Raw genomic sequence first — 55,645 nt, forward strand, 5'->3', positions numbered from 1 at the left:
ATCTCCCTCCAAGACGAGGACGGTGTCTTCGCCGAGCCCCTGTACGGCCTCGCCGACTTCGGGACCGACCAGGGGTGGATCTCGGCGGAGGAGCACCCCCGGTTCCTGCTGAAGACCACCGGCGACGGGGCGACGGACATCATCGGCTTGGGCCCCCACGGCGTAGTCGTCGCACGCGGCCTCGACGACGGCACCTTCGAGCCCTCGAAGCTCGTCCTGAACGACTTCGGCACCGCCCAGGGATGGACGGCCCAGAAGCACCTGCGCTTCCTCGCCGATGTCACCGGTGACGGCAACCCCGACATCGTCGGCTTCGGCGACGAAGGAGTCTGGGTGGCGCACAACCGCGGCGACGGCACGTTCGAACAGGCCCAACTGGTCTGCCGTGGCTTCGGGTACAACGACGACGCCGGCGCCTGGCGGGTCGGCCACCACCCCCGCTTCCTCGCGGACATCACCGGCGACGGACGCGTCGACATCGTCGGCTTCGGAGGACCGGGCGTGTACGTGGCCCGCAACCTCTACCGCCGCTTCCGAACCCGATAAGCCCTGGGTTGAAACAGCAACCGCGGCAACTCGACACCGGGTCACCGGGCTGCCGTCCTGCACACGGCGGCCTGGATGCGGCCCCCGGTGCGGAACCCGACCACCCCGGCCGCTCCAGTGCTACGGCACCGGTTCGGCCGGCCAGAGCGTCTCGCCGCCCGTACACGGGCCGAGGACCGCATCCTCGCCCCCCCCGGGGGGCGGGACACAGGGCTCCGGGCCGGTCGCCGGTGGCCACCGCTGGGCGCCAGAGCCACTGCCCGGACCCTGCGCGTACCACTCCTGCTCGGGGTCTCGCTGTCGCACCAGACGACCGTGGCGTACCCGTCCGTCTACGGATGCGCCCATCTCTCGTGTACTCGATCAACTACTCTGCGTAGTTCAAGTTTGGGGAGAAATCATGCGTAGGTCCACGTCGGCATGCACGGTGCTCGCGCTGGGAGCGAGCTTGTTGCTCGGAGGACTGGCGCCCGGAGCCACTGCTGCGCCCGCTCTTGGTGCGGTCACGGCACTCCGTGCGCCGACGCCTCCGTCGTCTGTCCCTGATCTCGATGCCCCGGGGCCGGCCAGGACGGTCGAGTTCCCGCCGGACGGGCGGGTCCGCTCAAGTCCGGGGCATGTGACGATCCAGGCTCCGCAGTACACGCGCATCGTCCGGGTGGACCCCTGGTGCAGCGGCATGAGCTGCCCTGTGTCCATTGCCCCGGATGGCTCGTCCGCCAGCTTCTCGCTGCAGAGCAACAACTGGATTTGGAGCCGTCCCTTCAAGGTTGACGTTGTCGCCGCGGATGACGCGCCCATGGCAGGTGGCCGGTTCACCGGCACTCTCACCCTTGAAGGTGTGGCGGTGGACTGGACCGTCAACATCACCCAGGGCACTCCCGGGGCCTTCGGCGGGTACGTCAGCAGCGTCCCCGGGGGAGGAGGCGCCCGGGTTCGTTTCGTCGACCCCGATCTGAATGCCGCCGCTGCAGGGTTCAAGGACAAGGACATCATCACCTCCGTCGACGGTCAGCCCGTCACGTCGGCGGCATCCCTCAGCGCCGTCCTCGCCGGCAAGCGAGCCGGAATCGCGGTGCCCGTGGGCGTCACGCGCAACGGTATTCAGATGACCTTGCAGTACACGGTCGACGAGTGATCGCCACGATGCCTACGCACGGGCGCGCTTGCCGCCTGCCGCTCCTGCGGACTTCGGACACGATCGGCAAGACCTCAGTCCTGGCCGGCCGGCACACGGTGAGGGGATGACGATGAGCAAGGCCCAGACAGCAGCAACAGAGAGTGAAGACCTCGCCCCCGAGATCACTACGGTCGCCGGTACCGGAGATGCCGGGGCCGCAGGGGACGACGGGCCCGCTGTCGCGGCCCGGCTTGACCGTCCCTATGGCCTCGCGATGGACAGCACGGGCACCCTCTACTTCTCCGACTACAACAACCACCGCGTCCGGAAGGTCACCACGGACGGCAGGATCCGCACGGTGGCAGGGACCGGCACTGCTGGATCCAGGGGTGATCATGGCCCTGCTATCTCAGCCCAGCTGGACGGCCCGCGTGAGGTGGCGGTGGACCGTGCCGGGAATCTCTACATCGCCGATTCCGAGAACCACCGGATCCGCAAAGTCATGGCCGACGGACAGATCGGCACAGTCGTCGGCACGGGCACTGCCGGGTTCAGCGGTGACGACGGCCTTGCCGTTGCCGCCGAGTTGAACTGTCCGTACGGGGTCGCAGTGGACAGCACCGGCAACCTCTACATCGCCGACACCGACAACCACCGGGTCAGGCAGGTCACACCGGACGGGCAGATCCGCACAGTCGCCGGGACCGGAACCCCGGGATTCTCCGGCGACGGCGGGCCTGCCGCCGAAGCTCAGCTGAACAGCCCGTACGGCGTTGCAGTGGACAGCGCGGGCGACCTCTACATCACCGATGCCGAGAACCACAGGGTCCGCAGGGTCGCCGGGGACGGCACGATCAGCACGGTCGCGGGCACGGGCACCGACGGCTTCAGCGGTGACGGCGGCCCCGCCGCCTCCGCCCGGCTGGACTTCCCCCTGGGCGTGGTAGCCGACACCACCGGCACCCTCTACGTCTCCGACCACAACAACCACCGAATCCGCAGGGTCGCCGCGGATGGCACGATCAGCACGGTCGCGGGCACGGGCACCGACGGCTTCAGCGGTGACGGCGGCCCCGCCACCTCCGCCCAGCTGAACTACCCATTCGGGCTCGCGGTCGACTGCGTCGGCGCCCTCTGCATCGCCGACTACGTCAACCACCGCGTACGGAAGGTGGCGGCGGCCGCCATGGCAGGACTGCCCGAATCAGGCACGGTGGCGTCCTGGGCGAGCGTCCGCAGCCGGCTGCGGATCGGGGTCACGAGCGAGTCACTCAAGGACGGGGCCAAGATCCAGCAGTCGCTCGCCGCTCCCCGTCAGTCGCAGCGGTGGCGGCTGGTCCTAGCCGGGAAGAGTGACAGCGGCGACGTGGTGTACACGATCGAGAACGTGCGCAGCGGAAAGGTTCTGGAGGTCGACGAAGCCCGGGGGGCAGCCGGGGCGGTGGTCGCGCAGCGCGCCTACGAAGGCGACGAGGCACACCATCAGCAGTGGCGGCTGATCCCGGTGGGCACCGTGGCCGACGACCCCCGGGTCTACGAGATTGCGAACCGGAACAGCGGTCTGCTTCTGGGCGTCGAAACCAACGCGCCTGTGGTGATCACGCAGCGCTGGGCGGAGGGCGACCACCGGGGCAGGCAGTGGCAGTTGCTGCCGGTGTGACGCACGAGCAGGGGGCAGGAGCGGCCTCGCCGACCCTGCCCCCTGCCCTTTCAGCCAGGCGCTACTCGGCCCCAGGTCTGAGGGCCTTCTGGGCGGGCGGCTCGGGCGCTTTCGGTGTCTCTGGGTTCTGGGTTCTGGGGCCTTGGCGCAGTCGCACTTCTTCGGCCGGTCCTAGGAAGCGCGCTCCGAATCGACAGCGAGCCCGGATGTGACTGAGCGCTTCACCTGGCGAATGCGTGCTTCCGTTGGCGGGGCTGCGCCTCAGAGTTGGATGCAGCGGTTGCCTTCAGTTCGCGCCCGCCGGTCGTACTTGTAGTTACGCCTCGCGGGTGAGAAGGGATGGAACCGCAGGCTGATGTGTGTAACCGCCCCATCGACGAGCCTGGCTCACATGTCGAAAGTGAATATATTACCCAATGTGCCGCGCTGGGCCCGGCTCGCCGCGCTGGGCGCCGCATTGACCAACGTGCCCTCGGCGCTTTGGCGGGTGGCCATTGCCGTCGGCGTCCCCGTTGGGCTGGCGCAATCCGAATACGATCAGATGGGGGCTCCTGGCCTGGGGTCGTTGGTCCTCGTCGGTCTCAGTCTGATCTCCGAGGCCTTCGCGTTCGTCACCCTTGGGCTGGTGCAGAGCTGGGGTGAGGCATGGCCGCGTTGGATCCCGTATCTACGCGGGCGCCGCGTCCCAGTCATGCTGGGAACCGGCGTGGCGGGGCTTGGCGCGCTGGTCACGACTGTCTTCGGCGCACTGTTCGTCCACACGTCGCTCAACGCAGACATGGAAGCCACCACCTGGGGCATCTGGCTGCTCAACATCGTCTACGCACCATTGCTCTTCTGGGGTCCGCTGCTGGGCGTGGTCACAGTGCACTACTACCGGCGCCGGATGGCTGCCTCTCCCGCGCCGGTATGAAGCCCCCGGATGCTGCCCCTCGAACGGCCTCTTCGCCGGCTGCACGAAGGGCGAACGCCAGATCGCCCACCGCCTGCCCGGCCCGGTGCCGAGCGCGTGGCAGTGCCCCGCCCAAGGACAGACGGGCCCTGCAACGAACTGTGGCAAAAGCTCACACGGGCGCCTCGACCGTCCGGCACTCTGATCCCGACTCCTTCACCGACTGCTGCCGGAAAGTGGTGCTCTCCAGGTGGTCGTCGAGCCGCTCCGCAGGACCTCGAGCGCAACCGGGGGCCCTTCCTTCCCGGAAGTCGCTGATCCACCACGGCGCCTGAGGAGCCGACCCGACTCCGAAAGCGGCCCCGCCCGCCAAGCGGACTTGTCGCGAGCCGTGGCGTGATCAAAAAGTGCTGGTCGAGCAGTGTCGGCCGAGTTAGCGTCGGCTGACTGCCTGTACACACCCGGGGGAACTCATGCCTGCCCGCACACCAAGACCGAAGACCGCCTTGGCGACCGCTGTCATCGGCGTCTGCGTCGCATCAGGGTGCACCGCGCCCGCACAGCACACTCCTGGCGTGGGCACGTCCTCCGCCTCGTCGGGAAAGGCTCTGTCAGCCCCGCTGACCGTGGCCCAGCTCAAGGACGCGGCCCTCGTGGACGCTGATGTCCCCCAGGTCAAGACCAGCATGAGCGTGCAGGAACTGAAGGACGAGCCCAGCAAGTTCCCGCCCGTAGCGGATCCCGTCTGCCGGGCCTATCTGGACATCCGCCAGGGCGAGCACTCGTCCGCTCGCGTCGAGCAAAGCTATGACTGGAAGAACGACATCTACCCCGGCAGTTCCATACTCGCCTCCTACGAAGCAGGCAAAGCGGAGCAGTACTTCGCAGAACTCAAGAAGGCCCTGGGCGGCTGCCGGTCCTACGAATTCGAGAACTGGACAGGTAAGCGCACCGCGTCGACAGCGGTGGAAGCACCCCCGCAGTTCGGGGACGAAGCGGTCACCCTCCGGGAGCACATTCCCCTGAACGACGGCACTGACGCCAACAAACAGGTCACCGTCGTACGGGCCGGCAACACCATTGCCACCTTCTTCAGGGTCGATATGGGCCGGAGCTCCTCCTTCCCAACCGAGCTGATCGAACGCCAGATCGCCCGACTGAACAACGTTCAGCAACCCTGAGTGCGCCGCCGCGCGCTTCGTACGTCGAACAAGGGCGGAACCGAGCCGACCGGCGTGCCGTCCGGCCGCCGACCGCTCGAGAGCGGCCCAGTTTCCCCAGCGCCGCGGGCCAGGTGCCGCCCCGCACCGTGACTCGTGCCCCTTTTCGTACCGTCCCCGCGGTCCCGCGTCCGGTCGGCGGTGAGGTGCCCAGTGGTCCGGTCGCGCCGTCTGGTGCGGAAGAGCCGGTCTCTGCCGGGTGGACGAGGACGGGTGGTGCTCCGGGATCGAGCGGCAGGTGCAGGGGGCATGGCCGGCCGCAGCCGCTGCGCGGCGGATGTCGTCAGCAGGTGCGCGGCCTGCTGCTCGATCCGGCTCAGCCGCTCCGGCCACTCGCCTCCGAGACCGCCGGTGGCCTCGCGTAGCCGGAGCTGCGCGGCGACGAAGGCGTCGCTCTCGGCAGCCGTTCATGGCCGGTTCAGTTCCGTTTCGAGGGCTGTCCGCAGTGACAGAGGGCCGGTCCAATGGCCTCCGGACCTGGTGTTGCTGTACCGCGGCACGCTCCACAGTCGCGTGCGCAGGACGACGACGCAGGCTATTCGGGCACCATAGGCGGCATATGGGAGTGTTATCCGATTCGACGAAAGTGCTCGAAACCGACCCGTGATCGCTGTACAGTCCCAGGTCAGCAAGCCTGCTCCCCGCACATGCGGGGATGAACCTTGGTGTGCGGTACGAGTTAGACGAGCGAGTAGCTGCTCCCCGCACATGCGGGGATGAACCCGAACTGCGCGCCGAACTCACCCCGCAGAAGATCTGCTGCCCGCACCCGCTGGGATGAACCCAGCTCGCGCAGCGCCCGCCCGAGGGTGGCGACCTGCTCCCCGCACGCGCCGGGATGAACTCGGCCGACGTCGCGATGCGGGCGGCGCTGCGCGAGGCGGCCAGGTGAAGCTGAACGTGGAGAAGCTCGGCGCGCTCGGCGAGCCGAAGTCGCTGGCCCGGCTGCGCAAGCGGTTCGAGAAGATGCTCCCGAAGATGGACCTGCCGGACCTGCTCTTCGAGGTCCACTCCTGGACCGGGTTCCTCGACGCCTTTGTCCACCTCGGGGACGGCACCACCCGCATGAAGGACCTGACCACCTCGGTGGTCGCGCTGCTGGTGAGCGAGGCGTGCAACATCGGCATGACCCCGGTCACCAACCCCGGCCACGAGGCCCTGACCCGCTCCCGCCTGGTCCACGTCGACCAGTTCTACCTGCGCGCCGACACCATCGCCGCGGCGCACGCGGCTCTGATCGAGGCCCAGGCCGAGGTGCCGATCGTGCAGTTCTGGGGCGACGGGCTGCTGGCCTCGGTCGACGGACTGCGGTTCGTCGTTCCCGTCCGCACGATCAGCGCGGCGCCCTCCCCGAAGTACTGCGGGTTCAAGCGCGGCATCACCTGGCTCAACGCCGTCAACGACCAGGTCGCGGGCATCGGGCAGATGGTCGTCCCCGGCACCCCGCGCGACTCCCTGCACATCCTGGACGCGCTGCTGAACCTCGACGGCGGCGTGAAGCCGGAGATGGTGACCACCGGCAGCGCGAGCTACAGCGACATCGTGTTCGGGATCTTCAAGATCCTGGGCTACAACTTCAGCCCCCGCTTCAAGGACCTGGACGACCAGCGGTTCTGGCGGGCGACGATGCCCGGGGTGGAGACGGGCACGTACGGGGTGCTGGAGCCGCTCGCCCGCAACCGCGTCGACCTGAAGAAGATCGAGACGTGGTGGCCGGACATGCTCCGGGTCGCGGGCTCCCTGGTCACCAACCAGGTCCGCGCCTACGACCTGCTGCGGATGTTCGGCCGCGAGGGCCACCCCACCCCGCTGGGACAGGCGTTCACCGAGTACGGGCGGATCGCCAAGACCGAGCACCTGATGCGAATGGTCGACCCCGTGGACGACACCTACCGCAGGCAGATGAACCGCCAGCTCACCGTGCAGGAGTCCCGCCACAAGCTGGCCCGCGACGTCTGCCACGGCAAGCGCAGCACCATCCACCAGGCGTACCGCGACGGCATGGAGGACCAGCTCGGCGCTCTCGGCCTGGTCCTCAACGCCATCGTGCTCTGGACCACGAAGTACATCGACGCCGCAGTCGCCCAGCTCCGCGCCGAGGGACACGAGATCCGCGACGAGAACATCGCCCGGCTCTCCCCGCTCAAGCACCGCAACCTCAACGTGCTCGGCCGCTACAGCTTCACCGCCTCCACCCCGGCCGCCGGCGCCCTGCGCCCGCTGCGCAACCCGGACGCGGCCGGGCTCGGGCTGGATGAGGACGACGAGGAGTGGAGGCGTAGAGGAGCTCTTGGCGTCTCCCGCCGGGGCCCGGATCGCTGTCTGGGTGGGAGCGTTTCGCTCCAGGCGGGTGCCGTCGGCGGGCGGCGCTGGAGAGGTGCAGGGTGTGGCCCTGTCGAGGCCCGTGTCGTCAGGCGGCGGAGCCGGCCGTGAGCTGGTCCATGATGTCGGCCAGGTTGTAGTGGGCCCGCTTCTCGATGATCTTCCCGTTCTTGAACGTGAACAGGTTGAACATGGAAAACCGTACGTGCGCTCCGCGCGGGGGGATGCCGTAGTAGTCGCCGCCCTGGTCTCCTTCAACCACGACGTAGGCGCCGACCTTGTCGGCTTCGGCGACGGTGTCGAGGACCGTCAGACGGTTGCCGGGGGAGGCGTCGAGGTGCTTCTTCTCCGCGTCGATGAACCCTGCGACGCCGGGCCGGGGGCTGTCGATCTGGGAGTAGAAGACGAAGTCCGGGTGGAACATGCCGGTGAGCGTGTCGTAGTCACCCTGCTGAAGGGCCTGCTAGAAGCGGTGCACGAGGTCGGCGTTGGGTCCGGTGGACATGTGATCGGGTCCTTCTTGGTCGTTCTGGCACGGCGCAGGGGACGCCGCGAAGGGCGATCCCGGGGTCGGGGCCCGGTGTACTGCGGGCCCCGGCCCCGGGCGCAAGGTCTCGGTTCCTTAAGTGGCGGTCCGGCTCAGGCGCGCTGCGCCCAGTCCTGGTCCAGGCGGTCGGTCAGGCCCGCGGCGGCGAAGGCTGCCTCCAGCTCGTCGCGGCCTTCGGTGAAGTGGGCCCAGCTGTCGTGGTGGACCGGGACGACACGGCGGGCGTCAAGAATCCGGGTGGCCTCGGCGGCCTGGGCGCTGTCCAGGACGATCAGGTTGCCGTCGAAGACCATGGGGAAGCGGGGGGCGCCGGCGAACAGGAGGGCGGTGTCGATCGGGGCGAAGCGCTCGGCGATCTCCCTGACCGCGTCGAGCGAGGCGTTGTCGCCGCTGACGTAGACCGTCGGCAGTCCCTCGCCCGTCAGGACGAAGCCGACGACCTGGCCGGCGAAGGGCTCGACCTCCCCACGCGCGCCGGGGCCGTGGATGGCAGGGACTCCGGTCACCGTGATGGTGCCGCCGCCCGGGCGCTCCAGCTCGACCGTCTCCCAGTCGGCCAGGCCCTTGGCCTTCGCCCCGAGGCGCTCGCCGCCGCCGGGGGTGGTCAGGGTGAGGGGGACGTCGGCGAGCAGGGCGCGGCCGGAGGTGTCGAGGTTGTCGGCGTGCTCGTCGTGGGAGAGCAGGACCACATCGACGGGGCCGACATCGGCGGGCGTGGCGGTGGAGGGCGCCGTCTTGACCAGGGTCGGGCCGCCGGGCGCGGGGTAGTCGCCGGGGCCGTCGAAGGTCGGGTCGGTCAGGAAGCGCAGGCCGCCGTACTCGAACAGGGCGGTCGGACCGCCGAACGTGCGGACCGGGAACTGGCTGGCGTTGAGCTGGGACATCACATCTCCATTTCTCACGAAAAAAACCTGCGGTTAACGTGATGCCAGGCTAGGCGGGTGTCACGGAAAAACGCAAGCGCTACCATGAGAGGCATGGACGACACCCTGGCCACCGACGTGGCGCCGACCGCTCTGCCCCCGGCCCCGGGTGCCGACCGGTACCGCTCCCTGGACTTCGCCGACACCGCCGCCACCCTGCCCGCCGGCCAGAGCTACGACCTGCTCGCCGCCCCCGAATCCGCCATGCGCTGGCTCGCCGCTCACGACCTGGCCGCCCCGGAGGTGCAGCTGTACGAGTTCTGCGCCCAGCGGATGCGCACCCTGCGCGGACACGTCCGGGCCCTGTTCACCGCGCGCGTGGACGGCGCGCCCCCGCCCGAGGAATCCCTGCACGCGGTGAACGAGGCCCTCACGGCCGTGCCCACCGCCCCCCTCCTCACCTGGGACGGGGCCCAGGGGCTGCGCCGCGTCCAGGCGCACCCCACCGACCAGGCCGTCAACCACGCACTGGCGACCCTCGCCGCCGACGCCGCCGACCTGCTCACCGGTCCCGACGCCGGCATCCTCGCCGCCTGCGGCTCCGCCCCCTGCGACCGGTTCCTCCTGCGCACCCACGGCCGGCGCCACTGGTGCTCCACCCGCTGCGGCGACCGTGTCCGTGCCGCCCGCGCCTACGCCCGGCGCAGCGGCGCGTCGGACTGACGCACCACCCCAGGGGCCCTCCTGCGGGCCGCCCGGTGGCCACGCGAAACACCTTCAGCAGGCTGCTTCCGGTTGTCGTCCGGCAGCCGGGCGCTTGATCAGTGGAGATCACCGCTCTGACTCGGGCTCTCTCACAAACGTTCATCTGTGAGAGTTCTGCGACAGCCCCCGAGCGATCACGATTCCGCAGGTCGCCGTTCGCAAAAGCCCTCTCGAAACCCACACGTTGTGCGAGGCACTTCTGAGAAGCCGTTGTCTTTCCGAGAGTGGCGGGTGTGTTCCCGCTGGTGAGGCATAGGGCCGTGGCGTCGGCGGCAGAAACGAAGTGCCATGTCGTCTCTGCGGTGGAGGTGCCGGAATGTCGTCTGTAGTGGGGCTGTTGGAGGAGCGCGAGCGTGCCGCTCGGCAGCGGGTGGAAGCTCTGCAGGCCGAGCTGCGCGAGGCGGAGGCCGTGTGGGAGCGGTTCGTGATCGCCCGGGAGGCGGTCGGACTGGTCCTAACTGAGGTACGCGGAGGCAATGAGGTGCCGCCGGTCGTGGCAAGCGAGCGGCCGACGCGGACCACCGCGGCTGTGCCGGAATCGGTCGTGCCGGTGTGGAGAGATGGCCTCGATGTCGGTGTGCTTGCGCCGGACTACCGCCGACTCGTGGATGTCCTGGCTGGCGGGACCGGGGGTGGGGAGACGATGGACTGTCGGCAGCTGACAGTGGCGCTCGGGCTGGACGCGGTCCCCGCGCAGGTCGAGGGGGTGCGGTCGAAGGCGAAGCGCCTGGTCGCGCGGGGCTGGCTGGCCGAGGAACGCCCCGGGGGCGTTCACCATGGTCACCGGGCAGCCCGGTGACTCGTAGGCTACCGGGGCGGGGTTCCGGCCGGGACGCCCGGAACGCGGGAGAAGGGGCTCGGTGGTGGCAACGCTTTCGGAGGTCAAGGCTCTGTTGGGTGAGCCCCGGTTCAACTGGTCGGATCCGGCGCCATGGATCGAGATGGAGCGGGAGTTCGGCATCGAATTCCCTGCCGACTTCCGCGAGATAGTGAACGCCTACGGCTCGATCGAGATCAACGGGCAGCTGTACCTAAAGCACCCCGCCGGTCACCTTTTGCACAGTCTAGGAGAAACCGTCAGGGGGAATCTTGAGATGTGGCGGGAGGAGGACATGGCGGAGTTCCTGCCCAGTCCGGCAGGAGCGGGTCCCGGGGAGTTGATGCCGGTGGCGTCGGCCACGACGGGAGAATGGGTTTTCCTTCGTGTTCCAGACGGACCCTCGTCGCCCTGGCGCATCCTGGTTCAGGAGCTTGACAGTCCGGCCTGGACTCTCCATGAGATGACGTTCAGTGAATGGCTGCTGGCATATCTCAGAGGTGAGGACGTGACGGTGTGTTCGCGTAACCTCGCGCCTGACCGTCCGTTCTACGAACCCCTGCCCTGAACCTGAACAGGGTGGAATCAGCGTGTTCGCCGGGCGAGTCGGCGGCTCATGACCATGCTCATCGACCACCGGATCATCGCTTCCGAGGTGTCGGTGCGGCCTTCGTAGTCGCGGGCGAGTCGGCGTGAGCGCATCAGCCACGCGAACGTTCGCTCGACCAGCCACCTCTTCGGCAGCACCGTGAAGCCCACCGTGTCGTCGCTGCGTTTGACCACGCTCAGCCCGATCCGCAGAACATCACGGGCAAAATCGATCAGGCGCCCGGTGTAGCCGCCGTCGGCCGACACCAGTGCGATGCGCCAGTGCCGTTCATGCAGCCGGGCAAGTAGTGTCTGCCCTGCGTCGCGGTCGGTGACCGAAGCCGCGGTCACCACCACGACCAGCAGCAGCCCGAGGGTGTCCACCACGATGTGCCTCTTGCGGCCGTTCACCTTCTTGCCGCCGTCGAACCCCCGCGTCGCCGCCGGCACTGACGCGGCCGCCTTCACCGACTGCGCGTCGATGATGCCCGCGGTCGGCTCCCGGTCCCGGCCGGCGACCTCGCGGACCCGGTCCCGCAGCCGGTCGTGGAACTCGGCGACCAGGCCTTTGTCCTCCAGCGCCGGAAGAACGCGTAGACGCGCTCCCAGGCGGGAAAGTCCGCGGGCATCGCCCGCCAAGTGATGCCACCCGCGACCAGGTAGCGCACCGCGTCCACCATCTGACGATGGCAGTAGGCCTCCGGCTGTCCGCCTCTGCCCTCCAACCACCCCGGGACCGGCATCGCGTCACGCACCACCGCCCACTCCGCGTCGCTCATGTCGGACGGATACCTCGGCCGCCTGTACGGCCGGTCCCCGGCGCTCCCGAGCCGATGAGCGAGACAGTCACAGTACGAGCCGCGGATTTGGAGCCGGCCGGCGTGAGGGCGTACAACTGCGGCAACAGGGCCTCCAGGCGCTCATGGTCTTCGACAAACCCGAGCTGCACCAGAGGCCCTGCCTTCATGCACGGCACGCCGCAAGATCACCCGACCGAGCTGCCGCAATCGAACCCACGCTCACCGAGATCGGTACGACAACGGCTTCTGGAGAGACTTCCCATATGGATCTCACGCCCATCGGGCCGCATTGGCGGTAGAACGTCAAGACTGCCCGAACTGTGACGCGCCCGCCGGCTCCGCCTGCCGCAACCCGCGGCGGGAAGACCGCCGCGAAGTACCACACCCCCCGCTTCGTCCTCGTCCCCGCGCTCCGCGAGGAACTCGAAGTCCTCGTCCCCGCCGACCGCCACCCCGGCCGCGCGTGGAAGCAGGGCCCGGCGCTCGCCGTGGTGCCCGCGCCCCGCACCGAGCGCCCGGTCCGCATCGGGTACGCCAGGACCTCGACCGCGCGGCAGGAGCTGGCGAGCCAGCTCGAAGCCCTCCACCGGGCCCAGTGCCACAAGGTCTTCAAGGAGCAGATCAGCACCCGGGTGAAGATCCGGCCCGAGCTGGAAGGCGCTCGCCCTGGCCCACCAGTTCAAGGAGGCCGCCCCCGAGACCCCGGTCATCCTCGCCGTCCACGAGCTCAAGCGCCTCGCGCGCAACGCGGCCGAGCTGATGACGCTGTCCGCCGAGCTCCAGGCCGGCGGCATCCAGCTCGAACTCCTCACCGGCCCGCTCACCGGCATCTACGACCCCAACGGCATGGGCGCCATGTTCTTCGCCGTCCTCGCCGTGGCCGGGCAGATCGAGCGCAACTACATCCAGGAGAAGACCCTCGAAGGCCAGGTCATCGCCGCGTCCAAGGGCAACCACGGCGGACGCCCGAAGGTCATCGACGACGACATGCTCACCTTCGCCGTCGCGCTCAAGGACAAGGGCATCCCCGTCCCCGAGATCGCGAAGAAGCTGACCATCAAGACCGGGAAGAACGCGGGCAAGTCCCCGTCGGCCGCCTCGCTGTACCGGGCGCTCGCGGAAGCCGAGGAAGCCGCGGCCGACGACGGTCTGCCACTGCGGCCCAAACCCGTACGCATCCGCCGGCCCGAGGACCCGCTCACCCCCGAGGAAATCGACCTCCGCGAACGGCTCCAGGCCCAGCCCCACCCGAACGCCGAGCAGCGTTAGGCCCGCCCACGACCTGCCCTGATCCCAAGATCACCGGCTTAGCGTTAACCGCTGTACCGCTGTACCGCTGTACCGCTGTGCCCCAAGGCCGCTCTACTTCTCTGAAGTTGGGCCGTCATTGGCCTTCCCACCAGATCCCGAACAGGTTGGCGAGTGACATCCCGCGTCTGGCAGGGTCGGTCGCATGGACTGCATCTTCTGCGGGCTCATCCGTGAAGACACCGCGAGCTGGGTGGCTCGTGGCCCGGTGGCCTGTGCCTTCACTCCACTGAACCCGCTGGCGCCGGGTCACACTCTGGTGGTTCCAACGCTCCATTACGCGGACATGTTCGAGACCCCGCCCGCGGTCCTCACTGCGGTGACGGTACTGGTCCAGCGCGTGGCCGAGGCCACGCGGACCGCGTTGAACGCCTCAGGCGTGAACGTCCTCAGCGCCAGCGGCCCAGGATCGGAGCAGTCCGTGCCCCACCTGCACTTCCACGTCGTTCCGCGGTGGGTGAACGACGGAATTTCGACCTGGCCGGCTGGACGCTCCGCACACCAGGTCACTGGCAATCCGGGGGCGCAGCTTGCCGATGCCCTGGCTTCCGGCAGGCACCACAGAAGTTGAGCCGGAGCCCGCTCTCGTGAACAAAGCCGGCCTCGGCGGGACACGCAGTTCCCCGACGTCCATCCGGACCGGGTGGCCGCGCTCGCGCGCCGCCGGGACCTGGCCTGGCCGCCCTGCTCGACCGGCACGCACCCCTCGGCGCGGACCAGACCGCGGTGTGCCTCGGCGTTCGGCGCACGAACTTCGACCTCGTCGTCAGGTTCGGGTGGCTGTCCCGGTCGCTCGGTGGACTCGATTACCAGCGGCAGGGGGCGGGGTCATCACGGTCCCCCTGTACAACGCCCGGGACATCGCGCTCCTGGAGGTGGTCCGCCCCTCCAGTGGACTGGCGGGCCGTCCGCACCGTCATGGCGGGCCGCCGCTTCCCGGTCGCCGGCCTCAACCCATTGCGCTGGCCGGCAACCGGCAGCCCCGCACCGGGCGCGGTCAGCCGGCACACCGACGGCCCCGGCCGCTAGCTCGGCCAGCGCATCGGCCTCGTCGTCGCTGCACCAGCCGGACAACCGGTCCTCACCCTCAACGTCCTCGGCCAGTGCCGGCCCGGGCCATCGAGACGGAACCGGGTGCCTGGCGGTCCACCAACTCTGGGTCACTACCGCCCCCGGCCGCCCCCGCCAAAGCCGCGACGCACCCCCCAGCCACAGATTGTCGGCCGTCGCGGTGCTAGGAGGAGACCGAGGCGTTGGGTAGGGGCGGAAAATGTTCGGGGGAGTGGCACCTATGCCGACGGGGACGAAGCGCAGGGCGAGGACGACGGCGTCGTGCGCGACGACGAGCACGCGCTGCCCGGCGGCGGCCCGGTCGAGTTTGGCGGTGAAGTCCCGTACGCGCAGGGCCACGTCTGCCAGTGCCTCGCCGCCAGGGGGCCGGTAGTACCACTCGCCCAGCGCTTCGCGCCGCTCGGCCTCCTCGGGGCCCGGGCCCGCAGGGCGGGTGCAGCTCGAAGACGCCCATCTCATGGTCGGCCATGGCCTGCCAGGTCTGCCGGGCCCGGACGTAGGGCGAGCAGACGATCAGGTCGGGGCTCTGGGGGAGGGCGGTGAGCCAGGGACCCAGGGCCAGAACCTGAGCGTGGCCGACGGTGGATCCGCTCCGCTCCGCTCGGCCTCCGCGAAGGCGAGGTTGGCGGTGCTCTGCCCGTGCCGGATCGCCCATAGGGCGGCCAGCGAGGTGGCAGACATCAAGCCGGCACGGGCGGCTTCTGTCAAGGGACCGAGGTGAGGGAGAGCATGAAGAGTTCCTTCCGTACGGGGACCGTGGGACTGCTGCGGGATCCGGACTACAGGCTTCGCCCCGGTCGGCGTGTGGGGCCCGTCCACGGCTTGCTGGCCTGTGCGGGAGGCGCTGCCGGTGCCAGGGAAGCCGGCCGCTTGCGGACGGTGGTGGACTTGGATCGCGCCGCCGTACTCGAAGGCCTCCGGGCGGCCGTGCCTACCTGCATGTCAGCCTCACTGCTTCGGTGTTCCAGCACAGGTGCCTGAGATCCCCGAGCAGGCTTCGTAGCCCATGACCCTCGGTCGAGCTCGATCAGCCCGGTGATTGCGCCCTCGGAGTGCAGCCGGTGCGGATTGGCCCGGGACAGCGAGTACCCGGACTGATCCGGGTACAGGCCGCGGATGAGGGGCGAACTCGACTGTCCCACCCGCGCCTGCGCCACCTGCCACAACACCACCCCGGGCCACCAACCCCGGCCGGACGCCCACCTACCCGGCAGCGGCTCAGGCGACCCGGCGGCCCGCTCGGGCGCCCGCGCGAACTACGGCAGCAGCTACCGGCCTCCCCGCTACCGCGGCAAGCCCCGAACTGCAGCATCAGCCGCTACGGCTGCGGCGGCTCCAAGCCCCCCGCCCCGCCGACCCCCCTCCCGGCCCCGCCGTGGCTGCCGGCCCCGCGCCCCGTGATCGTTCCGGACGACTGCCGGACAGACGACATGAGGGTCGATTGCATGGTGGACGTCTCGACTGAGCAGATCCTGAACCACCCGTTCAACCAGGGCAACAAGAAGAATGGCGCCAACGAATTGGCGCACTGGTACTCCCAGTTCTCAGACAGTTGTACGAAGCGCGCCCAGCAGTATGTGTGCTTCGGCTCTTCTCCGGCCAGCGATCAGCCCCTCACGGTCGGGGATGTTCATTTCTTCCCGGACGGTAAGGAGCGCTTCGCGGCACGACTCGAAAACGAATCGACGTGGCGAGACAAGATGCTTCCCTTGGTCGGAGAAGAAGGTGTCGAGAAATTCGGGCCCAATCTGGAGCGCCATGAGGCAGTGCATTCGCAGCAGTGGGCCAGGTCCGAGACCTCCGCAGTTTTTGCGCTGAAATATTTCCGAGAAGTAGCGGCGTCCGAGTATGAAGTGGGAACCCCTGCCCATGCGAATAGCTTCGAAGTGGAGGCGAATCTGTGGTGGGGGGACATCTCACCTGGTACCCGGCGCAGTTCGTAACCCCCGGCAAGGATCTGAAATTCTGAACGAGGTGGAAGCGCCCTTGAACAAAAGACGTGTGGCGGCCGCCGTGGCCATGGCTGCCACGGCTGTTGGATGCTCGCCGCCCCCAAGTCGTTGCTAGCCGTCGAACGCACGGATGCGGGACGAGCTCGCGTGCTGATCGCACCTTGCCCGGACTACAGCGCGCAGATGTTCTCCGTCTTCAGCTCTGGAGGAACCACCGGCTATAAGCGCTGGTTCCTCATCAACGATGCCATGGGCGGTCCGCTCGACAGCATTGAACTTTTCTCGGCACCACAAGGGTGGAGCGCCACCCGGACGGAGCTCAGTGACCTCAAGGGCGGGGGAAAATACACGATGGTTCTTGAGGGTGCGGTCAGAGGTCGCGGACTGGACGGAGAGATTTCATTCACACCTGACCACTTCCAGGCCATCAAGCCGGGACAACTTCTGGTCCGGGACGGCAAGGGTTCGAAGGCAATCAAGAAATCCGAGTTCATGGAAAAGGAGGCCGCCCGCTGCAGTCCCGAGCGGTGAAGCTCTGGGCCCGGCACAGGAGATGGTCCGCCCACGGTGGACTGGCGGGCCCTGCGCACCGTCCGCGCGGGCTGCCGCTCCACGCTCGCCGGACTTGAGCCGGCCCCGGTCGGGACCGGGTGTCGATGGCGGGGTGGCGCGGATGGCCAGGGTGGCTGGCTGCGATGGTGAACTGGCGACGCTGGCATTCCGACCTTCCCGCCCCGACCTATGGTCAATCACTTTTCATCTCTCAAGCCCTTTACTATGGTGGCGGAATGAAGATGCGCCTTGGGTTCTATCAGTCGAACAGTGCTTGGTGGAAGAATCCGCCCTACATCTGGCCGAAGAACAGCTTCACGTGGTCTGGCGCGCAGAACCAGCTAAATCATCTCGCGTTTCACCGCAGCCGGCAGATCATTACTCGCGGCGAGGACGTCAGAGCGGGCGACATGGTCTTCTTCAAGTGGGAAAGCGAGCCGGTCTACAACCACGTGGCAGTGCTCACCAGCGTGCCGGAGCCCTACTGGCGCGAGGATCGGTGGGTGCTTGACGCCTGTACGTCGTGGGTTGCACAGGATGGACGGAAAGACCGAACGACAATGTGCGATATTGAGGGCATCGTGATTGTTCGGCCCATGGAGCGCTGATGATGTCCAGACGCAGGAAAAGTGCAGCGTTTTCGATGCTGGCCCTCTGTGGCCTGACAGCTTGCTTAACCACTGGTGATGACGCCGTGCGTTACGCCGAGGATTACGCCCGTCACGCACCCCTAGCCATGCAGGGCCACCCATCAGCGGCTTCTCTGCAACTCGTCCAGCACATTGCAGACGGCAATCCCGTAAAGCTGGAATCGTTGGCGAGCAGCGACAGCTCTGAAACGGACAGAAAGAGCACCGCTGAAAACTGGGTCAACACCTTCCGGCAGGGGGCCCACGGTAAGGCCACGGCTGACTTCTACGGCGCTGCCGTTGACCGCCAGACTGTGGTCCTGTATTTTCATGAAACGAGTCAAATAAAGGTGCTCAAGATTCGACTCGACGGAAATGGCGGAACGAACGGTTGGCGCATCAAGATGCTGGAACCTGACCCAAAGCGGGTAGCGGTTAACCCTGATTGGGTTCCAGCTGCACCCAGAAGCCATAACCAAGTCCAGCAAGCAGCCGAGTAAAGTCGAAATCTGAGTGGCGTTATCTGTGTAATCGTGCAGATAACGCCACTTTCGTTATTCGTTGACGCTGAGGGGCAGCGCTGTATGAGCTGCTTATTGCGCCGCCTGCCCGGGCGCTGCGGCCGAAGTGGTAGTGGAGCGGGGCCTGTCAGATCCTGCACCTACGCTGTTGCAGAGATCGATCAAGGAGCAAGTCAGTGCGAATAGAGCGTCACCAGGTGGGTCAGGCAGCCGTGTCGGCAGCGCGCGAGGACTTCACCAACCGGATCGGGGGCCGGGTGCGGTCCATGTCGCGGGCTGGCCGGATGGCCACCTACGAATGGCAGTCGATCGCCGAAGAGTTCCTTGACTACGTGGGCGCCCTATCCGTCGAGACGCCGGACCTCGACACTCCGGAGGCCAAGGCAGCCCTCAAGGACGCCTCGGAGGCCGCGGCCGGCGCCGTCGCCTACGCCGCCTACCACCCGCACTGCAGCTTCCAGGTGTTCCTGGAGTACGTGAATTTCGGCATGAGCTACGACCCGGGTGAGGATGCGCCCGCAGAGAGCGTCACGACCGGGGAGTGGATCGACGCGCTCTGCCTGGCCGTCCTCAGGGACAAGGCCACATGGCACGGCGAGGCCTTCCACTTCGCCCGGCAGAAGTTCGCCGAGCAGGCACAGGGCACACCTGCTGGCGAACTCGTCACCGGATTGATGGCTGTGGTCCTGGACGACACCGGCGACGACGACGAGGAGTACCCGCCGAGCGCGCAGGCCAAGCTCGCCGTCATCGACGCGGCCCTGGACCGTGTCCGCACCCGCGCAGCAGAGACCGGTCACCCCCTCCTGGACCGGCCGGACAGCGCGGCGCTCCACGCGTTGCGCGCCCTGATCATCGAGGACCGGGGGGCTTTCGATTCCGCGCTCGCCGATCTACTGGCCAGGCACGCTGCCCTGCAAGGCCCCGGGGCCTCCCCGAGCACTCTGATCCCGCTGGTCCCTATCGCTCTCGCCGCGCTCGCGTACCGGACCCTGGGCTGGATGCCCGCCGTCGACACCGACTACCTCCCGCACGCGCTGGTCACCGGCTTCGAGACCCGGGGCCCCAGGGTTGGAGGGTTCGGCCGGGACCGGCGGCCGGATGCGGTCGCCGCACTCGCCGCCGACCCGCTGGTGGTCGAGCGGCCCGCCTGTGAGCGCGAGGGGATCCCGCGGGTCGAGGCCATGTACGAGGAACACCTCGAGGAAGCGTTCACCCCCGTCGACGGAACACCCCTGGCCGTCTGGCGGCTCGCGAGCGTCCTGGAGGATCAGAAGCGTCTTTTCAAGTGGCGTGCGGGAGGCCCCGGCGACGTCACGGACGCCCAGCTCGCAACCCTTCGCACTGCCTCCCAGACGGGGGCAGCCCTGTTCCGCATCGCCCTGGCGGAGCCGGGCACCGAGGTCGAAGTGAAGGTCGACGGTCGCGAACTGCGCTACCCCGCCTCCCGGGGCAGGGAAGCAAGTGCCGGCTACTGGCAGACGGCCGTCGCCTTCGCCCTCATCACCGGCGCACGCGAGGACCTCGCCCCGCTGGTCCTCACCGGCCCCACCTTCGCCAGCTCGGATGGCTCCGCGTTCACCGCGTACCGAGAGGCCCTCCATGCCTACCTGAAGGGCGCCGACCCCGAAGCAGCCACGCAGCGGGCGCTACAGGAGGCTGAGAGAGCCAAGGACTGGGGCTTCGCGATGCCGCCCGCCGTGCTGCTGTCGCAGCTCGTGGAGGGCGATGAGGAGAGTTTCAACCTGGCTCTGGCCGACGCGCTCGAAGCCCACCGCGACTACTACGCGGTAGCCGACCGCGCCGACGCCCCGGACGCCTCGGTCAGCCTCGACGTCCTCGCCCTGGCCTGCCACGCCCGCCGCCGTGGCTGGTCCATACGCGTCGAATCCCCCTATCTCCCGCAACGCCTCCTGCAGGCCGCTGAACCCTTCTAGCGGCTGGCCGAAGCACAACGATCACTGGCGGCCACGCCCGAGCACCACTACAGGCGGGTTACGCGTCCGAGCGGGGCCCATGGAGGCCCTGCGCGCCAGCGTCGAGCGGGCCAGGAGTCACAAGGACACCGGCGACAGGGCCGCCTCCCCCGGCGCCCGGGCGACGCGTGGGCAGAAGACCTCGGCCCCGAAGAAGCGGGCGCGCTCCGGACCCGCGGCCAAGGGCCAGGAGCTGATGGCACTGACGAAGGCCGAGCTGTACGAGAAGGCGGCCGCTCCCGGCATCCCGGGCCGCTCGTCCATGAACCACGACCAGCTCGCCGAGGCCCTCGCCCACACGGCCGAGGCCGACGTAAGGCCTGACCTGCCCCGGGGCGGGCCGTCCTACGGAGTGCGGTGGTGGTCAGGCAACCGTCACGCGCAGGACGTACGGCGCGCCCGTGCTGATCGCCTGCGCCTGTTCCCGGAGGTCCGCGTCCGTGAAACCGAGCAGCGCCTCGTCGGCGGCCCGGCGAAGCAGCGGGAGGATCTCGGCGACGGGCCGGCCGCGATGTGCTTCGGCGAGCTCGGCGAAGGCCTTCTGGTAGGGGGCTCCGTACGTGCTCACGCTGTCGGCCAGCAGCCGGTCAAGGTGCTCCCGCTCGACGCTGATCTCGCCCATGGCCTGCTCTTCACGTCCTCAAAGGTCTCGGTCCGGACCCTCGCCTTCGACGCTACGAGGCGGGTCTGACATCGGCCCCAGACCCGGCACGGGGCGCGTTCCGGGTGATGAGGTCCTGGAGGAGCTCCCGGGTGGTTGGCGGCGTCAGTCCCATCGCGTCACAGGGGTCGTGGGTGTCACCGGGCTGCTAGCGCCGCGCGGGGAAGGCCAGGCGGGCGGTGACGGCGCTGAGGCCGAGCAGGCCGAGTCCTGCTCCGGCGGTGAAGGCCGCCACGGTGGTGGCGGAGGCGGCGAACCCGGCGATGACTCCGACCGGGACGAGGCGCGCGGCGAGCGCCCAGCCGCGCTGTCGGTGGGCGGCGAAGTGCCGGGCGAGCACGAGGAACGCGGCGCACAAAGCGAGATAGCCGACGGTGCCACTGAGCATGTGGATCGCGCCGTGTGCGCTGAGTGAGGTGACCCGGTCCTCGGGCGCACCGGCGGGGAATCCGGCTCCCGGGTCGGCGCGGAAGACCCCGGCGAGCAGGAAGGAGGCACCGAACGCGCCGAGCAGACGGGGCGCCCAAGTGCCGCCGGGGCATTGTGCAGGGCTTGGCGTGTCGCGATCGCGCCGCCGGCGACCAGCAGGCCGGTGAGGAGGAAGACGGTGACCTGGATCCAGCCGTAGGTGCCGAGGCTGAGCTGGCTGAGGGCGTTGCGGGTGAAGTCGAAGCCGTCCCGGGTCAGCCCCTGGGCCAGGCCCGCCGCGAGGAAGAGCGGGCCTGCCGCGATGCCGGCAGCCGCCGGCAGCCGGGGAACCGGCCGGGCCGGGCGTATGTCGCGAGCGGCCGGAGGCTCGAGCGTCTGTGTCATCGAGGGGGTCCTTCCTGGTCATGGCTGAGGAGGGCGGCTAGAGGGGATCCACTCGCCGCCGAACACGAAGTGAGCTTGTCTTTTGCAAGCACCCTTTGTCAATGGAACTTTGGGCTAGGATTTGCATCATGGCGACTCGGGAGTACAAGCAGTTCTGCGGCCTGGCCCGCGCGATGGAGATGGTCGGCGAGCGGTGGTCGATGTTGATCGTCCGCGATTTGCTCAACGGACCCCGGCGCTACACGGACCTGCGCAAGGGCCTGCCCGCCATCCCCACCAACATCCTCTCGACTCGCCTGAAGCAACTCGAAGAGGCAGGACTGGTCACCCGCCGTGCACTGCCGCACCCCGAGCGCGCGGTCGTCTACGAGCTCACCGAATACGGTCGGGATCTTGAGCCGGCGCTCATCGCGCTGGGCCGCTGGGGCGCGAGGACGATGACCGAGCCCCGCCCCGGCGAAGCCATCACTGCCGAAGCGGTGGCCATGTCCTTCCGCACCGCCTTCCGACCCGAACAGGCGCAGGGCACCACCGTCGGCTTCGAGGCCCGCATGGGCGAGTTCACCATCCGTCTGCAGATCACCGACGGTTCGCTCGCTGTCGGCCCCGGCATGCACCCCGCACCCGACCTGGTCATCGAACGGCTGTCCGGCCACCCGGTCCGCGAGCTGATGAGCGGCAGCAAGACCCCCGCCGACGTACTTGCCGAAGGCAGCGTGCGTGTGGAAGGCGATCCCGCTCTCCTCGGCCGGTTCGCGGAGATGTTCCGCTTCTGATTGACGCCTCCTCCGACGACGCCGGAAGAAGACCTGTGACCTGGCTCGAACGCACCGTGGAACGCGATGGCGTCCGCCTGTCCTGCCGCGACTGGGGCGGCTCGGGGCCGACCGTTGTCCTCCTGCACGGACTGGCCGGCCACGCAGGCGAATGGGACACCCTCGCCGAGACCCTGAGCCCTCGCTACCGGGTGGTCGCCGTCGACCAGCGCGGCCACGGCGCCAGCGAGCGCTTCCCACATGAAGTGAGCCGCGCCGCGTACATCGCCGACGTCCTCGCCGTCATCGACCAGCTCGACCTGCACCGGCCCGTCCTGGCGGGACAGTCTCTCGGCGGCCACACCGCCATGCTCACCGCCGCCGCACACCCCCACCTCGTACGCGCGCTCATCCTGATCGAAGCCGGCCCCGGCGGCCCGAACCCGGACCTGCAGGCCGAGATCGCTGGATGGCTCGATGCGTGGCCCACACCCTTCCCATCCCGGGAGGTCGCCACCGAGTTCCTCGGCGGCGGCCTGGTCGGCGAGGGATGGGCCGCCGGGCTGGAGGAGCGCGACGGCGGCTGGTGGCCCCGCTTCGACAGAGACGTCATGGTCGCCTCGGTGGCCGAGAACGCCCAACGCTCCTTCTGGGAGGAGTGGGCACGGATCACGTGTCCGGTCCTGACCGTCCTGGGCCAATCCGGCATCATCTCTCTGCGGGAGTCCGAGACCATGCTCCGGCGGCACCCGGGGGCAACGGCCGCGAGCGTGCCCGGCGCAGGCCACGACGTGCACCTGGAGTGCCCCGACGTCCTGCGGCACCTGCTCCAAACGTTCCTCGACGAGGTCGCCGCGCACCCGACGCACACAGGGCCGTGACCACCGAACCATCCGACTCGGGCTCACGTATGCCGACGAAGCAGCAACTCTCATCCTGTCGTTAAAGGACGGCGAGCTCAAGCGGTCAGGGCATCACCGCTGTTCAGGAGGTCAGCGTAGACCTCTGCCGGAGTGCGGTAGCCGTGGGTCTTGCGTGGACGATGGTTGAGCTCGTGGGCGATGGCGTCCAGGTCGGCCTGGCTGAACGCGCGAAGGTCCGCCCCCTTGGAGAGGTACTACCGAAGCAGCCGGTTGGTGTTCTCGTTGGTGCCGCGCTGCCACGGGCTACGCGGTTTGCAGAGATGATCGGCATCCCGGTCTCGGCGGTGATGGTCTGGTACTCGGCTACCTCCCGGCCCCGGTCCCAGGTGAGCGTTCGTCGTAGCTGGGCCGGGATGCCGAGAAGACTCCTGGTGAGGTGTGGAGTGACCTGCTCGGCCTTGATGCCGTCGGGCAGCGCGACGATGGCTGTGTAGCGGCTGGTGCGCTCGACGCGCGTGGCGACGGCCGAGGGCCGGGTGCCCATCACGAGGTCGTCCTCCCAGTGGCCGGGAACCTTGCGGTCCTCGACCTCGGCGGGTCGGGCACTGATGGACACCATGCCGCGGATGATGCCCCGCCCGGTGGGCGGACGAGCGATCTTCGGACGGCGCATGGGCCTGACTGACCGAAGTGGACCGGCTGCTGGCTGGCAAGGCCACCGCCTCCAACGGCAGCCTCACCGCTGCCGCGCTCGCCGCCGAGGCCGGCGTCCACCGCATGCTCTCTACAAGCGGCACGCTGACTTGAAGAACGAGTTCGAAGAACGCGTCCGCACGGAGACCAAGCAGGTCCCGGAGACGGAGAAGCAGCTGCGGGAGATCGTCGCCAAGCTGAAGAAGACCGTCGCGAACCAGAGGGTGGAGATCGACGACCTCCGCCAGCAGGTGACCCGACTCGCCACGGCCGACGCCGTCCTCGTCGACGGACAAGGCACCCCGTCCGCCCCTGAGCCGCCTCCGGCCGATGCCCCGGACAATGTCCTTCCGTTCCGCCCGACCCGCAGCTGACCCCTGCGGATCGCCCAGCCGTTCTCGGCACTGCTCGAACGGACGGCTGAGCACATAAGTCCGTACGCGATGGTGCACGAGGAAGTCGTACGCGCTTGCGGACGTTCGCCGGTACTTTCCTCCCTCGAGGAGGGGGGAAAGTCGTCTCAGGCGGCGATCCCGAGCTCGGTGCGGGTGCGGGTGCGGGTGCGGTGGATGAACTCGCGGACGGCCGGCTCACGCCGCCAGGGGCCGAGGGCGGTGTTGAACTCGCGGACGTAGTCCTTGGCCCGGGAGGACTGGACGCGGGCGAGGATGTCGACGGACCGGTTCCCCAGCTCCAGGCCGTGGTCGAGGTCGCGGGCCTGGAGATGGGCGGTCCCGACGATCGCAAGCCGCATCCCGAGCGGGTGAACACCCCGGACGGCATCGCGGCGGCCCGCTGGTTCCATGCCAGGGCCGCCTTGGGGTTCTTCAGGTCGCGGAAGATCTCGGCGGCGTCCGCCGAGAGGCGGGCATGGTGATAGAAGTCGATCCAGGCGGGCTCGGAGCCGCCGGCGGCATCAGCCTGACTCAGGAGGTCCTCGGAGGCCGAAAGGGCCCGTGAGGCGGCCATGGAGTCCCTCTCGCGGGCATGGGCACGGGCCTCGATCAGCTTGGTGAACCCCAGGACACGCGGGGCGGCCTGGCCCTTCGCGCGTTCGAAGGCGCCCTGGGCCATGTCGACGGCCTCGGAGCCGAAGCCCCGCAGCAGGGACTGCATGGCCATGGTGGTCAGGACATAGCAGCCCAGCTGCACGTCCCCGCCCGCACGGGCCAGGCGGAGGGCCTGGATGAAGTGCCTCAGGGCGACATCGTGCTGCCCGACGTCGAAGGCCGTCCACCCCGCCCGCCTCGACAACTCGGAGGTGACGGAGAACAGGTCGCGGCCGACTTCGTCGGTGAAGGATCCCCGCAGCAGCGGGGCGGCCCTCTCCTGCAGACACACGGTGACGGAGTTCGCCTTCCAGTTCCCTCCGCCGTATTTGGAGTCCCAGCGGCGGGCCTCGTCGGCCGCGTCCCGGAGTTCTTCCAGATCGGCCCGGCCGACCTGCTTCCTGCCGCCGGCCACATCGGCGGCGTCGTCGGCGGGGGTGACCAGCCAGCGGGTCACGGGGGTGCTGAACGCGGACACGGCGAAGCCGGATCCGGTCAGGAAGTCGCGGCGGTTCACGAAACTCCAGAACGACGTGGCCACTCGGACCGCATCAGCACGGTCCCGCGGGAAAGCCAACCCCACCTCCGGGTCCGGTGTCTCCGCATCGCCCATACCGATTTCGCCAAGGGCCACCGGGCGGCCGAGCCGTTCGGAGATCGCCTGGGCGAGGAACGTGGCCGGGGCGGGCACGAGGCGGAGCCGGTCGACAGCCGGGTCGTGCCCGATCGGATCGCCCGGCTCCTGGAAATGCAGCGCCACGGGAACGCCGGCCCGATAGGCGTCCAGCCCCGCGCGGCAGTAGGCGACCATCGGTTCCGGCAGAGCGTCGAACACAAACCAGCCCACGGCGTCGCACACCTTGGGCTCCCTGACGTCCGGCGTTCCGGCCCAGCGCCGGACCTCGAAGAAGAACCCGACCCGCGCGCTCCCGGCCGGCGCCCTGTGGTGGACGGTGACCGCGGCCGTACGTCGTCCGGATCCACCACCAGGCCCGTCTCCTCGTACGTCTCGCGCACGAGCGCGGTGACGACGTCCTCGAAGGGACCGTCGACGTGGCCCGAGGGGAAGTGCCAGTGCCCCGCGGCGTAGACGGTGCCGGCCCGCCGCGACAGCAGCACCTCCGGCCCCTTCTCCCCCTCGCGGACAGCGATCAAGTGCACGTCCACCGGCACCGTGTGCCGCTCGCCGCCGCTCACCGGGCACCTCCCGGCCGGCGGGCGAGCAGGACTTCGAACACCCCGTCCTCGACGAGCCCGTCCTTCGCCGCCGCGTGCTGTTCCAGCAGGGCCCGTGCCTCGGTCTCGAACCGGGGATGCCGGTCGCCGAAGAGGCCAGGGCGGGCGAAGCTGGTGCTGCGCAGGTAGCCGATCACCTTGTCCGGGGTCCACACGCGGCGGAGCGGGAAATGGTGCTCTTCGACGTCGCTGAACGGGGACTCGGCCAGGTCGTCTTCGTACCGGCGGCTCGGCTCCGCGTAGGCCCCGGTGGTTCCGGCGAGGCGTTCGGCGCCGAGGTAGGACCGGATCAGCTCTCGCAGCGCGACGGTCCACGGCGCCGGGTGGGTCCAGAGGCTGCCGTCGCCCATGATCGCCAGGGTGGCGCCGGGGGCGGTGACGCGGTCGCCCATGGCCAGGACGGCCGGGCGGTCCATCCAGTGAAAGGCCCGCGCGCAGGTGACCAGATCAGCCCGGTATCCCTCCTCGGGCGCGGTGAACTCCTCGGCCCGGACGGGATGGAAGCCAGCGGCCCGGCCCGCGAGAAGAGGGCGGAGGGCGAGATCGGCCTGGTGGAGCATGTCCCGGTCGGCATCCACCAGGTCCAGGCGGGCGAGCTGTGGCAGGACAGGCAGCAGGGCGGCAGGCACCTGGCCGGTCCCGGTGCCCAGATCGAGCAGAGCCGGGTGGCGGAGACCGCGCAGGGTGTCGGCGAGCAGGTGGACGACTTCGTCGGGGAGGCCGGGGCGGTGCCGGCCGTAGGCATCCGCCGTGGCGTGGAAGAGGCTCACAGGGCTTTCTCCGTGTGGTGCTCGGTCGGGCAGGCGGCGGGTTGGTGGGGCACCGGCGCGAGCGGAGGCAGGACCCACTTCAGGGCGCGCAGGCCGGTGCCGGAGGTGACGTGCTGCGGCCCGCCGCCTTCCGGCACGGTCACCCGGTACGCATCGGGCCGTCCGGCCAGCACCCAGCGGGCGTACACGTCCTCGAGCTCGGCCCACACGTCCCGGGGCCCGTAGACGCGGACAGTGTCCTCGCCGGGCCCGGCGACCGCCCAGGAGCCCTCGTCGGGGGCGGCGATCGTCATCGTCTCGGCCTGGAAGTCGCGGACCAGCCCGGGCGCCAGATACGCGGCCGCGAGCCAGAAGCCGTACGCGTCGTCCGGCGGCGGCGCGAGCCGGGTCGGGCGCGGCACGCCGGGTTCGGCCTTGATCCGGGACCGCATCGGCGCCACGTCGAGCCACCGGTAGCCGAGCATGGGCCGGTATCCGCGCGGCCGCCCTCGCAGTACTGCCTCGATCTCGCCGGCCCCGGTACGGGTGGCCAGGAGCTGTCCGGGCCAGCTCGGGGTGCGGGTGGTGAGCGTCGTCAGCAGCCGCCCGCCGGGCGCGAGCTGCTCCACCCACGCCGGCGGGACGCAGGGCACGCCGATGCCGGAGTGGATCCGGTCGAACGCTCCTTTCGCCGGGTGCCCGTCGAGAGCATCGCCCTCCACGACCGTCGCGCCCAGACCGATCCGGTCGAGGTTGTACTGGGCGAAGGCGGCCATGCGGCCGTCCCGTTCGACGCCGACGGCGAGGCGGGGGCCGGTGACGGCGGCGGCGAGAGCGAGGGAGACTCCCGGGCCCGGGCCGAGCTCCAGGTACCGCTGCCCAGGCGCCAGTTGCAGCGTCTGGAGCACTTCGACGGTGGCCAGGCCGTAGGTCGACATCGACGTCATGTGCCCGCCGGTCACCGGCCCGCGTACGAGCGCGTCGAGCCGCTCCCCGTCGCGCTGCAACAGGACCGACTCACCGCTGTGGACCAGGTCGAGCCATTCCTCCCGGTCGTCCGGGTGCGCGCCGTCGAGCAGGCGCCACTCGATCGGCTCGACGCCCGGATCGCTCACCCGTACGTACGCGTGGGGAAGCAGCACCTCCCGCGGCACCGACAGCAGCGCCTCGCGCAGCCGGGAATCGGTCAGCACGCCGTCGGCCTCCAGACGCGCCACCATCGCGGCGCGGCGGGCACCTGTCGTGGTGGACAGGTCAGCAGACATGACGGTCCTCTTCCTGACGCGGTGGATAGCAGGGCGTCGGCGCAGCGGGCATGACGGTCAGGCAGCGGGCCCGAGGCGCCTGCGGCAGGTGGGCCCGTGCGCCGGGCGAATGGGCAGCGTAGGCGGCGCCGACCGCCGCGAAGCCGCTCACCGCTCCCACCCCAGCTCGCTGTAGGAGCGGTCGGCCCCGATGCCCTCGATCGCGACACGGGTGTAGGGGACGATCGGCTCCGGCAGGTCCTTCGCGTCCCACCACTCCCAGGCGAGACACCGGTCGGGTTCGCGTACCTCGGGAGTGCCCTCCCAGTGACGAGCGCGGAAGAAGAGCTGAATCCTCGGCCGGGCGCCGGGCCGGTCCACCGTGTGCACCGTGTGGACGAGCTCGAGGTCGGCCGGATCGATGACCAGCCCGGCCTCCTCGAACGCCTCGCGGGCAAGACCGGCGGTCGCCGCCTCCGCCTCCAGGTGTCCGGCAAGGGCGTGCCACGATCCGCCCGCGTACGCCGAATCCGGATGCCGCAGCCCCAGCAGGACCTTGCCCTCGTGCTCCAGGTGGAGGTGGACGCCGACGACGTGCAGCACGGTCCCGGCCGGGGCCTCGCCGGGCACTGGACGAGCAGCCTCCGGGGGCTCTTCCACGGCGGGGTGTCCGGCCGCGTGGCGGCGGATCAGGTCTCCGAGTCCGGGGCTGAGCCGGAGCCGGCCGAGGGTCTCGACGGTGACCCACTTCAGCAGGACACCTTCGCGGAGATCCACCGCCTCGGCATCCCCACTCCAGCGCCCGGCGTAGACGCCGATGGGCACGGCAAATCCGTCGACGCTCGTCGCCTCCTGCACGGCGAACGGCACCAGTTCCGTGGGCTCCAGCCCCGGCACCTCCTCGGCAAGCTCACGTCGCAGTGTCGCCTCGAGGCTGGCATCGTCCCGCGACCGTTTGCCCCCCACGAGGGCCAGGACCCAGGGCTCCCACATGCCCTCCCGGTCATCTCGTAGATGAAGGAGGTACCGGCCAGCTCCGTCGTGGATCAGGGCGTTGGCACTGACGGGCTCCGGGCGCCCGTCGAGGCCGGCCGCCTCGGCGTCCAGGAGCTTGGCCCGCAGCGTCGGGGATCGCACGTCGGCGTACGGGAGCCACTGGGCTCCGGCGACTTCCTCGACCTGCAGAGCGAGCGCAGGCGGGTGCTCGGCGGTGAGGTAGAACGCGAAGCGGACATCGAAGTGCTGGTGAGCGGGCTCGCCCTTGGCCGGGTTGGCGTCGATGTCATGCACGTCCACGTCAATCGGCTCGTCGAGGAACTGCGGGGTCAGGCACAGGTCGCCGGGGCGCAGACCGGCCTCTTCGCACACCTCGCGCACGGCCGCGGCCAGGAGCGTGCGGTCACCCGCCTCAACGTGGCCGCCGGGGCAAAGGAGCAGCCCTGTCACCCGATGGCCGAGGTGGAGCACCCGGCGGTCGCGGTCGATGACCACGGCGCTGCAGGTGACGTGGCCGGGCAGTGTGGCGCGGCTGGACGGCTCCTCGGTGCCGTCGAGGACGGCCAGCAGCCCTTCCAGGGAGTCTCGTTCCTCGGCATGTCGGCTGAGGTAGGTCTCGATGGTCGCGCGGATTTCAGAGCGGGAGGGCGGCACGTGATCACCTCGGGACGTGGGGGACGGGATGTACGGGCGGGGAGGGAGGGGCGCGCCTGGCGTCGGGTCCGCTGATGACGGCTCCGGGCCGGGGGCCGTGTGCAGGTGGATGCTCACGGGCCACCGTCCGAGGAGCGGTCGTGCCGCACATCCACGGCGACTGCGGGATGGGGGACGGTCGGCCCCGCCGGTGGCGCAGGTGTGACGGCCTCGGCTGAAGGAGAAGCCATGGCGGGAGCACTGGGCATGTCCAGCAGACTGCGCAGCGGGGAGCGGTAGAGAACCATGAGGGGGACGAGGAGGAGGCAGGTGCCGGCGACCAGAGCGGGGCGCACGCCGATCCAGGTGCCGAGCCCGCCGGCGAGGAGCGCGGCCACCGGCCGTGCACCGGAGGTGAGCCAGGTACTCACGGCCTGCATCCGGGCCTGCATGCCGTCGGCGGTGACGACCTGGCGAATGGTGCGCTGGGTCGTCCCCGCGGCCGCGGCACAGGCCAGCTGAAGAAACAGCGCACCACCGATGGCGAACTGCCAGACCAGGCCCGGGGAGGCGAGGAGCAGAGGGATCTGGGTGATCGGAGTGATCGCGAGCGCGGCGAGCATCATCGGCCCGGGCCCGTACCGCGCCGCGAGCGAGGGCGCGGCCAGAGCCCCGGCCGCCGCGCCCAGGGCTCCGATGCCCAGGGCCACGCCGAAGGCGGTCGCGCCCATCGCGATTGACCGGAGCAGGTACAGCGCCCACAAGGTATTGAGGAGCGCCAGGGCGAACGACGTCGTCGCGTTGACGAGGGTGAGTGTGCGCAGCCGGTGGTCGCCGTTCACGTAGCGCAGGCCCTCGCCGATCTCGGTGTGCAGCCGGCGGCCTTCCGCTGCCGGCCGGGGGCTTTCGGGGGCCTGGATGCGGGCGGTGCACCAGGCGCTGACGAGGTAGGACAGGACATCCCCGAGAAGCGCCCGGGCCGGGCCGAGGAGCGCGGTCAGGGCGGCGCCGAGGTTGCTGCCCGCGGTGGCGGCGACCGCGAAGAGGCCGCCGATGCGGCTGTTGCTCCGCTGGAGCAGGGACCGGTCGACGAGGCTGGGCAGGAGACTGATCGCGGCGGCATCGTGCAGCACGCCCGCCGCGCCTTGCACGGCCGCGACCACCATCAGCTGGGTCAGGGAAAGCCGGTCCAGCGCGGCCGCCACCGGCACGCTGGCCAGCGCGGCGGCGCTGACCAGGTCGCCGGTGATCATCTGCTTCCGCTTGGAGTGGCGGTCGGCGAGGGCCCCGGCGTGCAAGGCCAGCAGTGCGGGCGGCAGTTGGCCCAGGAACGTCAGCCAGGCGACTTCGGCGGTGGTGGCGTCCAGTTCGAGTGCGGCCAGCACGGGGATCACCATGGTGCTGATCGAGCTGCCGGTCACGCTGGCTGCCTGCCCGGTCAGGTAGCGGCGGAAGTTGCGGTGCCGCCACAGCGACGGCCGGGTGCCGGGAGAGGAGGGGTCAGTGGAGGAGGTCATGGAGCACCTCCTCGGCTTCCGTCAGGCGCTCGCACAGCTCGGCCATGGCCGCCTGCCGGTTGCGGCCGTACGCTTCGAGTTCGGGGGTGACGGCGGCCGGGTCGTCGACGGCCTCGGACAGGGGGTACACCGAGCAGGCCAGGTACCCGGCGGCGAGGCGGGGCACGGCGAGGAGTTCTTCGGCCGGCAGTGCCGGGTTGGCTGCCCGGTATGCGGCGACAGCTTCGGCCAGGCCGGTGGGCCACTGCGGCTGCGCCAGGACGGTGCGTGGGTCCAGGACGATCCGCCCGAGCTCCCAGGCGGGGCTGCGGTGACCGGGCGGCCGGAAGTCGATCAATGCCGCCACCTGTTGTCCGCGCAGGAGCAGGTTGGGCGAGGCCAGGTCGCCGTGGACGGTCTGCACCGTCAACGTCGTCGGCAGCCCTTTGGCCATGGCGGCCACGGCAGGCAGCGCGTCGAGCCGCCGGGCGGCGGTCTCCCGTGCCCAGGCGGGAAACCCCGAGGTGGGCGGCCTCTTGGCGAAGAGGGCGAGCAGCCGGTCAAGGCGCTGCCGGGCCCGTTTCACATCGCAGACTTCCCGGGCGGGCAGACGGCGCGGAGGTCCGGCCGGGTGCCGTGCCAGGGTCCGGTGCAGGCGTCCGACGGTCTCGCCCACCGCGGCCCACCGGTCGCCGGACAGGCCACCCTCCGCTGTCTCTGTGTCCTCGACGTACGCCGCGACCGACACCGCCATGCCGCCGGCGGCCGCGATGAGGTCACCTTCCAGGGTCTTGCGCACTACCGGGACCGGGATCCGTCCGAGCCGCGCGAACTCGCCGAGCTCGAGCGCCCGGCGCTCCGCGTCCAGATCGGTGCCCGCCGGGTAGGCCTTCACGAACCACCGGGCTTCGTCGCTGTCCCGGGCCAGGTAGTTGCGGGTCGCGGTCCCCGCAGGACCGTCGCCGACCACGGTCGGGACGATCCGGTAGAACAGCGTCAGGATCCCCGCCACGACCATCGCGTCCGATCCTGCGCCGTTCATCGCCGCGCCCCCGACCGGCCGGAGGGAGGCAGCAGCTGGCGCAGTGCTCGGGCATCCGCCTGCAGCTGCTCCTCGTCCTGCGGTCCCAGATCGAGCGCGTCGAAGGGCAGCGGGCCGCCCGGCGCCGGGTCCGCTCCGGCTTCACGTCGCGGAACGCAGTGCCAGTGCGCGTGCGGGATCTGATTCCCCAGCAGCAGATAGTTCATCTTCAGCGGCTCGTAGAGCGCCTCCACCGCGCGGCCCAGGGCGAGGACGTCGCGCCAGAACGCGGCCGCCTCCCCCTCGTCCAGCTCGGTGGGCTCGGCGACATGACGCCCGCTGTAGATCACGACGGCGTACCCGCGGACCTGGCCGCTGCGCCACAGGTAGGCGTTGCTGACCTCCCCGCGCCGGAGAAGGAGGCCCCAGCCGATGTCCTCGCCGTCGAAGTCGTTCTGGCACATCGGGCAGCCGGCGCCGACCCGGTGCGCGGTGAAGTCCGCCGGCCGGGCGCTGCCGGCTGGCGAGTGCGCGGACTGGGCCTGAGGGGGGCCGGGGATCATGCTGCCTCACCGGTGGTGCGCTGCTGGAGTTCCCACAGGGAGCGGAACAGCCCCGGCTCGCGGGTGAGCTCCTCGTAGGAGCCTTCCTGGACGATGCGTCCCTCATCGAGAACGATGATCTTGTCCGCGATGGCGACGTTGGCGAGCCGGTGCGTGATCAGCAGGATCGCCCGGTCCTTGGCCAGGTCGCGCAGCCCGGTGAAGATGCGATGCTCGGCCCGCGCGTCCAGCGCAGCGGTGGGCTCGTCCATCACGAGCAGAGCCGCCTGCCGGTGAAACGCCCTGGTGAGCACGACACGCTGCCACTGGCCCCCGGACAGCTGCTGGCCGCCGAACCACTCGGACGTCAGCAGGGTGTCCAGACCGGACCGCAGATGGGGCAGCATGTCCGTCGCCCCGGAGGCCTCGCACGCGGCGAGCACCGCGGCGTCTGCGGTATCCCCCTGCCCGAACGTGATGTTGTCCCGCATGCTCAACGGCAGGTAGGTGTACTTCTGCGGCACAAGGGCGACATGCTTCCACGCCTCCCACGGGTCCATCTCAGCCGTAGCCACGTGGTCCCAGGCCACCGCACCTGCCGTGGGCAGCAGCAGACCGCAGATCAGCCGCGACAGGGTCGACTTGCCCGACCCGTTCTCACCGACCAGCGCAATGATCTCCCCGCGCCGCACCTGGAGGGAGACGCCGCTGAGACTGTCCCTCGGGGCGCCGTCGTACCGGTAGGTGACGTCGCGGACCTCGAACCGCTCCGGCGGAGCGGACAGCATCTTGGTACCGCGGGAAGCGGTCATGGCCTGCCCGTGGGCGTTGTCGAGGAAGTTCTGCCAGTCCTGCACGTACCAGCCGGTGCGCACCAGTCGGGCCCCGCCGTTGATGATGCCGCGCACGGAACCGGTCGCCGTCTGCAGTGCGAAGACCGCGCCGCCTCCGGCCGCGAGGCTCATGCGGCCGGAAGCCAGGAGCCACAGCAGCGCGGCCCACACTGCGGCCGCCGCCACTCCGCCGGCGACCGCGCCGGCCAGCCCCATCCACGCGCCGGTGTTCGCGGCCTTGCGCTCCGCGGCGTTGACCGAGGCGGCGAGGCGCCGGTACCGGTCGGTGAGGAAGGGCCCGGCAAGGCAGGCTCGCATCTCCTCGCTGGACTCCATGTACGCCATGTGCCAGCGCAGCTTGTGCAGCATGCGGCGGCGCCCGGAGGTCTCGAGGCCCGCCAGGTACACCACCCGGGCGGCCCGCACGTACGCGGCGGCCTGTGGCAGGCAGGCCAGGAGGAGCAGAGGAAGGAGCACCGGGTGCAGCACGGCGAGAACGGTCGCGCCGGCGGCGAGCGTAGCCGTGGCCGCCAACACGTCCTGTGCCTCGTCCACCAGGTCCGGAGTGACCTGGGCACCGCGGTCGGCGATGTCGTAGAAGTCGTTGTAGCCGGGCTTGTTGTTCGCCGCCAGCTCCGCGCCGAGCGCGGCCTCGATCATCGTCAGCTCCGCCGCCCGGGCCAGCACCGGCCGCAGCCGCCCGGTCAGCCACGTCACCGTGATCCCCAGGAGCGCCCGCAGCCCGGTGGCCGCGGCGACGACCGCCAGCTGTGGCGCCGCCTCCCACAGGCGGTCGGTGATGTCGCCCGACGAGATCAGCGCGGTGATCGACCCCGTCACGGCGAGCAGCCCCAGCGCGGCGAGCACGCCGGTGCCGATCTGGCACGCGAGCAGTCCGGCCGTCGCGCCTCGGTCCACCTGCCAGGCCATCTTCAGTGACCGCAGAACCAGTGCGGGCAGCCGTCGCGCCATGGTGCCGGTGGTCAGCTGGGCCCCAGCCTGATGCCTCGATTCGTCCCGGTAGAGAAAATCCTCGTTCTGGGCTCTGCTCGTCTCGTCCGGGGCACCCGCCTCTGGTGTGCCGGTATCCGGCTGGTCCTGTGTGCTGGCCGAGGTCAACGTGGCCCCCTGACGGTCGCTGCGGCTGGGTCGTGAAGCTCAACGACCCGACATGGATTTCGAACACCTGTGTTTCAGTCGAGCTGGGAACCCCGGAATAGAGCGCGCGGCGGAGACTGCGGGATGCACCGACCCTTGGCGTCTACGTGTGCAGAGGCTTCGTGCAGTTGGCCGAAACGCCGAGGCTCGTGTCGGGGTCCGCATGTCGAGCGGCCCGGCAGGACATCGGTTGTTCGGCCGGCCAGCCGGGCGGGGTCACATGCGGGCGATGTCGAGGGTGACGATGACCGGGAGGCGATCGCTCAGCTGCTGGGTGACGGTGTCGTCGAGTACCTCCTAGGAGTGCAGCGACGGGACGAGCGTGGGAAAGAGCAGGACATGGTCGGCTCGGTGGTCCCACTACTGCTCCGGACACAGGTGGCCCGCGGTGCGTGGGATGGGCTGATCGAGGGGGACGGGCGGGTCGACGAATCCGGCGTGCATGAGCGCGCGCGGATCGCCCGGGCTTCGCTTTTTCCCGAGTGACGAGGCATGCCAGCAGGAGTGGAGCGACAACTCACCGTGTGTGGTCCCGGGGGCGTATCGGCTCCAGGTTCCGCCGGCCTCGGTGACCAGGCGGGTGGCGGTCTTGTCGTGATAGCCGAGTGCCTTCGCGATGACGGGGGCCGGGGCTTGCAGGACGATCTGACGGATCGCGGAGATCCTGCTGCGCTGCGGAGGAACGCCGATCTCACGCAGATGGACTTGCAGGCTGACCGGGTTCATGGGGCTGTCCGGGCTGACGGCCGGGGAAGAGCCACTGTGAGCTCCTGCCGCTGGCGTAGGGCAGGTGCTGACGGGACTGCATGTAGGCCCGCATCAGTTCGGCGACGGGCTTCCGGCAGCGGGGACGGCGGGTCTCCCAGCCGGACGGTGACGACGGTCTCGTCGTCGATGGGGAGGCGGACGATGCGGCTGACGGGTTGCGCATAGAGGAGAACGAGGGCGGCGGCGACATCGACAGTGACCGCTATAAATCCTATTATACGAGGATTTGCACGAGAGCTTTCCGGGTGAGGCATTTGGAAGCTCGTGACACCCCGACGGCGCGTCACCTCGATGTGAGCCTGTGTCCGAATCGCCGGAATCTCTGAAAGTGCCTGAAAACAGGCCCCTGCCCGCATAGAGTCCCAGTTCAGGAAGCCTGCTCCCCGCACCCGCGGGGATGAACCCCGCCGGGGGTCGCTGCGCTTTCGACGTAGGGTCTGCTCCCCGCACCCGCGGGGATGAACCCCATTTCCATACCCGCTCGGCAGGCGGGATGTGCTGCTCCCCGCACCCGCGGGGATGAACCCGGTGCGGGATCGGTGTCGGGCAGCTGCGTCACCTGCTCCCCGCACCCGCGGGGATGAACCCGTCTTGGGCTGCCACGCGTCGATGCAGCGGATCTGCTCCCCGCACCCGCGGGGATGAACCCGAGACCGGGATCGACGACCTCGACGCGGAGCACTGCTCCCCGCACCCGCGGGGATGAACCCCAGTCCATCCACTCCGGTGCGGGGGTGGCGGTGCTGCTCCCCGCACCCGCGGGGATGAACCCCGGTGAGGTCAACAGAGGCCGCCAGCGGCCGGCTCGAGTTCTCGTCAACGTAGCCAGCCGGCCAGTTTCGGGAGGGGGCTTGGGTTTCAGCCGCCGCTGTCGAGGACGGAAACCAGGGCGGCGCGTAGCTGTTCGTCCTCGCGGATCATCGCGTCGTCGGACCCGGAGACGACCAGGCGGCGGTCCCCGGTGATGAGCGCGGCCAGCCGATCGTGCTGCTCCGGGGTCAGGGCGGCGGCGCCGAGTGCCCGCAGGGCGTCGCAGGCGCCCTTGAGGTCGGCGCGGCTCTCCGCTGAGTGCAGCGCGGCCTCGGCGAGCCGGCTGCGGTCGAGGCTGGCCGGATCGGCGACGGCGAGCAGTCCGAGGACGGCCGAGGGTGCTTGGGCGGGGTCGCCGAGGAGGGTGTGGAGCCGGGGGGTCAGCGGGCGCCCGGCCGGGCCGAGGGCGGCGATCTCGCGGGCGGCGCGGGCGGTCGTCCAGTGGAACCACTGCCGGCCCTCGCTCCTGTCGAAGACCGAGGCCAGCACTGGGACGACCTCGGCCGCCTCGCCGGTGATCCGCCACAATGCGAGCGCCAGGGCCAGGTCGGTGTCCACCTCTGGCGTGGTGTCGCGGTCGATGGTGCGGCCCAGCGCCGACCGCAGGGCCGGGATGAGGCGGGTGGCCGCCGGGCCGAGGCCGGCCAAGGCGCGGGCGCCCTCGGCACCTCCGCGGACACCGGTGGCGAGCGCCACCTCGGCGGCGGCGAACAGCGGCCCGGTCTCGCCGGTCAGCTCGTGCAGTGCCTGCGCCACGAACAACTGCCCGGCGGCGGCCCGCAGGGCGGCGGCGGCCCGCTCGCGCTGCTCCGGCCCTATGCCGACGGCGACGGAGGTGATCGCGGTGGCCGCGTACTGGAATCGGGGCAGGACGGCACAGAGTTCGGGCAGTGCCTCGACGGCCTGAGGACCCCATTGCCGCAGCAGGTGCACCAGACCGGCGGTGTCGTTGTGGTCTGCGGTCGTCGAGCAACCGCAGTCCTTGCGCCCCTCGGGGCGCTCCTGCGCCTTGGCGGCCAGGCGAGCGCGGACCGCGGCGAACAGTTCCGGGTCGAACGGGAAGAACGAATCGGCCGGGGCGTGGGAGCCGGCGGCGCACCGCATGGCGCGCGGGCGTCGGCCGAGGGCCCGGGCCAGCAGCGGGGCGGCGGCCCGCGGCGCCACCAGGACGAGCGCGGCGAGGGCCTGGTCGGCCGCCTCGTCGTCCGGCTGCGCGGCGAGTTCGGCGAGGAGGGGCGCGGCCTCGGCGGCGGCCGGGCCGATCTTGCCCAGCAGCCGGGCGGCCGCCCAGTCAGCGGCGAGCGGCGCGATGGCGGGGATCAGCCGCTGCGGGGTGCTGCGGGACAGGGTGCAGGCGCGGTCGGCCGCCCACAGGGCCTCCGCCCGCACCTCGGGGCGCTCGTCACGCAGCGCGGCGTCGAGCAGCGAGAGGGCACTCTCGCGGTCGGCGTCGGTGTCCCGCCCCAGCAGGTTCTCGACGATGGCGCTCAGCGGCTCCCGGTGCTCGTCCGCGTAGCTGGACTTGGCTGTATCGCGGGCGGGCAGCAGGCCGAGCACGGCGTCGTGGTGCGCGGCGAGCCACGGCTCTTCGGCGTCGAGTGCGGCGAACACGGCGGCCAGGCGCAGGGGCGCGGGCGTGTCCGGGCCGAGCAGGGCGCGGGCCGTGACGAGGGCGCCCGCGCGGTCCAGCCGGCTGTACGCGGTGAGGAGTTCGGCCCGGACGACGGGCTCGGTCTCGGCGGCCAGGCGGGCCCGGACGGCGGGCAGGGCGGTGTGGGTGTCCCGGGTGTGGCCGACCGTCCAGCTCGCCGCTTGCCGGGCGGCGGCGTCCGCATCGGCCATCAGCGGTATGAGCAGCGGCAGCTGGGCGGTTACGGCGGCCCGGACGGCGCCCGGCTCGATGTCGTACTCGTCCTCGCTCTCGGCGAGGCAGCCGAGCAGCCGGAGCGCGTCGACGGTCTGCCGGCCGGAGGCGGCGATGCGGGCGAGGTAGGGGGCGGCGTCGATGCTGGCCGCGTACACGGTGCCCTGGTGCACGATCGAGCTGTACAACTCCTCCAGTGCCTCCTCGGCGTCCTCACCGCCCTCGGCGAAGGCGCGCAACAATCCGGGCAGGTCCTCGGCGGGGCCGTGGGCGTGGTTGACGGTGGCCCAGGAGTGGGCGTCGAGCCCGGCGAGGGCAGTGGGGAGCTCCATGGCTGTGATCTTCGCAGGGGCCTCTGACAATCCGCCGAGATGCGGTGAGGCAGGCGGGCCTCCGGCCGTTCGTGGAAGCGGCGCCGGGCCCAGACGGGTTCGAGGTCGTGCCAGAGGTCGGTGCGGTGCCGAGCTCGCCGCCCTGCAAGGCGGCCGAATCGAGGCGAGCAGTCGTGAGTGGGTGACATCGGTCGCCTCGGGCCGGGTGCGGCCAGCCGTAAGCTTGCCGTTTAACCTCGGCGCCAGATGAGCCGGGTGAGTGTCTCTGTGGGCTGGCAGAGCCATGCAAGAAACGGGCTCATGACCAGGAACCAGTGGACACTGATTCGGCCCTGCTCCTTGTCCAGGATCGCTGGGGCCTCATCCCGGTAGACGTAGCGGAGGTAGCGACGGCGGATCGGCGCTCCAGCCATCAGCAGCACTGGCGAGGCGACAAGGATGGCCAACGGGACCAGGACTCTCGCGGCGGTGAGCTTCGTCTTCTCCTCATATCGCATGCGCTCAGCCTGTCGTCTAACCTCAACTCCTTGAAGGGGTGGGTATGGATCAGGCGGTCTTCGAGTCCATCAGGTACTCAGCTGGGTGCCAGGACTGCGGTGCGGAGTTGGAGTGCTGGGGCGTCCAAGCCCTGGTCCACGGCTCCTTGCGATGGGACATGGAGTCCAGGTGTTCAGCCTGCGGGTTTGCGATAGCTGACTGCGGCGGTGATCTGCCTTCCGAACTACGGGGGCGGCTGCTCTCCGAGCGGGGACCAGCCCGCCTCCAGATGGATCCATCAGCGAGGAACGCTGCGATCATGCGGGTTCTGCGGGCAGAACTTGGCATGGGTCTCGTGGAAGTCAAGACCCTGCTGAGCGAGGTCTTGGCGGGAGCCCACTCAGGCACGATGCCTGAGATGGAGTTCCTGGCCCGCAAGCTGCGCGCGTCTGGCGTCGATGCTGTTGCCGCTCGGCCGTACAGGCCCTGAGCTGGCCATTCAGCTGATTCTCCGGGGTTCGTGCCGACCTTGTGGTGTGCTGGGCGGGCATATGCCTCGCCCGTGGCGAGGACGCGTCCGACTTCGTAGCACAGCTCGGGGGCCTCGTTCGTTGCGCTTCACGACCATCACCCGATCGGTGGCCAACTCGAATAAGCTCACTGTTCCGGCCGCCTGTCTCCTCGGCCCTGATGCACGGGGCGTGAACGGACTGAACGATCATTATGTGATGGATACGGGTATGTGGCCGGTGCTGCCGGATGTCGAGCGGGATCAGTGGGAGTACCTCCCTGGGCGGACCCTGGGGCCGCTGCGCTTCAACATGAACCAGGAAGAGGTCATCGCGGCCCTTACCGCAGACGGCTTCACCACCGGGCCTGACGGATACGGCCCAGGGCGGGACGCCGTGCGCTTTTCCAAGGAAGACGCCCTCACGAGCCAGGCGGCGGTGGAGTGCTACTTCCATGCGGACCGAGAGCTGGCCTATGTCCTTGTCGACGGGCGCCTCGGCCCTCAGGTGACCTGCGATGGGATCCGGCTCATCGGACGTGTGCCGTCGCAGCTCGCGCAGGAGATGGAAACCCACGCGATCAAGCACGACACCGGCTTGCGGTTCAGTCCCACTGGCGACCTCTTCTGCGATGGCTTCCAACTCGAAGTCGGCGCCCAGCGCGCCGGCGACAGCGTAGTGTCCTGGGCCCTGTTCTTCGTCGCGGGAGATGACCACTCCGTCACACGTGACGCCGCACCCGAAGCGGTATGGCACCGCTGGTAGACGCCACCACGCTCACCTCACCACCTCAAGCACCTTCGCGGGAGGCGGAGGACGGATATCGCGAAACTGGCTCCGAGGCCGGTCAGCCCCCTACGACTTCACGAGTTCAACCTCAGTAATCGATTAGCGGACCTCCCCGACATCCCAGCCGACGTCGGCGACGCTGCGGGTGGTCGGTCACTGGTTCGATCGTCACGCCGACCCGCCTTCCGGCACTGCCGCAGTAAACGCGTACACCTCGCCCCGGCCGCCGGAATGGTCCGCCGCAGGTCGCGGTAATCACGGTCGGGGCTCTGCCGCAGTAAATCCGGAATCTACTGCGGTAGTTCTTCCGGGCCCTGCTGGGCGGCTGCGATGAGCTGGGCGGCCAGATTCTTGAGCGCCTGCCGTAGTTCGCCGGGATGGTGGATGGTGAAGGGCCATTCCAGGGAGGCGAGCATGTGGGCCATGCCGTCCAGCCGTTCTGCCCGTGCGTGCATCAGGACGCCGGTGGGCTGGGCGGTGAGGGTCACCGCTGAGCGAGGCAGTCGGCGGGCGATCTCATCGAGGGGGCCGTGGATCGTCACCTCGACCTGCCAGCGGTAGGGCCCCTGGGCGAGGGTCGAGGTCAGGTGGGCGACGGGGTTGAAACCGTCGGGTGCGGTGAAGCTGTGGGCCCGGGGGGTGACGGAGGTGATGCGGTCGATGCGGAAGGTGCGCAGGCTGTCGCGGAGGTGGTCGTGGCCGACGACGTACCAGCGGCCGGTGTGGAAGACCACGCCGTAGGGGTCGATGTCGCGTTCGGTGTGTTCCTGGCGCCAGGACTGGTGGCTGATGGCGACGGTCGTGCGGGCGCGGGAGGCCTGGGCCAGTGCCAGCAGGACGCCGGTTCCGGGTGCCTGACCGATTACGGCGTTGGCGGTGAACGACAGGGTCTCCCGCATGGCGGCGAGCGGTTCGCGCAGAGCGTGCGGAAGCACCCGTTCGATCTTGGCCAGGGCACCGGCACTGGCCGGCGCGGCGGTGCCCATGCCCAGACGTTCTGCCGCGAGCAGGCCAAGGACGACGGCGAGGGCCTCGTCATTGGTGAGGACCAGAGGTGGCATCCGGTAGCCGCGGGCCAGCCGGTAGCCGCCGTAGCGGCCGCGTTCGGCCTCCACGGGGATGCCCAGTTCCCGCAGATGGGCGGTGTACCGGCGCACCGTGCGCACGTCGGTGTCCAGCCGGTCGGCCAGCTCCGTCCCGGTGAGCCGGGCGTTGGACTGGAGGAGTTCCAGCAGGGTCAGCACACGGGTCAGGGGATGCGACATGGATCACTCGGCATTTCAGGGCGGATTCTGTCCTGTATCGACTTTACGCTCCCCGCAGCACCTACTTCAGGGAGATCACATGGCCACCTTCGTACTCGTTCCCGGCGCCTGGCTCGGGGCATGGGCCTGGGAAGACACCGCCCGCGCTCTGCGGGAGCGCGGCCACACGGCGCTGCCGCTGACCCTGACCGGCCTGGCCGAACACGCCGACCAGGCCGGACCCCAGACAGACCTGGACACGCACATCGCGGACATCACGGGATTCGTCGAGCGGAACGGTCTGCGCGACGTCACGCTGGTCGCCCACAGCTACGCGGCTGCCCCGGTAACCGGGGCAGCCGGACGTCTCGGCGACCGGCTGGAGCGCGTGGTGTACGTGGACAGCGCCCCGTTCGCGGCAGGCATGTGCATGCTCGACCTCATGCCACCGCAGGCAGCGGACCAGCTGCGCCAGCAGGTCGACGCTTCTGGCGACGCGTGGCGGCTACCGATGCCGCCGTTTGAGGTCCTGGGCTTGTCCAGCAGCCTCGACGGGCTCGATGACGGCCAGCGGAACGTTCTGCGCGCGCGTGCCACCCCTCAGCCGTTCGGCACCTTCACCCAGCGTCTCGCCGGCCCGGCCGAGCCCGGTCCCGGTGTGGACCGTGTCCTGATCGCGTGCAATGACTTCACGGGGCTGCTGGATGCCGGGGTGCCGATGCTGGCCTACCTGAACCAGCCGCCGTGGCGGCGCTTCGACCTGCCCACCGGGCACTGGCCGATGCTGTCCGCGCCCGCCGAACTCGCCCGTGTCCTCGACAAGGCCGTCTCCTGACCGCGTCGGCCGAGAGGCGCAGCCCGATGCCTGACCACGAGAGCATCCGCCGGTTGCGGGCCTGTGCGCAGGCCCTGGCCGGCGGAGCATGCGAGGCCTCTGCCGAGGCGGTCGTCCGACGGGTCTTCGCCATCCAGGCCCAGGACGCCGCGGCCGCCGACCTGGGCATCCGGGTACGCGGCCGGGACATCACCGCCCAGGCCATCCGCACGGCCTACGAGAAAGAGCGGAGTATCGTCCGCAACTGGTACATGCGCGGCACCCTGCACACCATCCCCAGCGACGACGCCCGCTGGGTGCTGCAGTTGCTGTCCCCGCGGATCCTCGCCGCGACCAGCCGCCGCTACCAGCAGCTGAGCCTGGACGACGATCTGCGCCAGCGCGCCGACCATCTCATCCGGCGTGCCCTTGCCGCGCACGGCCCACTCACCCGGGCCGAGCTGACCGAGCGCCTCACCGCCCTCGGTGTTCCGCCGGACGGGCAGGTGCCCTTCTACCTGATCCGCCACGCGGCACTCACCGGCATCCTCTGCCATGGTCCGCAGCGCGCCGGTGAGGCCACGTATGTGCTGCTCGACGACTGGCTGCCCTCCACCGGGCGCTTCCGGTGGGAGGGCGGTGACGCTCTCGCCGAGCTGGCCCGCCGGTACCTGGGCGCACACGCCCCCGCCACCTTGGAGGACTTCGCCGCCTGGTCCGGACTGCCGATCACCTGGGCCCGCAGGGCCTGGAAAACGCTGGCGGAATCCGGCGTGATCACCGAGTACGGCGCATGGACCATGCTCGCCGGGCAGGTGAAAGAACTCCCACGCGCGCCTGACACCCCGGACGTTCGCATGCTGCCCGCTTACGACAACTACCTGATCGGCTACCGCACCCGCGAGGCGTCCGTCCCCGCTCTCCACCAGGCCCGCGTCTGGCCAGGAGGCGGCCTCATCCGCCCCACCGTCATCGCCGACGGCCTGGCCATCGCCACCTGGACCCGTGGCCCCGGCTCGCGCTCCATCCAGGTGGATGCCTTCGAACCTGTCCCGCCTCAGATCGAGCAGGGCATCGACATGGAAAAGGAGGCCATCGTCGGCTTCCTGCGGCCCACCACGTAGCCGACCCGCATCCCGATCCAAAAAGGGCGGCCGCATGGGCGAGAGCGTGGGGGTCAAGCAGCCTGACCGAGGCCGGCGGCGGTCAGACCCTGCTCACGCAGCGGGGTGAAGTCGACGTCAAGCTTCGGGTCGTACGCTTCCGGCTGGATGCCGACTTCGTGGGTGCTGTACTCGCCGAACCGGTTGATGTGTTCGGTCAGATACGGCGAGATGTGGGCCAGGTCCTCGGGGTCGCTCTCCCAGCCTTCTTCCAGCAGCTGGCGGACGATCTCCGCGATATCCAGGGCGTTGTGGAAGATCACCGCGTTCGTGAGCAGGGCGTTGAACTTCATCGCCTTCTCCTGCTCTACGGGGTCGTTGTCGGCGATGACGCCGCGGTTGCCGAAGCCGACCCACTGGGAAAACCGGTTGAACGACTCCACCTTGTTCGTCGCCGCGGTCACCCGCCGCCGCAACCGCGCATCGGAGAGGTAGCGCAGCAGCTGGACGGCACCGCCGTCGACGCCTTCCTGTCCGCCATCCCCGGCAGGTGGCCACTGCGCTCGATGATGCGCACCGCGCGGTCCACGGCAGCGAGGTCGCCGTTCCGGATCGCGGAGCGGTAGACACCGAAGAACAGCTGCTCCAGCCGTTCTGCCATGAACAATCAGGAGGCTGCCGCTCGGCGGCTCGGCGCCGCGCCGGTACGCCTCGATCCCGTACCCCTGCGGGTAGGCGATGCCGTTGCTGCTGATCGCGGGATCCGCAGCGAGCTTGCGGCCGGTGGTCAGCCAGTCGACTCTGCCGAGCTTGAGGTCGATGGCATCGGTACGCCGCTGGGTAATGGCGGCCCGTGCGGCCCGGTTGGGGCGGCCCATGTGCGCAGCTCCTCGAAACCCCCGCGCCGCCCTTCCGTGATCCTGTATCGGAGGGCGGCGGCGGGGCTGCGAGCTGCTAGCGGGCGAGCGTCCACTTCGTGAGGCGGTCCACGATTTCCAGGACCGACCTGCGCGCGCCGGCGGAGATGAACGCGAAGGCGAAGAACGACGGGACGAGGGCGATCACCACGACCAGGGCGGGCAGCAGGCGCACGACGATGGTGCAGAAGTCCAGCACGGAGCGGAGGGTCCGGGCCTGGGACAGGAGCTCGATCAAACGGTCCAGCAAGGTGCACTCCTCGGATACGCGAGCGGGGTCACCTGGTGTCCCGGCTGAGGGCATACGTCTCCCTCGGTCGGTGCCCCTGGTAGGGCAACCAAGTGGATGTAGAACCCCGCTGGCCCGCGTTTTACGAGTCAGCGGCAGGTTCGGTACCTGCTGCGCATCTGTGCTCTCCCTGCGCCAAACCTTGCGACGTCGGACAGTAGTCCGCGGCCAGCGAATTTACCGGCCACCGAACTGCCATTCAAGAGCAGATATCAGTCACGCTGTCTCGAAATGTTCGGAACGAATCCCCGAAGGTCAGCTGTGTCGGGCCAGGCTGCTCCTCCAGCTTCGATGCTGCACCCGGCGCCCCAGGGACGTTGCGGTTCTGCTTCAGCCACCATCCGAACTGCCAGTTTCGGCAGGTCCGGAACAGTCGGGCGCCTGCCGGAGCGGTTCACCCGCGGGATGGAGTGCGCCCCATCCGGTGACCGGCCGCGCGTTCCGCCCCCAGCCACGGCACGCGAGTGGCTGGAGTCCCGGACCGATGTGTCCGGAGTCGAAGGCGTTTTGCAGCCAGGGTTTGTTATTGACCGATTGACCACTATGTTGCCGGTCTGCGGCTCTACCTCTCACGACCGACTCTGTTCCACAGCCCTGCGCAGATCACGCCGAATCCTGTAGCAACGCCTTGGGTTCGGTCTCTACAGTCACCGCATGGCCACCGAGGACGAAGATCCAAGCCAGCGCGACATCACTGCGATGCTCGAAGGGCAGACCAGTGCCTGCAAGGCAGCGCGCGACGCCATCGCGGCCGGCGGCGAGGTCATGCTCTACGACGGTCAGGCCCCGCACTGGATGGTCTTCGGCATTGCTGCGACAAGGCTGCGGAGGTCGTTGAAGATCGGCCTGACGACCGTCGGCCTTGACGAGACCGTTGAGATCCTCCGCGCTCGGCATCGCGATGAGCAACTGCGTACCGGCAACATCGTCGCAGCAGACCGATCTTGGTTCTTCACCCTTTATTTCGACGCCACGGGGACCGAGCTCCTGGCGTGCAGCGGCGTCAAGAACGAGCGTCCCTCGGGGAGGGACGGTCATATAAGCCCGTCATCTTCGGGTGTGAGTAGTTGAGGCACAGGAAATCCCGCCGAGATTGAGCCGAGATCGCGCACGATCTTGCCCAGGTCGCGGCCGGCGCCCGCCCGCCCATCACAGCCCCCGAGGTCGCCACCCACTACGACGTCTCCATCCGCACCGGTGAGCGCCTACTGACCGCTGCCAGCGAGCAGGTCCCCGATGAAGGCCACGCCGCAGGCAGCCGAACAGGCGATCCTCTTCTGGCAGTCAGGGTGAAGGTGCCTCGACCGCCCGCGCTTCCCTCCGCGACTCCGCGTCCACCGCGTGTCGCCGAGACGTACTTGATGAGCTGCCGGGCTTCCTTGCTCTACCGGCCCCGGCGGCCCAACGAGCAGCCGCGTCACGCGGACCCTTACCTGCACTTCTACCCGCTGGTCCGTGAGCCGCCGGACGGCCGTTCCTACCAGCTGGCCGGGTCGTGGTGGTGCTGGCGGATCAAGGGCATGGAGGGTCCGGCTCAGCGGCACCGCAGTCGCAGGTCGCAGCCTCTTACCAGCCACTGACATGGGAGTCTCAAGGCCGGAAGAGGCAGGACAGCACGGCGTTACCTTGTGCAGCGGCGCCACGGCTTGTCGTAGGAGCCGCCGCAGGTCCGGCAGGAGGCGGCGTAGACGGCGCTGGCAGGAGTCGTCCGCTCGGCAGGCTCGGCCGGGTGGGGCTGGCCCATGATGACGGCGGTCAGTTCCGGCTTCGTGCAGGTGCACGAGCCGCCCGTTTGCCTGGGCCGGGCGAGGCGGGGTGCTGGCACAGCGGCCGGGCCCGCAGCACCCGCGGACGCTGTGAGGAGGTGTTCGGTCCGCCAGCCATCGATGGGGGCCTTGCGTCTTTGGGTATTACGGTCGAAACGCTGCTGCTCGGTGCTGGTCTCGAACAGCAGCAGCATCCCCGCCAGCAGCCGGAACGCCTCCCCGCGTACGAGTCTGGCCACCGGCGACAGCACGGCGGCCGGAGTGCCGTCCGGGCCGATCAGCGGCGTTCCCCCGCCCCACCTCGGATCGCCGGTGCTCAGTCCGGGCGTCACGGTGATGTGGTGCTCACGCGCCAGGTGCCCGACGGCCTGCCGCACCCCTGGCCGGCGCATCAGCGCGTCGTACCACTGGGCCCCGGCAGGTCCGAGATGCGCCCGCCGCGCTTCCGCCTCGCAGGCGGCGGCCCGCTCCAGGGCGGCCCGGCGGGAGCCGGCGTTCTTCCGGTCGATGTCGGCCCGTCTGTACCTCGCCCGCTCCTGGAGCCGCTCGCGCTGCTCGGCCGCCTGCCGCTGACGCTCCTCCTCCTGCCACAGGTAGACCTCCTCGTTTCGGATGTACCGGAGGGTCGTCCAGACCTCGGCGAGCTGGCGCTGGGGGTACCTCAGTCGCACGCGCGGGGTGTGCGGAAAGACCTGGCAGGTGAACATCCAGTGCAGGAACTCGACGAGGGGTGGCTGCGGCCCCGGTTCCCAGGAGCGCCCGGTGAACTTCACCAGACCTTCGGCGACGGCCAGACCGCCCTCCGCGGCGACCAGCCGCACCGAGGGGACAGCCCCGAGCCACGGAGGGCGGGCCCGGTCGCTGAACCAGCAGCAGGACACATCGTGCGCCTCCATCCGCCGCGTCCGCTCGGTGATCTCCGCGACGGTGATCGGGGAGAGCTGCGCCTCCAGGGCAACCCGCCAAGTCCCGGCTGGATCACTGGCCAGCACGTCCGCCCGCCACGACCCGTCCGGCGCGCGGACCTCCAGCTCGGCGTGAGCCCCGGCCTGCCGGGCTGCGCTGAGCAGCTCCAGCTTGAGGAGGTGGTGCGCCTCGGACTCTCCTTGGCGGGCGATCTCGCAGTCCGGTGCGTGCGGGGCGTGGGCGAAGAAGCGAAGCCCTCGCTCGGAAGTCTTCGCGTGCATCGGGTGCCCGCACTCTGGGCAGCCGAGCGGTGCGGGCGGCCGGACCTTCCACACCGCCTCCCACGCCTGCCCGCACCCGAGATCCGGCAGGTGCGAGAAAACGGTGCCCCACTCGGCGTGCACAGCCCGGAACGCCATCCGCCCCCCTCTGAACGACCACTCGCTCAGAGTGTTGCGGCAGCCACCGACAATCGACACCGCGGAATTCAGACGGATGGCCGGAAGTTGATCACATGCCCCCTCGTGCCAGGTCCGGGCCAGAGCCGCACACCGCGTCACTGTCAGAAACGAAACGTCGTGACGGCACACTCGGCGCCGCACTCAGCAGCCGGCGTCGATGTGCGACTTGATGAGGTCGGTGATGAACCGGCGGGTGCGGTCAGGATCGAGGGCCTGAGCCTGGAGGTGGTCATACATCACGCCATAGCCCTGCACGTCGGATGCCTTCTCCAGGTAGAGATCGCTGGTGAACCGCTCCAGATACACCACCCCCGCCTTACTGATCATTTCAGAATGAGTGGGGCTCGGGGGCTTGGCAGTTGGGCTGGCGGGCGGCAGAGTTCTGCAGGTGTCAGATGATCTTGTGCCTGATGACCTGTGGGATCGTGTCGCTCCGTTGCTCCCGCCTCGACCGCCGCGGCGTCAGCGGTATCCGGGCCGGCTGCCGGCGGATGACCGTGCGGCTCTGCGCGGGATCGTCTACGTCCTGCGAACGGGGGTGACCTGGGCGGACGTGCCGACCGAGACGATCGGCTGCAGCGGGGTGACATGCTGGCGACGCCTGCGAGACTGGACCGAGGCTGGCGTCTGGCCCCGCCTGCACGCCATCCTCCTCGCCGAACTTCGCAAGGCGGGTCTGCTGGATATGGACGACGCCGCGATCGACGGCTCGCATGTCCGGGCCCTGAAAGGGGGGCTCACACCGGACCTTCGCCGGTCGACCGTGCCCGGCCCGGCAGCAAGCACCACCTGATCACCGACCGCCACGGAACACCCCTCGCCGTGTCGCTGACCAGCGGAAACCGGCACGACGTCACCCAGCTCATGCCCCTGCTGGACTGCATCCCCCGCATTCGCGGACTGGTCGGCCGGCCCCGTCACCGACCACGGCGGTTGTTCGCCGACCGCGGCTACGACTACGACAAGTACCGACGCCTGCTCAGAGCCCGCGGCATCACGCCGAAGATCGCCCGCAAGGGCACCGCCCACGGATCCGGCCTGGGCAAGACCAGATGGGTCGTCGAGCGCACCTTCGCCTGGCTCCACCAGTTCAAACGCCTCCGGATCCGTTACGAGATACGAGCCGACCTCCACCTCGGACTGCTCCAACTCGCGTGCAGCATCATCTGCTTGCGACGACTCCGAACCTCATTCTGAAATGATCAGTTAGGAAAGACAGATCGGCAGGCACCTCAGGCGCTGGTAGGGCGGCACTACAAGGTGCCCGCGTCCGGCCAGTACGAAATGGCGCTGGGCGGGAGGGCCAGCCGGTAGCGGGAGGCATCCTCGAGTGCAGCACCTCCGCCATCATCAGGAAGGTCTCGTGGCGGTTGGGCACCACGTCCCCGAGGTCATTCGGCTGGTGCCATTCATCGAGCCGCAGCACGAGCAGGTCGGCGAGGACGCCATCCCGCGGCTCCGCCTCGTCGGCCAGGAAGAGTGACCTGTTGCCCGGGGCCAGCACGCGGAACACATCCGGAGAGGATCACCGTGCCGGCGTCGACCCGCAGAGCGGTCCTGCGGACCAACCACGGGATGTTGACGGCATACATCCCGCACGTCGGATCGGGCGGGTTTACGTTCTCCACTCGCCAGGAGCTCGCCGAACCGGGCTTGCCGCCAGTCAGACAGCTGCCGAAGCCGTGGATGACATCGATGAGGTTGCCCTCGCGTGGGCTGCAACTCCATCCTCTCCGCGCAGAGATCGAACTGTCCGAGGATCGAGGAGGCGGTCATCACGGCCTCAGACCAGGCCGCGCGATCCGGCGACTGACAGCAGGGCTCCACTGGCTCCCCGGCAGCCACCCCATCGCACTACACACCGGGGGAGGCCTCTGGGCTTGGAAGACATCGGGTTGGATGATGCCGTGGCACGACGATCCAGGACGACGAAGAGGCAGCGACCACCCTTTGGCATACCGAGGGAGGTCGTTCTACTGACGGGCCGGAACGTGTGGCCGTACACGTTTATTGCGGAAGACGCGAGCGGTGCGTGCGGCAAGGTCTTGATGTCTTCTGACGCGACCGTTGAACTGGTCCAAACCGTCGTCCTCAACCGACTGGCGGAGCTCACCCGCACCTTCCATGGAGTCGAGATCGACATCGCATGGTCCTCCCCGACACCGGATTCATGGGTCGGAAGTGTCCGGGACGTCGCCCCGGCGGAGCGCGCTCGGGCAGACGAGGCCAAGGACGCCGACTGATCGGGCCCCACAAGTTCGACGTGTCACCGCGCCCCGCCTCATCGCCAGGTGCCGTGGACGAACTCGCAGGCGTGGGGGACAGCGGTCGAGTACCTGCCCCCATGACGCCGACGGAGCCCTCGGCTTTTGTCCGCGGACAAAAGCCGGGTCGCCCCCAACTCACTGGCCGGTTCAGCACGTGCCGCCGACCGGGGAGCACGGGGGATCCGACGCATCCCACGCTCGGCCAAGATGTGCACCTTCCTCGGCTTCACCACCGAGGCGTGGTCGAGGTTCGCCCTGCACATCGGCGGCAACCGCTAGCGAGGGAAGACGTCCTCCTCGCTCGCATCGGGGGATGACACCCTTGCTGACGGCCTGCCGAGACATTGACGAGCGCTAACGCTCACGCCGTCCTACGCCCGGCACGTCGACGTCGAGACGCGACGTCCAGGATGACCCACAGCCGCCGACCGTCTTTTCCCGCGCCGCACCGCCTGTGAGTGGTTTCGCAGGTGCTTGGTGCGCTCGCGACTTGCAGACGGAAGCGGGACTGTGCCACGCCCCAGAGGATGGGGTCCATGAACGGCGGTTCCGGCCTCTCGGTATCAGGGAACGAACGAGCACCCAATCGGCTGGAACGAGCCCCCGCCGGGAGTGTTGTTGAACTTTGCGGGTGAAAAGTGCCCAACTTCGGTGACAGGCAGCCTCCGAAGAGGCACCCTCCAAGGAGAGCGCTGCGTAAGCAGTTGCAGACACAGAGTGGGGTGTTGATGTTCAAGCGATTACGTCGCTGGACGAGTGGTAGGCCGATGGTCGAGGTAGTCCTGGCCGTTCTTCGGGGCGCCGTAGCTGGGCTCGTGAGTCATCTGCTCGGCATGACGAGTTGACGGCTCCGACTCGTCACGGAGTCGCAGCCGTCGCTCTCCTCCCGGGAAGGATCCGTTACAGCGGGTGCTTCCCGGGGGCGGATTAGGGGCCGTCTGGCCGGCCGTGAGGCTGTAATGCCTCCAAAATTCGGCCGTGGAAACCCATGGCGTGCACGGTATAGAGCTAGGCTCGTGCCCTGCAAGCACCCGCAAGACCTCTGTGGGATGGACCGGAGCCCCACGCTGGGCGCGTCGTCGATTCTCCCTGCATGCGCAGGGATGGCTCTCGTTAGGAGCAAAGGTCGCAGCCCCCTGCATGGGCAGGGATGGCTGGGCGCAGCACGTACGGCAGTCATGTCATGTCCGCATTGTTCCCGTCAAGCACAGGCTGCTGCCCGCCAGAGAGGTTCATCGGCCGGACTCGTCGAACTCGGCCGCGTCGACATCCCGCAGGCCCCTGTCGGGTGCCGGTCATGTGCCGGGGCGGAGGACTGTACACCTCGTTCAGGAGTGCCGGGCTGTCACCGGGGGTGCTCAGGTGGAGCCGCAGGACGCCTTCTGCCGCTGGCACCGCACGTCGAGCCAGCGCCCGATACGTCGCCACGAGTGCGTAGGGGGCGTTCGAGGTGGCCGGGTGCTCCTGGCACCTGTGGGGGTTCCACGAGCGGGAGTCGTTCGCTCCAGGCATCGAGCCGGTGGAGCAGCACCATGCGAGCGAGTACGCACCAGGGCGGGCGGGTCGGATCGTTGGCGGAATGCTGGTCATCCAGTCGCCTCGTGGGATGGGCAGGTCCACTGGGGCGAGGTCGGAGATCACGTCGTCGAAGTCCGGTTCAGTGACTGCTCGATGATCTGGGTAGTGATCACCAACAGGCGGTGCGGCCAGTAAGTATTCGGCTGGCCCTCCGTGCACGGGGGCGCCTGTCTCGGCCCGGCGAGCGAGACCAGACCTGCATCGACTCGCAGTCCCGCAGCAGTTCGCCTAACACCATTTGAGCCAAACCGAGTCGGATGTTTCCGAAGTCATCACCGTGCCCTCGCCCCCGGTGTACGGTCCTGACTCATCTCAGTAATTCAACCGTTAAGAGCAGAGAGCGATCGATCCATCTTGGCTGAATCGCATGCCCCGCTCCAGTCCGTCCAGGGGGTGAACCGCCTCCGTTGGGATCCCCGATGGAAAGCATGCACCTGGGCACTGACAACGGATCCCATGCCGGAGAGGACTCCGTACGGACTCGTTGAGCTGCTCAGGCAGGCCGACCGGTTACGCAGCTTGGAGGGCACCACGCCCGGTGAGGCCGTGGCCCTCACCGAATTCCTGTTGGCCATCTGTTATGCCGCCGGCGCCTATCCCAGGACCTCCTGTGAATGGCGGAACTGGGTCGAGAAGAAGGCCGCGGAACCCCTGCAGGAAGCTGCGGAGTGGCTCACCGGGCAGCCGGACGAAGGGTGGGATCTGTTCCACCCCACCACCCCGCTCGGGCAGAACGCCCTCCTCGCACCGTTCCTCGACGAACACGGAACCGGTCCCGCCCAGCTCGTGATCGAACGAGTGGGGGACTACAACCAGTTCTTCGATCACCACCACCTCGCGCACCCCGAGCCGCTGGCCGCCGATGCCGCCTTCAGGGCGGTGCTCACCCAGCACGTGTACGGCCCCGGCGGCAGGGCCCGGATTTCGGGCAAGGCAACGCTCGGCCCCACCCTCACGAACCTGGCCGTCGGCAGGCTGGGGGGACGGGTCCGCGTCATTGCCCTCGGCGCCACGCTGGGTGAGACCCTGAGGCTGAACCTCACGCCCTACCCTGAGGATCCAGAGCCGGGGGAACTCAACCTGTCCTGGACCTCGGGAATCCACGAACGCCGGAGTTTCCGTACGAAACCGCAGGGCCGGGAACCCGTCAGCCCAGCAGACCTGCACAGCGTTCTCGGCAGGTCGATCCTGCTGCGGCCGACGCTGAGCAAGGACGGCCACGAAGCCGTCGACCGCGTGCTCATCGGGGCCGGTGAACTCGTTGTTCTCAGCCTGGCGCACATCCAGGACGCCGTGCTCACCAAGACCATGTCGGGAGCGGAGAAACCGCTGTGGCCGTCTGCGGCCCGCGCTGTGTGGCGGGACGCCCATGCCATCTACGCCGCCGTAGCCAAGCCCAAACCGGTCGACGACCTCTACGGTCGGCTGGCCATGCTTCCGGACGGGCAGGACATCCGCCTGTGGGCTGTGGGGTTGGTGGCCAAGCAGACCAGGGTGGAGACCTGGGTCTCGGAGAGCTTCCCCCTCCGCCCCGGACGCGCGGGAGAACTCTGGCCGGCGGCCAAAGACGGTTCCGACATCGCCGAGCACGTTGCCGCAAGCCTCGGCAAGGCCGCCCACACTGCTTGGACCATCGCCTACCCGAACCCGAAACCGGCCGACAAGTCCGCGCAGATCGCCCGGTTCGACGCCCGGCGCGACCACTACAAGGCCACGGCCGAGCCCTTCCGCGTCCTCTTGGAGGAGGTCGCCGCCGACCTGCAGTCCCGACGCGACGCCGTCCAGGGTTACGCGGACACACTGGCCGCCAAGGCCAAGGAACTGCTGGTCCGTCGGCTGGACGCGCTGCCGCGCAACGCCCACGGATACCGGGTTCGAGCAGAGGCACTCCGTCGGCTCCAAGAGGAACTCCACGGACCCAAGGCCCCGAGTCAACTCCAAGGGGATCGCAGATGACCACCGCCGAGACCCAGACCCAGACCCCCGGATTCGAGACCGAAGAAACCGAGGAGGCTACCGCCGGGCCGGACATGCAGGCACCCGCGGATCGGCTCGCCGCCTGGCTCGCGGCGCTCGTCCGAAACCGGGAGTACGGCCAGCTGGCCCGACTGCGCACCCCGCACGTCAAGACCAATGCCCGGATCGTCGCCGGCGGCTTTGATCCGGAGCACCGGGAGATCTTCGAGAAGCTTGCCTTCCTCTTCGCCGTCTACCACCGAGGCGCCTCCAGGCCCTCGTACGGCCACGGCAGCATGGGAGCTGCGGCACGCCGGATCGGCAGCAGCGGGGGCAGGGGACCCAACGATCCCGGTGCCTCCCGGCTCATGGAGCGGATCGTCGCCACCCGCAGCATTCCGTGGCGCCACCTCCAGCATGCCGTCACCCGGCTCCGCTCCTGCGAGCAGGCACCGCCTTCCTGGACGCAGCTGGCCGAGGACCTGCTCCAGTGGACGGACCGGGAGGCGGAGATCGGATACCAGTGGGCCATCGACTTCCAGACCCCGCCCCCGAAGAAGGCCGGCAACAAGCGGACAACAGCGGCGAAAGCCGCCCGCCCGACGGGCCACTTCCAGCACGCGCTCACCACGGAGAAGGACACCACCACGTGACCACGGACCAGGGCCCCCACACCGACGCCGCCCCGCAGTTCCTCTCGCTCCACCTGCTGGAGACCGTCGCTGCCGTACTGCCAGTACGGGATGAAAACGGCGCGCCCAAGACCCTCGTGTACGGGGGCGTAGAACGCCACATGATCACCAGCCAGGCCAGGCGCCGTGCCGAACGCGTCCACTCCCGCAACCGGGCCAACGCCGGTATCGGCGCACTGAAGAACCGGACCATGGGCACCCGGACCCGGGAATGGGCGTTGATCACCGCCCGAGCCCTCGCGACCACTCACGGCTGGGACCGCGAGGAAGCCGTCCGCACCGCCCGCGCTGTGCTGGAGGCGACCGGGCTGAAGTTCGGCGACCCAGACAAGAAGACCGTCGCCAACCTGACCAAGGTGCTCCTCTTCGCCCCCGAAGACACGGGCATCCGGATCGCCGCGCATCTGGCTGCGGAGAGCGAGGCGATCCGTGCCTGGACGGCCGAGTACCTCGCTGCCCAGGAAGCCGCGGCCAAGCCCAGGCGCGGGGCGAAGCGCAAGGCCGCCCCTGACCCCGAGACGGACCTGGACACGGAGGGCGCCCTCGACAGCCCGGACGGGGCAGGCGGATCGCTCCCGCCGCTGCGCAAGGAGACCCGGGCGGCGGTTCTCACCGCCCTCGCGCCCCGGGACGCGATCGACATCGCCCTCTACGGCCGCTTCCTCGCGGAGATCGCCGACTCACCGAACGTGGACGGCGCCATCCAGTCCAGCCATGCCTTCACCGTCCACGAAGCGGAACAAGTCGATGACTTCTACGCCGCAGCCGATGACGCCAAGCTCGACCGGAAGCGGAACGTCATCGACTTCTTGGACGAGGTCGCTGACGCGGGTGCGGGCATGACCGGCTACCAGTCGCTCATCTCCGGCACCTTCTACCGGCACGCAGTCCTCGACCGCCAGCGGCTACGCACCAACCTCCGGGCGGCCGGGATGAACGACGAGGAGGCCGACCAGGCGGCCCGCGATGCCGAGAACGAGTTCGTGCACGCCTTCGTAGATGCCTTCCCCGAGGCAAAGAAGAACTCGACCGCCTCCACGGGCACGCTTCCGGTACTCGTGCTCGCCTTCGAGGGAATGCGCCCCTTCACCTACGCGGGTGCCTTCCAGAAGGCCATCGTCGAGACCACGGCCAACCCGGCCGGCCCGCAGGCGGTAGAGCGGCTCCTCGCCCATCACGAGTTCGTCGCCGCCCGTCGGCACGAGGACCTCA

At 69.4% G+C, this 55,645-nt stretch carries 48 protein-coding genes, 8 pseudogenes and 1 CRISPR repeat array (1 of these 57 only partly in view); of the genes and pseudogenes, 29 read left to right on the forward strand and 27 right to left on the reverse strand.

Annotated elements, in window-relative coordinates:
• The 6 genes and pseudogenes from ACZ4WZ_RS14895 to ACZ4WZ_RS14920 form a co-directional block, all read left to right on the forward strand.
• Window positions 1-546: FG-GAP repeat domain-containing protein (locus tag ACZ4WZ_RS14895; protein ID WP_467889864.1), on the forward strand; the 546-nt coding region annotated here is incomplete at its 5' end.
• Window positions 547-1,165: 619 nt separating this feature from the next.
• A complete protein-coding gene (locus ACZ4WZ_RS14900; RefSeq protein ID WP_467889867.1) occupies window positions 1,166-1,684 on the forward strand; it encodes a PDZ domain-containing protein in 519 nt (172 codons plus the stop codon).
• 112 nt (window positions 1,685-1,796) lie between these two features.
• Entirely contained in the window at window positions 1,797-3,326 is a 1,530-nt protein-coding gene (locus tag ACZ4WZ_RS14905; protein WP_467890115.1) for an NHL domain-containing protein, read from the forward strand.
• 391 nt (window positions 3,327-3,717) lie between these two features.
• Complete coding sequence (locus tag ACZ4WZ_RS14910) at window positions 3,718-4,239, forward strand: hypothetical protein (RefSeq protein WP_467889869.1); 522 nt, start codon at window positions 3,718-3,720, stop codon at window positions 4,237-4,239.
• Window positions 4,240-4,793: 554 nt separating this feature from the next.
• Entirely contained in the window at window positions 4,794-5,399 is a 606-nt protein-coding gene (locus ACZ4WZ_RS14915; RefSeq protein ID WP_467889871.1) for a hypothetical protein, read from the forward strand.
• Between the two features lie 921 nt (window positions 5,400-6,320).
• Window positions 6,321-7,676, forward strand: a pseudogene (locus ACZ4WZ_RS14920) (transposase); the annotation flags it as partial.
• A gap of 172 nt (window positions 7,677-7,848) precedes the next feature.
• Here the strand turns inward: ACZ4WZ_RS14920 and ACZ4WZ_RS14925 are convergent.
• Together ACZ4WZ_RS14925 and ACZ4WZ_RS14930 are read right to left on the reverse strand one after the other, a co-directional pair.
• Window positions 7,849-8,208: pseudogene (locus tag ACZ4WZ_RS14925) on the reverse strand (ester cyclase); the annotation flags it as partial.
• A gap of 191 nt (window positions 8,209-8,399) precedes the next feature.
• Window positions 8,400-9,191, reverse strand: a complete 792-nt coding sequence (locus tag ACZ4WZ_RS14930) for an MBL fold metallo-hydrolase (protein WP_467889873.1) — start codon at window positions 9,189-9,191, stop codon at window positions 8,400-8,402.
• A 93-nt stretch (window positions 9,192-9,284) separates the two neighbouring features.
• Between ACZ4WZ_RS14930 and ACZ4WZ_RS14935 the strand changes: the two genes are divergently transcribed.
• The 3 genes from ACZ4WZ_RS14935 to ACZ4WZ_RS14945 all read left to right on the forward strand — a co-directional run bounded on the left by ACZ4WZ_RS14935 (window position 9,285) and on the right by ACZ4WZ_RS14945 (window position 11,320).
• On the forward strand, window positions 9,285-9,893 hold the full coding sequence (locus tag ACZ4WZ_RS14935; protein ID WP_467889876.1) for an ABATE domain-containing protein: 609 nt from the start codon (window positions 9,285-9,287) through the stop codon (window positions 9,891-9,893).
• Between the two features lie 358 nt (window positions 9,894-10,251).
• Window positions 10,252-10,734 (forward strand): hypothetical protein, encoded by a 483-nt coding sequence (locus ACZ4WZ_RS14940; RefSeq protein ID WP_467889878.1) that lies wholly within the window; start codon window positions 10,252-10,254, stop codon window positions 10,732-10,734.
• A gap of 64 nt (window positions 10,735-10,798) precedes the next feature.
• Entirely contained in the window at window positions 10,799-11,320 is a 522-nt protein-coding gene (locus tag ACZ4WZ_RS14945) for an SMI1/KNR4 family protein (protein WP_453407116.1), read from the forward strand.
• Between the two features lie 17 nt (window positions 11,321-11,337).
• Here ACZ4WZ_RS14945 and ACZ4WZ_RS14950 read toward each other — a convergent pair whose 3' ends face one another.
• Together ACZ4WZ_RS14950 and ACZ4WZ_RS14955 are read right to left on the reverse strand one after the other, a co-directional pair.
• Entirely contained in the window at window positions 11,338-11,919 is a 582-nt protein-coding gene (locus ACZ4WZ_RS14950) for an IS5 family transposase (RefSeq protein ID WP_467890117.1), read from the reverse strand.
• Window positions 11,805-12,119: a transposase gene (locus ACZ4WZ_RS14955; RefSeq protein ID WP_467889881.1), complete on the reverse strand. Its 315-nt coding sequence runs from the start codon at window positions 12,117-12,119 to the stop codon at window positions 11,805-11,807. The genes ACZ4WZ_RS14950 and ACZ4WZ_RS14955 overlap by 115 nt, the downstream gene beginning before the upstream one ends.
• Before the next feature lie 512 nt (window positions 12,120-12,631).
• Between ACZ4WZ_RS14955 and ACZ4WZ_RS14960 the strand changes: the two are divergent.
• The 3 genes and pseudogenes from ACZ4WZ_RS14960 to ACZ4WZ_RS14970 all read left to right on the forward strand — a co-directional run.
• Window positions 12,632-12,736 (forward strand): annotated as a pseudogene (locus ACZ4WZ_RS14960) (hypothetical protein); the annotation flags it as partial.
• A gap of 163 nt (window positions 12,737-12,899) precedes the next feature.
• On the forward strand, window positions 12,900-13,409 hold the full coding sequence (locus ACZ4WZ_RS14965; protein ID WP_467889884.1) for a hypothetical protein: 510 nt from the start codon (window positions 12,900-12,902) through the stop codon (window positions 13,407-13,409).
• Between the two features lie 184 nt (window positions 13,410-13,593).
• Window positions 13,594-14,019, forward strand: a complete 426-nt coding sequence (locus ACZ4WZ_RS14970) for an HIT family protein (protein WP_467889887.1) — start codon at window positions 13,594-13,596, stop codon at window positions 14,017-14,019.
• Between the two features lie 260 nt (window positions 14,020-14,279).
• Here the strand turns inward: ACZ4WZ_RS14970 and ACZ4WZ_RS14975 are convergent, their stop codons facing one another.
• On the reverse strand, window positions 14,280-14,978 hold the full coding sequence (locus ACZ4WZ_RS14975; RefSeq protein ID WP_467889889.1) for a histidine phosphatase family protein: 699 nt from the start codon (window positions 14,976-14,978) through the stop codon (window positions 14,280-14,282).
• A 986-nt stretch (window positions 14,979-15,964) separates the two neighbouring features.
• On the opposite strand from ACZ4WZ_RS14975, the gene ACZ4WZ_RS14980 reads away from it, so the two are divergent.
• From ACZ4WZ_RS14980 to ACZ4WZ_RS15000, 5 genes are all read left to right on the forward strand, one after another.
• Entirely contained in the window at window positions 15,965-16,462 is a 498-nt protein-coding gene (locus ACZ4WZ_RS14980; protein WP_467889892.1) for a hypothetical protein, read from the forward strand.
• 156 nt (window positions 16,463-16,618) lie between these two features.
• Window positions 16,619-17,002: a hypothetical protein gene (locus tag ACZ4WZ_RS14985; protein ID WP_467889894.1), complete on the forward strand. Its 384-nt coding sequence runs from the start codon at window positions 16,619-16,621 to the stop codon at window positions 17,000-17,002.
• A gap of 164 nt (window positions 17,003-17,166) precedes the next feature.
• Complete coding sequence (locus ACZ4WZ_RS14990; RefSeq protein WP_467889895.1) at window positions 17,167-17,631, forward strand: amidase domain-containing protein; 465 nt, start codon at window positions 17,167-17,169, stop codon at window positions 17,629-17,631.
• Window positions 17,631-18,152, forward strand: a complete 522-nt coding sequence (locus ACZ4WZ_RS14995) for a hypothetical protein (protein ID WP_467889897.1) — start codon at window positions 17,631-17,633, stop codon at window positions 18,150-18,152. Before ACZ4WZ_RS14990 ends, ACZ4WZ_RS14995 begins: the two co-directional genes overlap by 1 nt.
• Before the next feature lie 218 nt (window positions 18,153-18,370).
• Complete coding sequence (locus tag ACZ4WZ_RS15000; protein WP_467890120.1) at window positions 18,371-20,110, forward strand: immunity 49 family protein; 1,740 nt, start codon at window positions 18,371-18,373, stop codon at window positions 20,108-20,110.
• Between the two features lie 117 nt (window positions 20,111-20,227).
• On the opposite strand, the gene ACZ4WZ_RS15005 is transcribed toward ACZ4WZ_RS15000, so the two are convergent.
• From ACZ4WZ_RS15005 to ACZ4WZ_RS15020, 4 genes and pseudogenes are all read right to left on the reverse strand, one after another.
• Complete coding sequence (locus ACZ4WZ_RS15005; RefSeq protein ID WP_467889900.1) at window positions 20,228-20,413, reverse strand: hypothetical protein; 186 nt, start codon at window positions 20,411-20,413, stop codon at window positions 20,228-20,230.
• Window positions 20,414-20,513: 100 nt separating this feature from the next.
• Window positions 20,514-20,771 carry a hypothetical protein gene (locus ACZ4WZ_RS15010; RefSeq protein WP_467889903.1) on the reverse strand — a complete coding sequence of 86 codons (258 nt, stop codon included), beginning with the start codon at window positions 20,769-20,771 and terminating at the stop codon, window positions 20,514-20,516.
• Window positions 20,772-20,958: 187 nt separating this feature from the next.
• Window positions 20,959-21,432 (reverse strand): DUF998 domain-containing protein, encoded by a 474-nt coding sequence (locus tag ACZ4WZ_RS15015; RefSeq protein ID WP_467890122.1) that lies wholly within the window; start codon window positions 21,430-21,432, stop codon window positions 20,959-20,961.
• A pseudogene (locus tag ACZ4WZ_RS15020) lies at window positions 21,393-21,623 on the reverse strand (DUF998 domain-containing protein); the annotation flags it as partial. The gene ACZ4WZ_RS15015 and the pseudogene ACZ4WZ_RS15020, both read right to left, overlap by 40 nt.
• A 128-nt stretch (window positions 21,624-21,751) precedes the next feature.
• Between ACZ4WZ_RS15020 and ACZ4WZ_RS15025 the strand changes: the two are divergent.
• Entirely contained in the window at window positions 21,752-22,399 is a 648-nt protein-coding gene (locus ACZ4WZ_RS15025; protein WP_467889905.1) for a winged helix-turn-helix transcriptional regulator, read from the forward strand.
• Between the two features lie 35 nt (window positions 22,400-22,434).
• Window positions 22,435-23,259, forward strand: a complete 825-nt coding sequence (locus ACZ4WZ_RS15030; RefSeq protein ID WP_467889908.1) for an alpha/beta fold hydrolase — start codon at window positions 22,435-22,437, stop codon at window positions 23,257-23,259.
• Between the two features lie 77 nt (window positions 23,260-23,336).
• Here the strand turns inward: ACZ4WZ_RS15030 and ACZ4WZ_RS15035 are convergent.
• A pseudogene (locus tag ACZ4WZ_RS15035) lies at window positions 23,337-23,932 on the reverse strand (IS30 family transposase); the annotation flags it as partial.
• Between ACZ4WZ_RS15035 and ACZ4WZ_RS15040 the strand changes: the two are divergent.
• Window positions 23,932-24,308: pseudogene (locus tag ACZ4WZ_RS15040) on the forward strand (hypothetical protein). The pseudogenes ACZ4WZ_RS15035 and ACZ4WZ_RS15040 overlap by 1 nt on opposite strands.
• A gap of 146 nt (window positions 24,309-24,454) precedes the next feature.
• On the opposite strand, the gene ACZ4WZ_RS15045 reads toward ACZ4WZ_RS15040, so the two are convergent.
• From ACZ4WZ_RS15045 to ACZ4WZ_RS15095, 11 genes and pseudogenes are all read right to left on the reverse strand, one after another.
• Entirely contained in the window at window positions 24,455-24,688 is a 234-nt protein-coding gene (locus ACZ4WZ_RS15045; RefSeq protein WP_467889910.1) for a hypothetical protein, read from the reverse strand.
• A gap of 971 nt (window positions 24,689-25,659) precedes the next feature.
• Window positions 25,660-26,180: pseudogene (locus ACZ4WZ_RS15050) on the reverse strand (NUDIX hydrolase); the annotation flags it as partial.
• The gene (locus tag ACZ4WZ_RS15055; protein ID WP_467889913.1) at window positions 26,177-26,989 is read right to left on the reverse strand and encodes a class I SAM-dependent methyltransferase; all 813 of its coding nucleotides are present in this window, start codon (window positions 26,987-26,989) and stop codon (window positions 26,177-26,179) included. The pseudogene ACZ4WZ_RS15050 and the gene ACZ4WZ_RS15055, both read right to left, overlap by 4 nt.
• Window positions 26,986-28,233: a protein-L-isoaspartate O-methyltransferase family protein gene (locus tag ACZ4WZ_RS15060; protein ID WP_467889915.1), complete on the reverse strand. Its 1,248-nt coding sequence runs from the start codon at window positions 28,231-28,233 to the stop codon at window positions 26,986-26,988. The genes ACZ4WZ_RS15055 and ACZ4WZ_RS15060 overlap by 4 nt, the downstream gene beginning before the upstream one ends.
• A gap of 147 nt (window positions 28,234-28,380) precedes the next feature.
• Entirely contained in the window at window positions 28,381-29,862 is a 1,482-nt protein-coding gene (locus ACZ4WZ_RS15065) for an NUDIX domain-containing protein (RefSeq protein ID WP_467889918.1), read from the reverse strand.
• A gap of 113 nt (window positions 29,863-29,975) precedes the next feature.
• Window positions 29,976-31,358: an MFS transporter gene (locus tag ACZ4WZ_RS15070; RefSeq protein WP_467889920.1), complete on the reverse strand. Its 1,383-nt coding sequence runs from the start codon at window positions 31,356-31,358 to the stop codon at window positions 29,976-29,978.
• Complete coding sequence (locus ACZ4WZ_RS15075) at window positions 31,342-32,379, reverse strand: phosphotransferase enzyme family protein (RefSeq protein ID WP_467889922.1); 1,038 nt, start codon at window positions 32,377-32,379, stop codon at window positions 31,342-31,344. Before ACZ4WZ_RS15075 ends, ACZ4WZ_RS15070 begins: the two co-directional genes overlap by 17 nt.
• The gene (locus ACZ4WZ_RS15080; protein WP_467889925.1) at window positions 32,376-32,921 is read right to left on the reverse strand and encodes an HIT family protein; all 546 of its coding nucleotides are present in this window, start codon (window positions 32,919-32,921) and stop codon (window positions 32,376-32,378) included. Before ACZ4WZ_RS15080 ends, ACZ4WZ_RS15075 begins: the two co-directional genes overlap by 4 nt.
• Complete coding sequence (locus tag ACZ4WZ_RS15085; protein WP_467889928.1) at window positions 32,918-34,852, reverse strand: ATP-binding cassette domain-containing protein; 1,935 nt, start codon at window positions 34,850-34,852, stop codon at window positions 32,918-32,920. The genes ACZ4WZ_RS15080 and ACZ4WZ_RS15085 overlap by 4 nt, the downstream gene beginning before the upstream one ends.
• A gap of 399 nt (window positions 34,853-35,251) precedes the next feature.
• A complete protein-coding gene (locus tag ACZ4WZ_RS15090) occupies window positions 35,252-35,617 on the reverse strand; it encodes a hypothetical protein (RefSeq protein ID WP_467889930.1) in 366 nt (121 codons plus the stop codon).
• 418 nt (window positions 35,618-36,035) lie between these two features.
• A CRISPR array of direct repeats spans window positions 36,036-36,431; the repeat unit is 29 nt; unit sequence CTGCTCCCCGCACCCGCGGGGATGAACCC.
• Between the two features lie 86 nt (window positions 36,432-36,517).
• Entirely contained in the window at window positions 36,518-38,665 is a 2,148-nt protein-coding gene (locus ACZ4WZ_RS15095; RefSeq protein ID WP_467889933.1) for a hypothetical protein, read from the reverse strand.
• A 1,178-nt stretch (window positions 38,666-39,843) separates the two neighbouring features.
• On the opposite strand from ACZ4WZ_RS15095, the gene ACZ4WZ_RS15100 reads away from it, so the two are divergent.
• On the forward strand, window positions 39,844-40,416 hold the full coding sequence (locus ACZ4WZ_RS15100) for a hypothetical protein (RefSeq protein ID WP_467889936.1): 573 nt from the start codon (window positions 39,844-39,846) through the stop codon (window positions 40,414-40,416).
• 314 nt (window positions 40,417-40,730) lie between these two features.
• Here ACZ4WZ_RS15100 and ACZ4WZ_RS15105 read toward each other — a convergent pair whose 3' ends face one another.
• Entirely contained in the window at window positions 40,731-41,705 is a 975-nt protein-coding gene (locus ACZ4WZ_RS15105) for a helix-turn-helix transcriptional regulator (RefSeq protein ID WP_467889938.1), read from the reverse strand.
• A 79-nt stretch (window positions 41,706-41,784) separates the two neighbouring features.
• Between ACZ4WZ_RS15105 and ACZ4WZ_RS15110 the strand changes: the two genes are divergently transcribed.
• Together ACZ4WZ_RS15110 and ACZ4WZ_RS15115 are read left to right on the forward strand one after the other, a co-directional pair.
• Window positions 41,785-42,519, forward strand: a complete 735-nt coding sequence (locus ACZ4WZ_RS15110; protein WP_467889941.1) for an alpha/beta fold hydrolase — start codon at window positions 41,785-41,787, stop codon at window positions 42,517-42,519.
• Window positions 42,520-42,545: 26 nt separating this feature from the next.
• Window positions 42,546-43,622, forward strand: a complete 1,077-nt coding sequence (locus ACZ4WZ_RS15115; protein ID WP_467889944.1) for a winged helix DNA-binding domain-containing protein — start codon at window positions 42,546-42,548, stop codon at window positions 43,620-43,622.
• A gap of 53 nt (window positions 43,623-43,675) precedes the next feature.
• Here ACZ4WZ_RS15115 and ACZ4WZ_RS15120 read toward each other — a convergent pair whose 3' ends face one another.
• Window positions 43,676-44,479: a Tn3 family transposase gene (locus tag ACZ4WZ_RS15120; RefSeq protein ID WP_467889947.1), complete on the reverse strand. Its 804-nt coding sequence runs from the start codon at window positions 44,477-44,479 to the stop codon at window positions 43,676-43,678.
• Between the two features lie 76 nt (window positions 44,480-44,555).
• Complete coding sequence (locus ACZ4WZ_RS15125) at window positions 44,556-44,768, reverse strand: hypothetical protein (RefSeq protein ID WP_467889950.1); 213 nt, start codon at window positions 44,766-44,768, stop codon at window positions 44,556-44,558.
• A 693-nt stretch (window positions 44,769-45,461) separates the two neighbouring features.
• Between ACZ4WZ_RS15125 and ACZ4WZ_RS15130 the strand changes: the two genes are divergently transcribed.
• On the forward strand, window positions 45,462-45,878 hold the full coding sequence (locus tag ACZ4WZ_RS15130) for a hypothetical protein (protein WP_467889953.1): 417 nt from the start codon (window positions 45,462-45,464) through the stop codon (window positions 45,876-45,878).
• 550 nt (window positions 45,879-46,428) lie between these two features.
• Here ACZ4WZ_RS15130 and ACZ4WZ_RS15135 read toward each other — a convergent pair.
• Together ACZ4WZ_RS15135 and ACZ4WZ_RS15140 are read right to left on the reverse strand one after the other, a co-directional pair.
• Entirely contained in the window at window positions 46,429-47,760 is a 1,332-nt protein-coding gene (locus ACZ4WZ_RS15135) for a competence protein CoiA family protein (protein ID WP_467889955.1), read from the reverse strand.
• A gap of 321 nt (window positions 47,761-48,081) precedes the next feature.
• Window positions 48,082-48,249 (reverse strand): annotated as a pseudogene (locus ACZ4WZ_RS15140) (Scr1 family TA system antitoxin-like transcriptional regulator); the annotation flags it as partial.
• A gap of 79 nt (window positions 48,250-48,328) precedes the next feature.
• Here ACZ4WZ_RS15140 and ACZ4WZ_RS15145 point away from each other — a divergent pair.
• Window positions 48,329-49,137 (forward strand): IS5 family transposase gene (locus ACZ4WZ_RS15145; RefSeq protein WP_467889958.1). Its coding sequence is split into 2 segments (ribosomal slippage): window positions 48,329-48,668 and window positions 48,668-49,137, totalling 810 coding nucleotides; the frame shifts between segments, so codons are not numbered across the junction.
• Here ACZ4WZ_RS15145 and ACZ4WZ_RS15150 read toward each other — a convergent pair.
• Window positions 49,103-49,453, reverse strand: a complete 351-nt coding sequence (locus tag ACZ4WZ_RS15150) for a DUF7003 family protein (RefSeq protein WP_467889960.1) — start codon at window positions 49,451-49,453, stop codon at window positions 49,103-49,105. The two genes, ACZ4WZ_RS15145 and ACZ4WZ_RS15150, sit on opposite strands and share 35 nt — an antisense overlap.
• Before the next feature lie 535 nt (window positions 49,454-49,988).
• On the opposite strand from ACZ4WZ_RS15150, the gene ACZ4WZ_RS15155 reads away from it, so the two are divergent.
• The 4 genes from ACZ4WZ_RS15155 to ACZ4WZ_RS15170 form a co-directional block, all read left to right on the forward strand.
• Window positions 49,989-50,183 (forward strand): hypothetical protein, encoded by a 195-nt coding sequence (locus ACZ4WZ_RS15155; RefSeq protein ID WP_467889963.1) that lies wholly within the window; start codon window positions 49,989-49,991, stop codon window positions 50,181-50,183.
• Window positions 50,184-52,241: 2,058 nt separating this feature from the next.
• A complete protein-coding gene (locus ACZ4WZ_RS15160) occupies window positions 52,242-53,741 on the forward strand; it encodes a type I-E CRISPR-associated protein Cse1/CasA (protein WP_467889965.1) in 1,500 nt (499 codons plus the stop codon).
• Entirely contained in the window at window positions 53,738-54,394 is a 657-nt protein-coding gene (gene casB / locus ACZ4WZ_RS15165; protein WP_467889967.1) for a type I-E CRISPR-associated protein Cse2/CasB, read from the forward strand. Before ACZ4WZ_RS15160 ends, casB begins: the two co-directional genes overlap by 4 nt.
• A protein-coding gene (locus tag ACZ4WZ_RS15170) for a type I-E CRISPR-associated protein Cas7/Cse4/CasC (protein ID WP_467889969.1) crosses the window boundary here: on the forward strand, window positions 54,391-55,645 show its 5' portion. Its footprint extends 116 nt past the window's final position; only the first 1,255 of its 1,371 coding nucleotides appear in the window; the start codon lies at window positions 54,391-54,393; its stop codon lies off the right edge, out of view. The genes casB and ACZ4WZ_RS15170 overlap by 4 nt, the downstream gene beginning before the upstream one ends.

This window comes from Streptomyces sp. NPDC029122, from assembly GCF_055569445.1.

Bases quoted from the DNA above. Each gene is read 5' to 3' on its own strand.
- ACZ4WZ_RS14905 (WP_467890115.1), top strand. From the start codon at position 1,797: ATGAGCAAGGCCCAGACAGCAGCAACAGAGAGTGAAGACCTCGCCCCC.
- ACZ4WZ_RS14910 (WP_467889869.1), top strand. From the start codon at position 3,718: ATGTCGAAAGTGAATATATTACCCAATGTGCCGCGCTGGGCCCGGCTC.
- ACZ4WZ_RS14930 (WP_467889873.1), bottom strand. From the start codon at position 9,191: ATGTCCCAGCTCAACGCCAGCCAGTTCCCGGTCCGCACGTTCGGCGGT.
- ACZ4WZ_RS14935 (WP_467889876.1), top strand. From the start codon at position 9,285: ATGGACGACACCCTGGCCACCGACGTGGCGCCGACCGCTCTGCCCCCG.
- ACZ4WZ_RS14940 (WP_467889878.1), top strand. From the start codon at position 10,252: ATGTCGTCTGTAGTGGGGCTGTTGGAGGAGCGCGAGCGTGCCGCTCGG.
- ACZ4WZ_RS14955 (WP_467889881.1), bottom strand. From the start codon at position 12,119: ATGAGCGACGCGGAGTGGGCGGTGGTGCGTGACGCGATGCCGGTCCCG.
- ACZ4WZ_RS14965 (WP_467889884.1), top strand. From the start codon at position 12,900: ATGACGCTGTCCGCCGAGCTCCAGGCCGGCGGCATCCAGCTCGAACTC.
- ACZ4WZ_RS14970 (WP_467889887.1), top strand. From the start codon at position 13,594: ATGGACTGCATCTTCTGCGGGCTCATCCGTGAAGACACCGCGAGCTGG.
- ACZ4WZ_RS14975 (WP_467889889.1), bottom strand. From the start codon at position 14,978: ATGAGATGGGCGTCTTCGAGCTGCACCCGCCCTGCGGGCCCGGGCCCC.
- ACZ4WZ_RS14980 (WP_467889892.1), top strand. From the start codon at position 15,965: ATGGTGGACGTCTCGACTGAGCAGATCCTGAACCACCCGTTCAACCAG.
- ACZ4WZ_RS14990 (WP_467889895.1), top strand. From the start codon at position 17,167: ATGGTGAACTGGCGACGCTGGCATTCCGACCTTCCCGCCCCGACCTAT.
- ACZ4WZ_RS14995 (WP_467889897.1), top strand. From the start codon at position 17,631: ATGATGTCCAGACGCAGGAAAAGTGCAGCGTTTTCGATGCTGGCCCTC.
- ACZ4WZ_RS15005 (WP_467889900.1), bottom strand. From the start codon at position 20,413: ATGGACGAGCGGCCCGGGATGCCGGGAGCGGCCGCCTTCTCGTACAGC.
- ACZ4WZ_RS15010 (WP_467889903.1), bottom strand. From the start codon at position 20,771: ATGGGCGAGATCAGCGTCGAGCGGGAGCACCTTGACCGGCTGCTGGCC.
- ACZ4WZ_RS15025 (WP_467889905.1), top strand. From the start codon at position 21,752: ATGGCGACTCGGGAGTACAAGCAGTTCTGCGGCCTGGCCCGCGCGATG.
- ACZ4WZ_RS15045 (WP_467889910.1), bottom strand. From the start codon at position 24,688: ATGCGGCTTGCGATCGTCGGGACCGCCCATCTCCAGGCCCGCGACCTC.
- ACZ4WZ_RS15060 (WP_467889915.1), bottom strand. From the start codon at position 28,233: ATGTCTGCTGACCTGTCCACCACGACAGGTGCCCGCCGCGCCGCGATG.
- ACZ4WZ_RS15070 (WP_467889920.1), bottom strand. From the start codon at position 31,358: ATGACCTCCTCCACTGACCCCTCCTCTCCCGGCACCCGGCCGTCGCTG.
- ACZ4WZ_RS15075 (WP_467889922.1), bottom strand. From the start codon at position 32,379: ATGAACGGCGCAGGATCGGACGCGATGGTCGTGGCGGGGATCCTGACG.
- ACZ4WZ_RS15080 (WP_467889925.1), bottom strand. From the start codon at position 32,921: ATGATCCCCGGCCCCCCTCAGGCCCAGTCCGCGCACTCGCCAGCCGGC.
- ACZ4WZ_RS15090 (WP_467889930.1), bottom strand. From the start codon at position 35,617: ATGAACCCGGTCAGCCTGCAAGTCCATCTGCGTGAGATCGGCGTTCCT.
- ACZ4WZ_RS15095 (WP_467889933.1), bottom strand. From the start codon at position 38,665: ATGGAGCTCCCCACTGCCCTCGCCGGGCTCGACGCCCACTCCTGGGCC.
- ACZ4WZ_RS15105 (WP_467889938.1), bottom strand. From the start codon at position 41,705: ATGTCGCATCCCCTGACCCGTGTGCTGACCCTGCTGGAACTCCTCCAG.
- ACZ4WZ_RS15110 (WP_467889941.1), top strand. From the start codon at position 41,785: ATGGCCACCTTCGTACTCGTTCCCGGCGCCTGGCTCGGGGCATGGGCC.
- ACZ4WZ_RS15115 (WP_467889944.1), top strand. From the start codon at position 42,546: ATGCCTGACCACGAGAGCATCCGCCGGTTGCGGGCCTGTGCGCAGGCC.
- ACZ4WZ_RS15120 (WP_467889947.1), bottom strand. From the start codon at position 44,479: ATGGGCCGCCCCAACCGGGCCGCACGGGCCGCCATTACCCAGCGGCGT.
- ACZ4WZ_RS15130 (WP_467889953.1), top strand. From the start codon at position 45,462: ATGGCCACCGAGGACGAAGATCCAAGCCAGCGCGACATCACTGCGATG.
- ACZ4WZ_RS15135 (WP_467889955.1), bottom strand. From the start codon at position 47,760: ATGCACGCGAAGACTTCCGAGCGAGGGCTTCGCTTCTTCGCCCACGCC.
- ACZ4WZ_RS15155 (WP_467889963.1), top strand. From the start codon at position 49,989: ATGTCTTCTGACGCGACCGTTGAACTGGTCCAAACCGTCGTCCTCAAC.
- ACZ4WZ_RS15160 (WP_467889965.1), top strand. From the start codon at position 52,242: ATGCCGGAGAGGACTCCGTACGGACTCGTTGAGCTGCTCAGGCAGGCC.
- casB (WP_467889967.1), top strand. From the start codon at position 53,738: ATGACCACCGCCGAGACCCAGACCCAGACCCCCGGATTCGAGACCGAA.